Below are 57,497 nucleotides of genomic sequence, written 5' to 3'. Positions count from 1 at the left end.
GAAAGAAATGGACGAAGTGGCGCTGGACGAGGTTTTCCGCTGGATAGAGCAGAAAAGAATTGAAATAGAAGGGGAGATAAGTAAAAAATAAGGAAAAACGCTTTATTTTCCTAATTTTAAATAGAAAAAAATCTCCTTTTTTAGTGAGTAGTGTGGCGTTATCCCGCCTGATTTTATCCGAAATGAGACTTAGAAGCACGTATGGATAGAAATGTAAGCTTTTTCTTTAAATATAATGATTTTTTTTGCTGTTTAATATTGTTAACTCCTTCGGTATAGCCTAATATGAGTTTTAGGAATGGTTTACATAAGGGGGATGTCTCATGTCGAAGTACATGATTCATTTGTTTACATCGAATTATTTCCACCTGGACAAAAGCCTTCAGGAAAAAATATATAAAGAATTTCATGTGATGGTATATCCGACCATTTATTTCATCCTCCAGGATCACAATTTAGTCGAGGATATCATTCAGGAATCGTTTCTCCGTGCGATCGACAAGGCTCCTCAATTGAAGGAGACGGAGAAATATGAAGGCTGGCTCAAGAAGCTGACACGCAACGTGACGCTCAACTATTTGCAGAAGCATAAGCGCAACCGCAACGAGCTGGATTCGGAAATAACGCTGACGCTGAGGGAATCGGCCCCGGCATACGAGGCCGGCAGCACCCCGCTGGAGAAGGAAGTTGAGCTGAAGATCATGCAGGAAGCGATCAATCATTACGTGAACCAACTCAGTCCCGCTTACCGGCAGATTCTCGCCATGAAAGTGGTTCATAACATGTCTTACAAGGAAATGGCGGAAGAAATGAACGTGACGGAAGGCGTTATCCGGCAGCGTCTGTACCGTGCGCGCGAAGCGATCCGGCAAATGCTGCTGGAAGAATGGGATTTTCTCAGATAAGCGCCCCATGCAGGCCGGATAGGGCCGCTCAGGGTGGGCAGTGCGGTCAGGCTCCGCGGCTCATCCTTTTTTGCGTGCCCCGGTTTGTTCCCGGGAGCTTCCTCGCGTATAATGTAGACAAACAACAACGGTATACAGAAAAGAGGTTCTTCATGTACGACAATTTTGAACAGCTGCAAATCGCCCCCGTCTGGGCGGAAAAGTTGAAGGAACGGGGGATAGGCAGACCGACGGCCGTTCAGGCCGAGGCAATCCCGCTCATCCTCACGGGACGGGACGCTATTGTGCAGTCGCAAACGGGAACGGGCAAAACGCTGGCTTTTCTGCTTCCGGCTCTGCAGCGGATCGATGTGAACGCGAAGCGTGTGCAGGCGGCGATCATCGTGCCGACGCGCGAGCTCGGCATGCAGATTTTGCGCGTGGCGGAAGATCTGATCGGCGACGGTCCCATTAAGTGCCAAGCTCTGATCGGAGGAGCGGCCCTGGCCCGGCAGGTAGAGAAACTCAAAAAAGGCTCTCCACACCTCATTATAGGGACTCCCGGCCGCATTAACGAGCTGATTAAGGCCCGCAAGCTGAATGTGCATCATGTGTCCATGCTGGTCGTGGACGAAGTCGATCACGTATTGGAGCTGGGCTCCATGAAGGAAGTCTATTCGATCTTTAAAGCTCTTCAGCGCTCGTCGCAGTCGCTGTTCTTCTCGGCGACCATTCCCGCGGAGATCGGACAAGCGGCGGAAAGCCTGATGAATGATCCGGCCGAGATCCGGATTAACCCGGATCAGCGTACGGCGTCCACGCTGGAGCATCTCGCTTTTAACTGCGAAGCCCGCAATAAAATCGACACGCTCCGCCGGATCATCCGTCTGTATGAGCCCCCCAAGGCGATGGTGTTCGTCAATGCGACGGCCGACGTGTCCGAAGTCGTATCGAAGCTGCAGCACCTCGGATTGTCCGTGGAGGCCCTCTACGGCGAGGCGGGCAAGCAGCAGCGGGCGAACGTCATGCAATCGTTCCGCGAAGGCAAGTTCCAGCTGCTGTTGGCTACCGATGTCGCGGCCCGCGGGCTCGACATCGAGGAAGTGACGCATGTCATCAATCTCGACATGCCGCTTAACGCCGAGTACTACCTGCACCGTGCAGGGCGTACCGGAAGGATGGGACGCAGCGGAACCGTGATCTCGATCGTCGCTCCGAAGGAGCGGTTCATCATCGACAAGTTCCGCAAGTCTCTGCGCATCTCCATCGACGAGAAGGAGATGTACGAGGGCCGGGTGGTCGACGCCGGCCAAGGCCCGCGCAGCGGCTTCCGCGGCGCGCCGCGCCGGGATGACGCGGGCGCCGCAGCCCGCGTTTCGGGCACGGCCCGGAGCGCATCCGGCGGCGAAGCGGGAGCGCGCCGCGGCGGAGCCTCCGGCGCGGGCGGGGAGCGCCTCTCCACGGATCGTCGTGGAGACAGCGGACGCAGCGCCGCACCCGGGCGTGCCTCTGCGGCACGCGGGGATGCCGCGCCGCAGCCGGTCTCGCGCAAGGCCGCCCGCAAGCAGGAGACGGCCCAGGACCGCAAGAACAAAGGCGCGCCGAAATGGCTGAAAGCCAAAAGAGACGGAGACGGGAAATAACCGGAGCTGCAGCATTGCGTATAAGACTCCAAGCCGGTTCGGGTTGAACCGGCTTTTTCATTTGGAGAGCGCCGGGTAAATAGAAGGTACGCGTCATTACGGCAAGGAGGGAATAAACATGAAAATCATCCGGCGTATTATTGGGGTCCTGCTCGTTCTGGCCGTTGCGGCGGGGCTGGCGACCTGGGGGCTCTTAACGTATATCAAACCTCAGCAGCAGCTTGATCTGGCTTATACGGAACTTTCGCTGGAAAGCCAACTGGTGGATCTGATCCGAAGCAAGAAGCCCGAGGTCCGGCTGTCCAATGAAGAAATCAATCAGCTCGGCAAAAAAGCGATCGCCAAACACGCACGGGTATCGCCCGATATCACGATAACCGGAGCCGAGTTTAAACGAACCGGCGAGGATCTGACCGCAGATGTGAATCTGCTTTGGAAAAACACGGTGCCTGTCGGGGCGCAGATGACGTTTAAACTGGCCTGGACAGGCAAAGAGCTGACCGTAACGCATACGGGCACGCATATCCGGAGCTTCGAAGTGCCGCCGGGACTGGTATCCCTTGCGCCGGTTTCGATTTCGCTGGATTCGTATTTGCCTTCCATCGTGCATATCAAGGATGTCCGCTTTGATCCCGATTTTGTCGTGATCGGTCTCACTCTCCGGTAGAGTGGGACTTTTTTTCATCATTTTACCGGTTGCACTTGGAACGGACCCCCCTAAAAAGCCAAGACTCCAAGAATTGCTATAGTGTAAACCGTCATACTTCGCGAAGAGTTGCCGGTTCATCCAGCCCGGGCCGGGGCTGATTCCTACACGCATAAAGGAGAGTTTTTCGATGAAAAAACTTAACATGAAAAAAACCGTTCTATCTACGCTCGTACTCGCTATGGCAATGGGCGGAGGCACTGCCGCATTCGCTAACGGAAACGGCAAGGATAAGGACCATGATAAGGATAAAGACTGGAAAGAGGGCAAAAACGGAGGCGTACACGGTTCTTTCGATTTCCGGATTACGTTCGACGATCTGAAGGGTTCGGACGTGGAGTGGGCGTTGAAAAATATTGCAAGCCTTTCTTCGAAGCGTGTTTTTGAAGGCTATGAAGACGGTTCGTTCAAACCGAGGAATACGGTTACCCGTATTGAAGCCATTACGGCTGCCGTCCGCCTGATGGGCCTGCGCGACAAAGCGGAATCAAGCGAAGAGAAGCAGACGAAGCTGAACTTCAAGGATGCGAACAAAATTCCCGACTGGGCGGTAGGTTACGTGGCCGTGGCGCTTGAGAACGACCTGTTCGGCGAAAACGAGGACATGGTTCAGCCGTCCAAGCCTGCCGACCGTCTGTGGGCGACGGTCCTTCTCGTGAAAGCGATGAAGCTGGATGCCGAGGCTAAAGCGAAAATCAACACGCAGCTTTCGTTCAAGGACGCGAAGCAGATTCCGGCCGGTTCCGTCGGTTATGTGGCCGTTGCTATCGAGAAAGGCCTGATCGACGGATTCGAAGACAACTCGTTCCGTCCGAACATGCCGGTAACCCGCGCTCAGCTCGCCGCGCTGCTGGATCGTACGGACAGCCAGATGCCGGGACAGGACCAGACCACGGCCGTCGGCAAAGTGACGGGAACCGTAAGCGGAAATACGCTGGTGCTGGACCAGAACGGCACCCTGAAGACGTATGCGCTGCACCCGGAAGTGTTCGTTTACCGCAACGGCGCCAAAGTAAGCGCGTCCCAGCTTCAAAACGGGGATGTCGTCAGACTGCGCTCGTACAACAACACCGTTGTTTTTATCGAAGTAACGAAAAAAGCGGTTGAAGACCGTACGCTGCAGGTGAGCGGCTTGTTCGACTCCATGACGCTGAACAAAGATGGGCGTATCGCTACGGTTACCGTAACGAATCAGGTGTACGGAAGTGCGGACAAGGCAACGTACAAGGTAGCTTCCGACGTTGTGATTCAAGGCGATGTGAGCCGTCTGGTTAAGCCGACTCCGGTTGAGCTGAAAGGCAAAGATAAAGTCGTCGAGACTATTGTTATCAAGTAAGAATCGCGGCAAAAAAAGCCCGGAGCTTGGGGATTTCCCCAAACTCCGGGTTTTTCTATGAAGGTGCGGTTGCGGTGTGAAATCGTTTAAGCGATCAGCCGATTTTGCCGCGGGAAACGCCTTTCGGAAGGTGCGGGCCGAATGGGGCCACGAACGAGCGGGATCGGAACGAAGCGGGATGGGGCCACGGACGAAGCCGAATCGGGTCCGGCTGGTATGGCCTGCGGCGTGCCCGCTATGGCGGAGAGAAGCCGGGCTGCCGGTTGACCACCGTAATGCGGCGCCGCGCACCGCGCCGCGCTGGGAGTTACGCCCGCCTTGCTTTACTACTCGCCCTTCATGCCGAAGGCGCCGGCGATCAGGCGGTAAGAATGGAGGCGGGCGCCGAAATTGTGGATGGGCGAAACGATCAGCAGTTCATCTGCGCTGTAAGCTTCCGCAACCGCATGAAGCCGGCGCTTGACCTGCTCGGGATTGCCGACGATACGCCGTTCCCGGCGCTCTTTGATGCGGGCCAGGTCATACTCCGTGTACGGATAATTCAGCGCCGTATCCACGGACGGGAAGAACCCGAGCTCCAGGCCGCGTTCCAGGCGCAGGAAGTACAAGTCCGTACTCGAAGCGAGTTTGTTCGCTTCTTCTTCCGTATCCGCGCAGACGGCGAGAACGGCTGCCAGCGTACGAGGCTTGTCATTCAGCACGGAAGGCTGGAAGTGTTTCTTGTAGTGGCGCATGGCTTCCTCGCCGCCGGGGCTGCCGAAGAACTGGGCGAAGCCGAACGCGGCGCCCTGTTTGGCGGCAATGCGGGCGCTTTCGCCGCTGGAGCCGAGCAGCCATACCTCGGGCGCCGTCGGTATGGAAGGCGAAGCCTGCAGCGCGGCGAAGGGATGCTCCGGAGGCATCGTTTCGTGAAGGTAGCCGGCGATGTCGGCTACCTGATCCGGATAGCGGTCGATGCTGACGTATTTGTCCGCCTGCAGGGCGCGGGTCGCCAGCGGCATGCCGCCCGGCGCGCGGCCGAGCCCCAGGTCGATCCGCCCGGGGTGGAGCGCCTCCAGCAGGCGGAAGTTTTCCGCGACCTTGTAGGCGCTGTAATGCGGCAGCATAATGCCGCCGGAGCCCACGCGGATGCGGGAGGTTGCCGCCGCGAGATGGGCCAGGAGCACCTCGGGGCTCGAATGGGCCAGCGATTTCGAGGCGTGATGCTCGGACACCCAGTAGCGGGTGAAGCCGAGACGGTCCGCTTCCTGCGCGAGCCGGGTCGTTTCTTTAAGAGCGTCGGAGGCCGTACGGCCTTCGGCTATTTGCGATTGATCCAGAATCCCCAATTTCAACATAAGCTCACCTCTTGTGGGTAACTGTAACAAAAAAGATTTAACTGTAATCTTAACTGTAACAAATTTACGATCCAAGGTCAAAGTTCGGGCTTCCTCCGTTCCGGATACCCTCTGTCGTTCCACAAGGGGATGCCGCCAGGTTGAACCGCTATGCTGTCCAGGAGCACGGTCCGCCCGGGGCGGTCTCATGGAATGCCGGCAGCCCTCTGCTGTTCCAAGACGTCCCTCGCCCGAACGCCGAAAGACCCGCCGTTGTCTGCGGGTCTTTCTTATTAATCAGGCCGGGTTTCCGCTGCCGCCCCAAAGCTTTTCCTGCAGCAGGGACGGGGCCAGAGGCTTGCTGATCAGGTAGCCCTGAATGCAGTCGCAGTCCTGCTTTTTCAAGTAAGCGAGCTGCTCCTCCGTCTCGACGCCCTCCGCAACGACCGTCATGTTGAGGCCATGGGCCAGTTGGATGACCGTACGGACGATCCATTCGTCCCCCGTGCGTTCGTTCATATGCTGGATGAAGGATTTATCGATTTTGAGCCGGTCGAACGGATAGTGGTTCAAATAACTAAGAGAAGAATAGCCGACGCCAAAATCGTCCATGGCGATGTGAACGCCTAGCTCCTTGAGCTGCCTGAGCGTACGCATCGTTTTGATTTTATTGCGGAGCAGAAGACTCTCCGTAATTTCCAGCTCCAGCCACCGGGCTTCCAGTCCGGTTTCGTCCAATATGCGCCGGATCGCGGGGATCAGCTCGTCGTGTTCAAACTGGATGGAAGATAAGTTGACCGCCATTCTGACGGGCGGGAAGCCTTCGTTCTGCCACGCTTTGTTTTGCCCACAGGCTGTCCTCAGCACCCATTCGCCGATCGAAAGAATTTGCCGGCTTTCCTCCGCAAGCGGGATAAAATCTTCGGGAGATACGAGACCGAGCTCCGGGTTATTCCAGCGGACGAGAGCCTCGATGCCTTGGATTTGGCCCGTATCTAGCTGGAGCTGAGGCTGATAGACGAGATGGAATTCGCCGCGTTCCAGCGCCTTATGTAGATTTCTCTGCAAAATCAGTTTCTTTTCGATCGTTTCTTCCAGGTCCGAGGTGAACATGGAGTACAAGTTGCCGCCGAGCTCCTTGGCCCTGTACATGGCGGTGTCTGCGTTTTTCACGATCGTTTCCGAGTCGTATCCGTTGTCCGGGTACAGACTGATGCCGATGCTCGGCGTAATATAGATGTCTTTCCCCTGGAGGAAAAATCCCGTTTTTAGGGCGGAAAGGACCGTTTCGGCGACCAGAACGCAATCTTGCGCCCCCGCAATGTCCCGGACGATGATCGTAAATTCGTCGCCCCCCAGCCTGGATACCGTATGATCTTGCCCCAGACAGCTTTGCAGCCGTCCGGCCACTTGAACGAGCAGGGCGTCCCCGCTGATGTGTCCCATGGTGTCGTTAATATTTTTGAACTGATCGAGATCGAGAAAAAGCAGTCCGACTTTCCCTTTCGTTTCCCGTGCTACGGCAATGTCCTGAGTCAAGCGTTCGTTAAAATGAGCCCGGTTGGGAAGACCGGTGACGGAGTCGTAATAAGCCATCTTTTTGTAGCGCTTGTTGCTTTCCTCAATGATATCGATCTGCTTCAAATAACCCGAAACGAAATAATGGATGATCTTGACCGCGATGATCGTAAACACGATTTCCGAAATAAAAAGCTCGTAGCTGGGCTGCTTTAGCATCTTATAAAGCACGACCGAGGCGATCAGAATCCCGATTTGAATGCTGCGCGCTTCGTACATGACTTTGTCCGACGAGAAGGGCGCGCCCGTGACCGAACGCATGATGCCCGTCCTCAGCAGGAGATTCACGCCTTCGAACGCGAGGAAAACGCATACGATTTGGACGAAAAGAGGGGCCTCGGAGGTCAGAACGCCCATACCCCAGGCAGCCAGCATACTGACGCCGTACATGCCGAGCGTGGTGAAAAAGCGGAACCATCTGATTTTATAAAATGGCTTGGAATGCAGCGTAAAGAACGTCAGCGTGTTCAGGACAAGAAAGAAAGTGCTTGCAAAAAATCCCATTTCAAAAAGGGAGAGGATAAAACCGATCGTGACCCCGCTGAAGTAAGTGCCGTTAGGCATTTTAAGGGGCATCATTTCAAAAACGATGACCATTACGGCGATAGGCAGCAATATTTTCAGATCGTAAGCGTTCTGCGCGATAAAAGCCGATGCGGTGATCAGGGTGAGGATTCCGAAAGCCGACAGTAGGGAAGTAAACGGGTTATGGTCCTTCATTCTTCCTCCTCTTCACCGAATTTCCGAGCATAAACCGGATGAGTCCGGCTCCGATCCCCACATCGCCGATGCTGATTACTCTTCGTACAAGCGGAATCCAGTCGCCCATCCACCAGAAGGCGGACGCCTCCATAAGCTGATGGCGGGGTTCGTTTTCCGGCAGGGACCCGAGTCCCGCCCATGCCAGCGCCGTATCCGAGACGGGCATCAGTCCTCCGTGTATGACAAGAGCCGTCCAGTTCCAGAGAGCGCCCAGGAAAATAAGGGGGATGCCGGGAACTTTTCGATTGAGCCACAAAAACAGAAGCACAGCCAAAATGGCCGCTTCCGTCCAATAAGGGTATGTCCGGTTTGTCCGGGCCGATAGGATGAAAATCACGATTTGGGCGGCAAAGCTTCCGAGCAGGAGATAGGGCAGCCTGAAGTTCACTTTCTCTATCATGGAGAGCGGGTTCCGTCCCGAAAGAAGGGTAATGATGACAGCCAGAACGATGAAGTAGATCATATTAACCTCCAAATAAAAAAAAGAACCAGGCTCAGCCCAGTTCCTCTAAGTGGCTCACGGACCCCAAGGAAAGGCCAGTCCGGATGAGTAAACCAATGCTGCAACCGTGAGGATAGCAAAAGCCCAGCGTTTCATCTTCATCGCGTTTACCTCCAATCCTTTGAAAATAATAGGTACTAATTGCCATTATGTAATCTCATTATAGCTTCCGGGCTCTATTTGTACAAGGTGTCCTATTTCGACAAAAATGGACACATTTTGTGTCTGTTTTTTAACGGCGCGATCCGGGATATCGGTCTCTTGACGAACGCCGGACGCGTGGCTTATGGTGGAAGGAACCTTTATCTGGAACAGGATGAGAATGATGACCGTACTTGTGTGGCTTTTGCCTGCGGCAGCCTGCGCGTATCTCTTCTTGATCGTTCCCACCATGTGGCTTAAAGTGGAGCGCGTGAGGGTACCGGCCGGGCTTGGCATTAAGATTTTGCAGATCAGCGATATTCACGTCGAGAAGCTGAGGGTCCGTCCCGGCAGGCTTGCTCGGCTGATCGATGAGGAAAAGCCGGATTATATCGCGCTTACCGGAGACTTTACCCGCAGAAGCAAGTATTTGCCGAAAGTTGAAAAGATGCTGAAGGCGGTCGCTTCCCGCGGGATTCCGGCATTTGCCGTTCTCGGCAATCACGATCACCGCCTGGATCCGGCCGGGATGAGGAAGCTGACCGCGATTCTGGAGGAAGCGGGTGTTGTTCTGCTGAACAACCGGTCGGCCGATCTCGGCGCCTTCCAGTTCGTCGGCGTGGATGACTTCGGCACTGGGCACAGCCGGATCGGAAAAGCGTTCCGGCATACCGAGGCGCACAAGCCGGCCGTGGTGCTGACCCACGATCCGAACCTCGTCCTCCGTTTAAAGCACCCGTTTACTTACTTGATGGCGGGGCATTTTCACGGCATGCAGTTTCATATTCCGTTTCTGTTCCGTTTTATCCGGAAGGGGGAGCTTGCGGCGAGGGGCATTACCAAGGGCCTTCATGAAACCTCCTACGGACCGTATTACATTTCCAAAGGGATCGGCCAGGCGGGCCCTAACGCCCGGTTTATGATCCGCAGCGAAGTTACCGTCCATGAGCTGTGACGGAGGGAGGAGTGTCCGGCTGCCGGATGCGAACCCGCCATGCGGGCGGCAAATAGCGGGCACTGGAAGCAGCGCAGGCAGCACTCCTCGGATGGACACGGGCCGGGGCCGGGCTAGACAATAGACACACAACGGAGGTGCAACTCGTGCAGGAGAAAAGCAGCTGCAAAATCCGGCGTTCCGGTTTCGTGCGGGAGCTAGGCGGTCCGTCGGCCGTGCTGGAAGTCGAGGGTAGGACGGTACGTGTACCCGCCGGTAAAATCGCGGCCGGAACGGCCGCGGGGACGCAGGTGCAGTGGAATGGAACCTTGTGGGTTCCGTTCAAGTGACTCCGCGGCCTCGTGTACACTGCCGTGAACTCCACGCGGCTCCGATGACTTTCACGACCTGCGACACGCCAAGGGCTCTTCAAGGAATCGCTTGCGTGACTTCTACTAAAAAAATAAAAAAAGCCCGGCTGTAGCAGCCGGGCTTTTAGGTATGGAGCAAGGGAAGTTGCGCTTATTTCGCGGAAACCGTTTCAAGGTCGCGTACTCCCTGGTAGATCAGATCGAAAAGCTCCTCGATGTTTTCTTCGTCGATGCAGGAGAAGGCGACGCGAAGATCCGTTTCGCTGAGGGCGATCGTTCCGACGCCGTAAACTTCCAGCAGGCGCTGGCGGAGCGCTTCCGCATCGACGGTTTTCAGCTTCAGGCACATGAAGTAGCCGGAGTTGAACGGATAGTAATCCCAGGAATCTCCGTACTTGCCGCTATCCAGCAGAGCTTTCACTTTGTTTGCGCGGCCCTTCATGATTTCGAACTTCTCCTGCTTCTGAGCGTTGAATTCCGGAGAGTTCAAGGCGTGCAGGACAAACGTCTGCGAAGGATGCGAGCACGAGGAGATCGTGGCCCGGATAATCCCGAGCGTTTTCTGTTCCAGCGCGCTGAGCAGCGCTTCATTCTTGCCGGCGTAAGTGATAAAGCCTACGCGGAAGCCCCATACATACTCTTCTTTCGTAGCGCCGTCCACTTTAACCGCCAGTACGCGGTCGTGTAGATCGGCAAGCTGGCCGAAAAGAGATTCCTGCAGGGAATTCTCGAAGAACAGGGCGAAGTACGCATCGTCGGTAACTGCCACGACATTGATGCCCGCTTCCGCGGCTTCGCGGATTACGGCAACGATCTGGCGTCCTTCTTCCGCTCCCGGTGTATACCCCGTCGGGTTGTTCGGGAAGTTCAGAACGACGAACGCTTTGCCTTTGTCTTTCTGGGCAAGGAGCTGCTCGCGGAGTCCCGCGGAATTAAAAGTGTTGTCTTCGTTGTAAAGGGGATACGTAACGATTTCGGCGCCCCGGCGGATACCGAAGGTAAGCTCGTAGTTTTCCCAGTTTTTATCCGGAATAATGACGCGGTCCCCCGCTTCTACGAACAGGTCGGCCGCAATGCTCAGGCCGTGTGTAAGGGCGTTGGTCACGATCGGATTGCCGAACGTTTTGTTGCTTAAGGACGGATTCTCGTCCAGCATTTTTTTACGCCAGGCGGTGCGCAAACCGGGTTTGCCCGCAGGAGGCGCGTATTCGTAAAGATCTTTCGGATCATAGGCGGACAGCGTATCCTGAATGACCTTCAGGTGCATAGGCTGACCCTTCTCGATGGCAGTACCGATCGTGGCATTATATTTACCGGCTTTGGTTTTCGCCTCGGCCGATTGGCTCAAAATGCCGACTTTCGGGAAATAGATTTGCTTGCCCAACGACGATAACATCTCATACACATAGGCGTTTTCTTTTTCGATGGTTTCATTCAACTGCTTAGCAAGGGGGTTCATTCCGCTCCATCCTTCCGGGGTTATGGAAATTCATTTTAGCCATTATTATAGCACTTCTTACCGGAATGCGTCACTGCGTTACCTAAAAAAAACGGCTCCCGGTATCCGGAAGCCGTTCGAACCCGCAAGGACCGGTGATAAAGCTCCGGAAAAGCGTGCGGAAAGCGCGAGAAAAACGCCGAGTGTATTGCCGAAGGAATAAGAAACCCGGCGGAAAACAAGCGAATTTGCAGCTAGAGAATAAGGAAACACGGTGAGGAACGCTGTCAAATCCGGTACGTTAAGCTTCCATCCCCGCGTCGTACAGCAAAAGAATTTTGCGGATATGAGCGGCCAGCGATTCCCGCGGACAGACCAGATTCGTCTCATAGTATTCCATTTCGACAAGCTCGGGGTGCTCGAGTACACGCTCGAACTGGATTTCCCGGAACCCGATTCCCTGATTCGTTTCGCTCTCCAGGGCGGAGGCGACCGCTTGAAGGGCCGGGGGATCCAGGGCGTCTTCTTCCATATTCAAAATCATATAATGCCAGATATCATCGGCATCGCTATCGACGGGGCGGTGAATCTGGGCCAGATGCCGCAGCAGCTCTAGGTTGGCTTCCATGTTGTCCTCCTTTCCGGACGTTCCGCACATCGCCTTCTTCCTTAGCGGTGGGACGTACCCGGTGTACTTACGACAATGCGGGCAATTTAGTCCTGATCCGCGGAAAGCCGGCGGAACGACACCGTCTGGCGGTGATTGTACGGAAAATGGTCGATAATTTCCGTCAGATTGCCTTCGGCATCGGGGAGGACTCTTCCTTGAACTCCGATGATTTTTCCGTCGGGTCCGACCACTTCTTCTCTAAATGTGTATGCTTGAAGGCGGCCGCGATGGTCATTCTGCGATTGCAGCCGATTATGAAGAATCGCCTTGTTCAGCGCATCCTCCCCTAAACGATCGATCTCCGAATCGTTGTAATGCTTGGGATAAAACGTTTTGCCGTACGTCAGGGAAGTGAACGTTTCCCCGGTAAGCGGGTCCGTTCCCTGCCGTCTGATGACGGCTCTGCGGATTCCGTTCTCCGGCAGTTCCTCGGTTCTCACAACGGTGCAGCGGTCCCGGCGGACAGCGTCCAGAAAGCCGTTCCAGTTATGCAGCCCCATGATCGTCCACCCGCCTCCATAGCGGGTTCCGGCAGGCAAGTAAGCCTGCTTCCCTTGGTGGACGGTCTGCCGCGTGCGCGCCGTTGTGAAGCGGTGTCTGCGTTCCGGACCAGTTCCGGAACGCGCCGCGCCAGCCGCGCCGGCTGCATCGGGCGCATCGTCAGCGCCGCTGCCGGCGTCCGCCGCGTTTTCCGCGGCAGAGGGGGCTTCGGCGGATTGGGCCGCAGAAGGCTGTTGCTGCGCGCCGGAGGAAGCCGCGTCTTCGCTTGGCGCGGAAGGCTTCTTCCCGGCCCCAAGACCCGCGAGGGAGTCGAGGAGCCGCCGCAGGCCGGCGGCCGCCGCCATACGCGGAGTGAACGCGCCGAGCAGCGGCAAAATCTCTCCGGGCTGAAGCCGCCCGGCGTGTTTGCGGCGGGCTTTGAAGTCGCCCGCCAGCGTATCGCTTACAGCGCCCCACAGCGGGAAGAAGGAAGTGAAGAGAAAGGCGGTGCCGAGCAGGAGCACCCCTTTCGCCGCGGCACTCTGCCCGCTCCACCAGGCCGAGGTGGGGGCATACAGGCAGGAGACGCAGGCGCTGCCGGCAGGGCTTGATCCTGCGGCGGCTGCAAGTCCGCCGGTCCAGGCAGCGGCGCTCAGCAGAAGGAACCCCGCCGCAAGCAGGACAGGGACAGCCGTCTTATTCAGCATCTTCATTTCATCCTGGAGATTACCGAGGCTGCGCTTGGCGTCTTTTTTGCCGTACAGCAGGGTAAAGGCCAGGCGGCGCCGGATTCTGTAGAACCGAAGTAGGCTGACGTAACGTTTGGCGCCTTCCTGCAGCATGCTCAAAGAACGGTAAAGCTCGCGAAACGGTTCGATCAAGTTTTCGGAGCGGAACATGGTCAGTCCTTTCCGCATGCGGTTCAGGTCGGCATAGTCGTATGCAACCGCACCGATCAGCAGAACGATAAACAACGCCTTGGTATAAGCGCCGCCGCCCAGCGTCATGTGAAATCCGTTCAGCCAGGTCGCCTGTGTCCCGTTATGCACCGCGTGATCCGCGGCGACCCAGACAAGCAGAAAGACGGGGAGCGCGTAAGCGGCTTTCCCGATGACCCGGCGCAGGCGGATGGCGATACCGAGACCGAGGGCGCAGAGGGCGGTTGCCGCCGTGTGCCCGGCCCAGGGAGAGGCGAGGCCTTGCTCAAGGGACGGCAGGAAATGAAACAGGTTCCAGCTCATCTCGCTATCCGGCGAAACCGACGCGGATCCGGCCGGCTCCAGACTGGCATGCAGCCGCATCCAGTATTCCTCCAGGAACTGGAACCCGGCTCCGGTAGCGCCGCCGATCAGGGCGAAGTCGGCCAGACTAAGCGAGGTCGCTTTACGCGAGCCCCACAAGAACAGGAGCAGGGGAGCCAGCTTCATCAGCTCCTCCGTCAGCGGGGAAACGAGCGACGCATTCCAGACGGCGTAAACCGCCGGATCGAACGGCAGGAAGACCAGTTGAATAAACAACGTATTGAGCGGAGCTACGATCCAGGTGCCGATGATAAAAAAAGCGGCGTACGCGGACCAGCCGACGGTTTTGGAACGGCAGACGATCCATAACTGCCAGAGTACGTAAAAAGAGGCTAAAGCCTGCACAAGCAAAGTGCGGCTGTCTTTCATAAATGGCAGGGACAGGCATAAGAGGGCCAGGCCGAGCCAAGATAAAATCGAATAGAAGGCGAATAAACGCGGAGCCTGCGAGGCTCTTTTTTTCCATTGGGTACGAAACCGGTCGCGAGCGGTCCGGATGGTTAAACGCAAACCAGGCAAAATCATATCATTTTCCTTTCTGTGCGCCGATGGCGGACATCAAGCGTCCGTCCTGTTACCGGAGCTGCGGGTGGTGACGGGCAAAGAACCCGTGCTCCGCTTCGCTGCCGGAACAGCCCTCTTAAACAGGGCGGCGGCTTCTAATATGCCTGAACGAAACAGGCGTAACGGCTTATAGAGCTTCCTTTTAGAGAATCGGGAAATTCTTTAAGCTTGCATCCCTTTCATACAAAGTTCGTAGAGAGCGCCTGAAATGGGACTCGGGTATACGGCGCCGGAGCCGGGTAAAACGCCGTTGATTTTGAACACGTCTCTGTGAGATGGTAAGAAAGTAGAAACGATCAGGCGGCTTTTTATTTTCACCGGAATTCGGCGGAGGTTTATGTGAAGATTTTAATCCCTTTTAATCACTATGCACAACTATTTCCCCATAAAAATACCGCCCTCTACCGAGCGCTGCGGGAAAGTATAGTAGAAGGAAGACTGGAATCGGGCTCCAAACTCCCTTCCAGCCGGGAGCTCGCGGAGATATACGGAATCTCCCGGGGACTCGTTACGCAAGTGTATGAGATGCTGATGTCCGAAGGATACGTAGAAGGCAAACCGGGAAAAGGAACGTTCGTTGCCTACCGGAGCGATCAGGCGGCGGGAACCGACTCCTCTTCGGAAGAGCCGCTCCTTATGTCGGCGTGGGGGCGCCTTTTGATGGAAGCGGGAGGCGGCGCAGGCAGACGGGAAGAAGGGGGAACGGCAACGTCGGATACAGGAACTGCTGACCCAAACGCGGCCCTTGCAAGCCCGCGAGCGAGCCGTAGTGCGGTTCCCTGGTCCCCGGAACCGTATACACCCGCGGATCCGGGGGCCGTCGTCTTCGAGCTGTCCGGCACCGACAGCGCGGCCTTCCCGCGGCAGGCCTGGAACCGCTGCCTGCACGAGCAGGTGCGCAGCGCCGCCTTCCTTGAGGGTCCGCTGCGCGACCCTCAAGGCGACTATTCGCTGCGCTCGGCTATCGCGCTGCATCTGCGGCGCTCGCGAAGCATCGACGCGGACCCCGATTGCGTCGCAATCGTGAACGGGTCGATGCAGGCGATCGCGCTGACGATGCAGCTGCTGGTAAACCCGGGCGACGAGGTAGTCGTCGAATCGCCCGGTTACAGCGGGGCCGTGCGCGCTGCGGCCGCCGCAGGCGGGGTGCCCGTCGATGCGCCCGTCGACGGGCAGGGCATCATCCCGCAGCCATGGAATGCGCGGCTGCTGTTCGTCACCCCCGGACGGCAGTTTCCGACCGGGGCGGTTCTTCCGCTGAAGCGGAGGCAGGAGCTGCTCCGCTGGGCGAAGGAACGCGGCGCCGTCATCATCGAGGATGATTACGACACCGAGTTCCGCTACGCGGGCCGGCCCCTGGAGCCGCTTAAGGCGCTGGACCGGGAAGGCCGCGTCCTGTTCGTCGGCACGTTCTCGCGGACGATGTACGCGGGCCTGCGCCTCGGCTATGCGGTACTGCCGCCGTCTCTTGTCGAGCCTTTCCGGCGCGCCAAGCAGCACTACGAGCCTCTGACGACGGGGATGATGGAGCAGCGGGCCCTGGCAGCCTTTATGAACAGCGGCGCCTACGAGCGTCATCTGCGCAGGATGCAGCGGGTGTACGGGGAAAAAGCCGCCTTGCTGCGTTCGGGGCTGACGGCGCTGGATCCCGCTTTTGAATGGATGCCGAGCGAAGCGGGCCTCCATATTTTCGGCTGGTGGAAAGGCGGCGCGGAAGCGTATAGGCGATTTGCCGCCGAATGCGCCGAGCGGGGTGTCTTCTGGCGGGACGCCGGGCGGCATGTCCGCTGCGAAGAAAGGCCCGCGGCATGTTTTGGCTTCGGACATCTGTCCCGGGAGGAGATCGGCCGGGGCATCGCCGTGATGACGGAAGTCCTGACGGAAACTTTTTTGTAAGCATGCGGGAATCTCCAAAAGGTTTGTGCTATGATGTGAATGAAGGACGAGCCCGGTTTGACTCGCCGAGGCTTTTCCGTACTAGAAATACCGTAGGAGTGATTGGATATGGCCGGATTTACCGGAGGTACAAGTATTATTTTGCGGCTTGAGATGATGAAAGAACGCACGAATTTCGGGCAGATCGCGACTACAATCGGCGACGCCGGCGGCGATGTCGTGGCAATTGACGTCAACCGTTCAACGAAAACCGTTACCGTCCGGGACATCACCGTTAAAGTCAGCGACCAGAATCAGACGGATGCCATCGTGAAGGCTCTGAACGAGCTGGATGGCGTAAAAGTCATTAACGTGTCTGACCAGACGTTCCTGCTTCACTTGGGCGGTAAAATCGAAACGACGGCAAAAATACCGATCAAGAACCGTGATGATTTGTCCCGTGTGTACACACCGGGGGTGGCAAACGTTTGTATGGCCATTCATGAAGATCCTTCGAAAGCGTTCTCATTGACGATTAAACGCAACACCGTTGCCGTTGTATCGGACGGTACGGCAGTTCTGGGGCTGGGCGATATCGGTCCGGAAGCGGCCATGCCGGTTATGGAAGGTAAAGCGATGCTGTTCAAGCAGTTTGCCGGCGTAGATGCTTTCCCGATCTGCCTCAATACACAGGACCCTGAAGAAATCATATCGATCGTAAAAGCGATTTCCCCGGCTTTCGGCGGAATCAACTTGGAAGATATTTCGTCCCCGCGCTGTTTTGAAATCGAGAACCGGCTTATCGAAGAGCTGGATATTCCCGTTTTCCACGATGACCAGCACGGCACGGCGGTCGTTCTGCTTGCCGGCATGCTGAACGCGGTCAAGGTTGCGGGCAAGAAGCTTGAAGACTGCAAGGTTATCGTCTGCGGCATCGGAGCTGCCGGTATCGCATGCACCAAGATTCTGCTCGCGGCAGGCGTTAAGAACGTAATTGGAGTCGACCGTCAGGGCGCTCTGGTCCGCGGCGAATCGTATCCGTACGAATCGTGGCAGTGGTATGCGGAGAATACGAATCCGAATGAGGAAAAAGGACGTCTCTCCGACGTGATCGAGGGAGCCGATATTTTTGTCGGTCTGTCCGGACCGGGCGTGCTTAAGGTGGAGGACGTCAAGAAAATGGCGGCTGATCCGATCGTATTCGCTATGGCGAATCCGACACCGGAAATTTCGCCGGAAGAAGCGGAGCCTTACGTGCGTGTGATGGCGACGGGCCGTTCCGACTATCCGAACCAGATCAACAACGTCTTGTGTTTCCCGGGTCTGTTCCGGGGTCTTCTGGACTGCCGAGCTACGCGGGTCAACGAGCAGATGAAGCTGGCAGCCGCCAAAGCCATCGCGTCCGTCGTGTCGGAAGAAGAGCTCAACGAGCTTTACATTATACCGAGCGTATTCAACAAGCAGGTCGTGAAGAAGGTCCGCGAGGCTGTGATTGCGGCCGCTTACGAAACCGGCGTAGCCAGACGGAAAAGTGCGGATATCCGCAGTGACGAAGCCGCCCAGTCCGCAGACGGCGCGGGTATGCTATAATAAATTCCTGGTTACAGTTTAACTAGGAAAGCAGGCGATAACATGTTTCATACGGAAACTTACGGAGGAACCCGTGAAGAGCAGTACACCCTCGTCATTGCCCAGTTGAAGGCGCTGATTGAAGGGGAGCCAAGCCGGATTGCCAATCTGGCGAACGCTTCGGCTCTGCTCGGCCAGTTTCTCCAGGATATAAATTGGGTCGGTTTTTACCTGCTGGAAGGAGAGCAGTTGGTGCTCGGACCTTTCCAGGGGCTTCCGGCTTGCGTGCGCATCCCGCTCGGACGCGGAGTATGCGGTACCGCCGCACAGAAGCGCGAGACGCTGGTTGTGGAGGATGTGGAGCGGTTTCCCGGGCATATTGCCTGCGACGCGGCTTCCCGCTCGGAAATCGTCATACCGCTTGTTAAAGACGGCGAGCTGCTGGGCGTTCTGGATATCGACAGTCCGAACCTGGCCCGTTTTGACGAAACCGACCGCGTCATGCTGGAGCGTTTCGTAACGGAGCTGGCGGCCCGGCTGTAAACTCCCGATCGGGTATCTATGCACGACGTGAGTTTGTTTCATGTAATGGTTTTAGAAGCCCTCGTACCGGCCGGTGCGGGGGCTTTTTTAGCAGCCTCGCAGAACATTTTGTATTTTTGTATTTATTTTCCATGGTAAATTCGTTAGAGTAGAAGAGAGCACATTGACGCTTCTAGGCCGGAGAATAACATATAGAGGATAGAACTTTGCTTGTAAAAAGAAGCGCTCATTACCGAGGAGGAGAGCTTATGAAGACGATTGAAATACGAAATCCGCTGCTGCCTCTGCTGGCCGGGTCGGCATTCAGCGCTTTTATGTTTGCCACGCTGATGATACAAAACTGGGACCTGTCCGACTTTCTTAAGCCGCTGTCGGTTCTCGGCCTGCTTCTCGCGCTTTTTACCGCCGGATATGTCCTGTTCGATCTGATCGAATCCCGTCACGTTGAATTTGAAGGCCGGGTAACGGACTATAACAACGGCAGGTTATCGCTAAAGACGCGGGAGGGCAAGGTAAAGCGCTACAGGCTGCCGGCCAGGGAAATACCGCCGGGGGAAAGCGGAGAGCTTCTGGAGGCGGGAAATCAGGTGAAGGCTACCGTGACGAAAAGAACCGGTCAGCTGCTGACTTTGGAGGTCCTGTCCGGTTAAACGGGCGGACTTCCCGCAAGCGATAAACATCGCCGGAAGCAGAGTCCCGTTCCGGGGAATTCCGATTCCGAAATAGGAGAGACAAGCCGAATCGGGCCTTATTCGGGCTCTTGATCCGGCTCTTTTTTCGGCCTGTCGGCCAAATATAGAATCAGATAAAAAAATGTCATGACCAGAGCCAAAACGGCGCATGGCAAGCCTTTCGAAAACAACTTCTCAAATCGCTCCACGTTTCCCAGAGGACCGGTTTGCAGCAAGTAAACTTCCGGCATACCGCTGATAAATTGGACGGTGTATATGACCATCATTAGCAGGGATATGCCTCCATAGATCAAATAAATCGGTCTTGTCCGCATGTTGTTCACCCCTTCTTCTTCCTTTCATTCTACTGCTTCCGTGTCTATAAAGTTGCGATAAATGGCCGATTCATTGACAGGCTATGCCGTGACTCCTAAGATATGGGTACAATGAAATGCGCTTATGCGGGTATGAATTTAAGCTGCCCGACAAAGAAAGCCCCGGCGAACGGGGAGAAAGAGGGCAAGAAAACGCATGCTGACAATTACGGAAAGCAATCTGCGAGCCGATCGGGAACCGCTGCTTCATCCTTTTGGATTTAAAGGAGGACAATTAACGGAGCTGTGGCAGCCGATTGTTACGCTAACTAGTGAAAGCGGTCACAAAGGCACGGGAGTAGGCGTCCAAAGCCCATTGTGGTCGGACGCGAATCTGATGGCTTCTCTCGGTGAGCAGGGAGCCAACGAGCTGATGTACAAATTTGCGGAAGAGACCGTAAAGTCTCTGGAGGGAGCCTCCTTCGCGCATCCGATGGAACTGTTCGAACAATTGTATGCGCGGCCTTCGCAGTCCTGGTTCGCCCGTCAGGGACATCCGAATGTCCGGCCGACTTACGTTCTGAACGCGCTGGCGGCGGTCGATTTCGCGGCCTGGGTCCTTTACGCGCGGGAGCGGGAGATTTACCGCTTCTCGGATCTGCTGCCGGCCGGATACCGCAGCGTGGGCGAGCAGAAGACGGAGGCGGTTGCAGCCGTTCCCGCTATCGCGTACGGTACGGCCGACGAGGAAATCACCGGCTTGCTGGAGCAGGGCTGTACCGTGCTCAAAATCAAGCTGGGGTCCGGCGGCAGCGATATGATCGACTGGGACAGCAAGCGCCTGCGGCATATTCATGAGCTGACCCAAGCTTATTTGCAGACCTGCCCGGCACCGGCAGAGGTGTCTTACTATCTCGACCTGAACGGCCGTTACGCGGCAAAAGACGACCTCCTGCGGCTGCTGGAGGATGCGGACCGCAGCGGATCGCTTCCTTCTGTCATTCTGGTGGAAGAACCGTTCCTGGACGGACGCGAAATCTCCGTCGAGGATGTGCCGGCCCGCATTGCCGGGGATGAGAGCATCCAGTCCGAAAGCGATGCCCGCTACTACATGGATCTCGGCTACGGCGCTCTCGCTCTTAAACCGGCGGCGAAGTCGATGAGCCTGAGCCTGAAAGTGGCCGCTCTGGCCGCCGAGCGGGGAGTGCCGTGCTTCTGCGCCGACCTTACGGCCAATCCGATGCTGGTGGAGTGGACTCGCGTGCTGGCGGCTCACCTCCGTCCTCTACCCGGGATGGCTTACGGCCTGATCGAATCAAACGGCGGGCAAAACTACCGCGGTTGGGACAGGCTCGTCAGCTATCATCCGGCCGCGGAAGCGGGCTGGACCCGCACGCGCGGCGGGCTGTTCGAGCTAGACGAGGCTTTCTACGCGGAAAGCGGCGGCGTATTCCGGCCGAGTTCTTACTACGAGAACCGGTAGGTATCGCCGCGAACTGTTGCACCCGCGTCAGCGCCCTACGGCTTCAAGGCTGAGAATATCTTTCAGATAGCCCGGGAGGGCGTCGAGGTGGTTGCCGAGGAAAGCGTCGCTTTCCCTGCCGACCCGCTCGGCGGCGGGCACCATGGAAAGCTGAGCCGCGAACACCGTTTTGCGGGGATGGTCTTCGATGGCATGGAACAGCCCTCTGGAAACCGCTTCGATATAATCGTTCTTCTTGCCCTGCATGACGAGCTGGAACGTGTTTTCAAGAAGGACCGGCTCTACCTGAATCTCCTGGCCGGCTGCGGCTGCAAACTTGTGGAGCTGTTCCATCGTGCCTTCGACAGTCGACGGATTGGTGAAAACGAGAACCGAAGGCCGGTTAAGCTGCAAAATTTTGTGAAACAAAGGGTCGTCGATTTTAATAATCGGCACCGGGCAGGAGAAATGTTCAGGCAGATGAGCCGTAAAATACGTACAGGTAATCAAAATGGCATCCACATGACAACTGGCTAACCAGTCGAGTGTGGATTTTATTTTGTTCTGGGCCAGTTCTTCCGTAAAATCGCTGTCGTTCTTAATCCGGTCCAGACCGGGATCGACGAAATGCACCAGCTCGATGTCATAAGAGCCGAGGGCTTTCTCGATATGTTCGATATTGGAGTAGTGGGCATGATAGCAGCCAAGTTTTCTTTTCATCCGATAGACACCCCGTCCGAAGTTTTCTATGAAGTATAGCAAGGTTAACAATATTTGGCAATGGGAACACGGGGCCGAGCGGGTATAAAAATGTCTTCTCACCCTGAGCAGGAAGTCGGCTAACTGAATAACGAACGGAATAACTAGGAACCGGCGAACCGCATCAGCTCCCGGTTGAATTTGCCCATTTCACAGTAAAACAAGCCATGCCCGCTGTACGCGAACGGCACGAGTTCGGAGCTCTTGATGCCCGCTTGTGTCGCCTGGGCTAGCGGATAGGGACAGATCATGTCCTGTGCCCCCTGGAAAATCACTGTGGGCACCGAGATTTTGGGAAGATCGGGACGCAGATCTTCATCTCTCAATAGAGCCGCTCCCATGGCGGTCGCATGCCCGGAGGAAGACAGGGCGATCCCGTGAAACCAGTTTTGAAGCGGGGCCGACACATACCGGGCAAAAAAACGGCCGCCGAGATCTTCGAGCATTTTGGGGCGGTCGGTATAGGTTCCTTCTATGAGATGGTTCACCTCTTCGATTGAATTGCCGTACGGGAAGTCCGGACGTTTGGTAAATAGAGGAGCCGCCGGAGCGAACAGAGCCAGCTTGGAAACGCCAAACCCGCCGTGTCTGGCCATATACCGGATCGCAATGGCTCCTCCCATGGAAAATCCGCCAAGTATAATGCCTTCAAGCCTGAGCGTCTCGATGACACGGCGGATATCGTCCGCCATCCGGTCGTAGGAATAGCCTCCCCAAGGGCGGTCGGATTTGCCGAAGCCTCTCAAATCGACGCCGATACAGCGGTATCCGGCTTTGGGGAGCTGATCGAACTGGTACTCGAACATCGTGTGGTTAAGCGGCCAGCCGTGAATGAACAGAATCGTTTTGCCGCCGCCCCCGGGATTCAAATCCTCGACATAAAGGTTAACTCCCTGCTCTACGGGGATGTAGATGCCCATGCTGCGCCTCCTTTGGATGAAAAAATATAAACAAGGGCGGTGACCGGGGATGGATCGCATGAAAGAGAGCGCAAATCTTATGAACCAAGCACCGGCCGGTGTTAAAAAATATCCGCTTTTTCTAGTGTATGTGTGAAGGTTTGGACGATATTTCTTCCAGCCTGAGTGATTATGAAGAGAACGGACGTAGTACATATCGACAGAATAAAACGGATTTAGGGATGGGACATACGGGGGGCACTATATGGAAAAATCGGAGGAGTGGCTGGTACGCGGGATGTCCGAGCAGAATCCCGCCGCACTGGAAGCGATTATGGATTTATACGCTTCGAATATATACGGTCTGGTGCATCGTATCCTTCAAGGGGCGGTATCGCGCGAGGATATCGAGGAATGTGTCAGCGATGTTTTTGCCGCCGCCTGGAACAGGACCGCAGAATATGAACCGCGGCGGGGGAGTTATAAAACTTGGCTGCTTATTCTCGCTAAATACAAAGCGCTGGATTACCGCCGGCGGTTGAGACCGGAAAACCGGTCGGATAAAATGCTCGCGGAGACGGAACTCACGGCCGGAACGGATACCGAGCAGATCGTTCTTGACCGGGAAACGCAGGAGGAATTTTTAGCTTTGATCGACAGGTTGGAAGACAAAGACCGGATTATTTTTTACCGGCGATATTACTATTACGAGTCCGTGGAGGAGATTGCGGCTGCTGTGGGATTGACGGCCAAGGCGGTTGAAAATCGGTTGTACCGGGCCAGGAAAAAGCTCAAGGAGCGGATGAAAACAATTCGGACGGAGGGGATTTCATGAACAAACGCGAAGAGCGGGAATGGTTCGGGCTACTGGATGAAATAACGGTCGACTTGGCGGAAAATCATATCCCTGACTTGGATACGGCGGAATTTTCATTGGAGAAAGACCCCGACAGGCTGGCGGCAATTAAGCGGCGGACTTTTGAGAAAATAGCGGGGATATCCCCCGGCGCAAAGATAAAGACCGCAGGTTGCCCTTCATCCGGCGGAGAGCTTGCGCCAACTGTTTCTCCGGTCGGACGAACAGGGACAAACCGACCGAAGCACCTGCGCAGATATGCTCTCCTGGCCGCGTTAGCGGCTTTGCTGCTTACCGGCGGGGTGCTTGCGGGCGCTCAGCCGGAAGTGGCCGCCCAAATGCGGCGTGTGCTTCAATACCTGCCCGGCTTTGCCGGAATTGCCGATTCGGAGAAAACGGAGCAGCGGGTGGAGTACGTGCAGCCTCTGCCGACTACTCACAAAATCGGAAAAGGGCAGCTTGAAGTCAGAGGGCTGTCCATCGGTGAGAAAAACTCGACCGTTACGCTGGTCGGCACCGGTTTGCCCCGGGCTTCGGAGGTGACCCTGCGGAACGGCCTGGGTGAGAAGTACGTTTTCCGCCGGGCTGCGCTGACGGGGGCGGAAGGAGGATGGACCGGGTTTTACAGCTATGAAGGCCGAATTGAGGTTGCCGGCAATACGACCCTGATTGCGGAGGGGCAGGAACTCCCCTTGAAGCTTGTCGCTCCCCGGGAAGTGGAGCAAGTAGCGGATCTCGGTCCTACGGCCGAGCATAGCGGGATCCGGTTGACCGCGGTGAACGCAGCGGTGGATGAAGGGAAGATGAAACTGACGATTCTTCCTCAACTGCCGAGTGAAGTGAAAATCAATTCGTACGGGTTTAATTCTTTTTATAAGGAGATTCCACCCGCCAAGCTCTTTAATTCCGGCACGGGTGAAGAAATTCCCTACACGCAGGACGAAACGTTCCCTAATTCGAGTGAAATTTACTGGAAGCGAGGCAAGGAGACGGAGGGGGGAGCCAAGCTGGTCATCCCTGCGCTTGTTCTGACGAGAAGTTATGACCAGCCGGCCGTAATCCGTCTCCCTGTCCCTGAGAGGGGCAGTGCGGAAGTTAACCGGACGTTCAATCTGTTTGGTTTTCCGGTCAGTGTGAGCCGGGTGGAGAGAATTCTCAAGGGAGCGAAAATTGACGGAGATGGCGAAGCCGGGGAAGACAGCATCCGCATCTGGTTCGAACTTCATGGCGATGAGCAGGCGGCCGAGACCTTGTACGAATTTCCCCCAAGTCTGTTAAATGGCGGAGCGGTCTGGCACCGTAACGAGCAAACTAACAGACTGGAATGGATGCTTCTGTCGGTTCAGCGGGGGCAGAAGGAGTACGAGTTGAAGGTGTCGTCCCTTCATACGCGGGTAAAAGGCCCGTGGGAATTTCCGGTGGATCAACCTTAGCCGTGGCCGTCGCTGCAGTCCGGTTAAGGAGTATGAAGCGTCGACTGAAAAATAACCGCTTATAAGGCAGTTGCGGATACGACCTAAAAAAACCGGTATTCCCCGCGGGGAATACCGGTTTATCTTATGCTTATACTTCTGAAGACCATTCCCGCAGCTTGCGGTCTGACGGAAGAAAGAGCGTCAAGATGCCGAGAATCGGCAGAAGACTGGACAGCTTCATGATGAGGCTGATCCCGTGCGCGTCGATCAGGTTGCCCAGAACGAGCGCTCCTATCCCGCCCATGCCGAACGCGAAGCCCGTAATCAGGCCGGATACCATGCCGACTTTGCCCGGAATCAGCGTCTGCGCATACACGACGGTGACGGAGAAGCTGGAGAACACGATGAATCCGGTCAGCACGAGCAGCACGGTTGCCCATCCCAGATTGACGTAGGGGATGAGGGCGGCCAGCGGAGCCGCGCCGCACATCGAGACGAAGATGACGGTTCTCTGTCCGAACCGGTCGGCGAGAGGCCCGCCGAAGAACGTTCCGAGCGCGCCTGCGGCCAGGAACAGGAAAATATAGATTTGCGCCTGATCGATGGTCGTGCCGACGACATCGCGCAAATAGAAGGCGTAATAGCTCGTCATGGCCGCCGCGTACCACGAGCGGATAAAGACCAGGAACACCAGCACGACGATCGCGACGGCGATCTTATTGCGCTTGGCGGGATCCATCGCGCGCTGCACGGTTTTCTTCGCCGTCACGGCCCCGGCTTCGATCACACCCTTATACCAGCGGGCGATAAAAGTTTGCACGAGCATGGCGGCGCCCGCCACGAGGGTGAACCAGATCGAGCCGAACTGGCCCAGCGGAATGAAGATCCATTTCGTCAGCAGCGGAGCCAGCGATTGACCCGCGTTGCCGCCGACCTGGAAGATCGACTGGGCCAGTCCCTTGCGGGAGCCTGCGGCCAGGTGGGCGACTTTGGAGCCCTGCGGATGGAAGGCCGCCGATCCCAGGCCCACCAGCGATACGGCCAGCAGCACGAACGCGTACGAAGGCGCGAACGCGAGCAGGAGCATGCCGAGGAAGGTGGAGGCCATGCCGAGCGGCAGCATGTAGGGCTTAGGCTTCCGGTCGGTGTACATGCCGATGACCGGCTGCATGATGGAAGCGGTCAGATTGAAATAGAACGAGATCCATCCGATCTGGGCGTACGAAAGCGTCATGCTGTCTTTTAAAATCGGATAGATAGCCGGGATAACCGATTGAATCGAGTCATTAAACAAATGCACGAGACTGATGGCAAGGAGTACCTTATAAACCGTCGGTTTCGACGTAGGAATTCCTGCCGAGGGTCGTGCGGTGCCGGCATTGACTGTCGCCTGCGACGCCATAGGGCACGCACTCCTTTCGTGAAGCTAGTGTGTAGATTGCTTAAGCGTACCGATCCGTTCGCCCATACGGACTTTGCTGCCCACTTGGAGATCGGAGCGCGGTGTAAGGATGCCGTTCTCAGTGACGAGCACAACGGTCGATCCGAATTCGAAATAAGCGAGGTCGTCGCCCGCCTGCAGGTGAGACGGAAGGCCTTCCACATACTGAATGGAGCTGACGTTGAGCGCGCCGACTTTGACGACGGCAATCTCCCCGGCTTCATGCTCCATCACGGTAATGAGACGCTCGTTGCGGCTGAGCACGCGTGTCATATGGCGCAGGCCGAATTCGTTCACGGGATAAACCTTGCCCGGAACATGTTCTTTCTCCAATATCTCGCCGGTAACCGGAGAGTGGATACGATGGTAGTCCGTCGGGCTTAAATAAAGCACCATAAAAAAGCCCTTCTCGTAATTGATCGTGCGAGGGGAGCGGTTGAGCAGCTCCTCGACGGTGTAATCCTGCCCCTTGACGCTGAGCATGCGGCCCGCCTCTACGGGACCGTAGCCGGTAATAACGGCGTCCACCGGGCTGACAAGCGCGGCCGGGTCCGTATCGACCGGACGGAGTCCGGGTTTCAGGCGGCGGGTGAAGAACTCGTTGAGTGTGGCGTATTCCCCGATCGCCTTCTCCGCATCTTCTACCGGAATGCCGTAAGACTTGGCGAACCACGGAATAAGGGAGCGGCTGAGCGGAGATTTGGAAAACGAACCGGTCATCCGGGAAATCCATTTGCGGGATGAGAGTTCCGTCATAAGTCGAAACAATGGTTTCATGCTTAGTTCAATGCTCCTATCTGTACGTTGACTATAGTCTTCGTTTTATCTTGCCATAGAATGAACGTTTTGACAATTGCCGCGACCCGGCGTTTTCGGGCGCTCAACGACTGAAAACACGGCTTTTCGCCGGGACCGTGCCATTATCCTCGGGCAGACAGGTATGATTTGGATCAAGGCTGCGCAAGCTGGTTAAAAAAAGGAGGAAGACCTATGTCCGGTTTAGTGTGGGGAACGGTTATCGTCGTTCCGTGGCTGCTCGTTTGGCTTCAAAATAAAGTGGCCGGAGCCAAATTTGTTATAGATACCGCGGCTTACGCGGCACTTGTGCTTTTTTCGGGTATTGCGGGGATAACGGTGGGAGAGATTCTCGTAAACAACACGGTTTTTATGACAAGCGTGCATAAGGTGTTCCTGAACCCGGTTTTTCTGGTCAGCGGAGGGTGGCTCGGTCTGTACGCCCTGCAGCGTCTTATAGTAGAAGGAATTTTTTTCGGGAGAATAAAAAAGCAATGAGCCGAATTTTGATCCAAAAATAACTGGTACAAAATGTAAAGTTTATATATAATGAGGTTGGGCTCAATGAAAGCGCTTACCGACAAAAAGAAAACAAAATTAGGAGGAGGAAGCTAATGAAAAAGCGAGCCAAGGAGCTCAATTACACGGAGATTGCGCAGTCCAGCCAGTTCCAAGCATTGTTGAAACGCAAAAGGCAATTTATTTTACCGCTGTCCCTGTTTTTCTTTGCCTTTTATTTTACGCTCCCGATTCTCACCTCTTACACTACCGTGCTTAACACACCGGCATTCGGTTCCGTTTCCTGGGCGTGGGTATTCGCCTTTGCGCAGTTTATCATGACCTGGGTGCTGTGCATTCTTTACTCGCGCCGGGCCGCTAAATTCGATGTGATGGTGCAGCAAATCCGGCAGCAAATGAAAGGCTGATCTCATTTCTCATACACGGGAGGGAAGTCAAGTGAATTTGACGGCATTCTGGTTATTTCTCGGCATCGTGGCGATCACGCTTCTGATTACCTATTTTGCGGCTAAAAAAACCAACTCCACCGATGAGTTCTATACGGCGGGCGGAGGCCTGACGGGCTGGCAGAACGGGCTGGCTATCGCCGGGGACTATATGTCCGCTGCTTCCTTCCTCGGAATCGCGGGCACGATCGCGCTGGCCGGCTTTGACGGGTTCTTTTACAGCATCGGGTTTCTGGTCGCGTATCTCGTCGTTCTCTACCTCGTAGCGGAGCCCCTCCGCAATCTAGGGAAATATACGGTGGCGGATATGATTGCGGCCCGTTTCAACGAAAAGAAAATCCGCGGTGTGGCGGCCTTGAATACGATCACGATCTCCACCTTCTATATGATCGCGCAGCTCGTGGGCGCGGGGGCGCTCATCAAGCTGCTGCTGGGACTCGATTTCACGACGTCCGTGCTGATTGTGGGCCTGCTGATGACCGTTTACGTCGTATTCGGCGGCATGACGGCCACTTCGTGGGTGCAGATTGTCAAAGCGGTGCTGCTGATGGGCGGCACGTTTATTCTTTCGCTTGTCGTGTTCTCGAAGTTCAATTTCAGCGTAACGGAAATGTTCGATCAGTTGAAAGCCGTTACTCCGCTCAAAGAGAAGTTCCTGGACCCCGGCAACAAGTATAAAATTCCGCTCGACACACTGTCGCTCAACCTGGCGCTTGTGCTGGGTACGGCCGGGCTGCCGCATATTCTGATCCGCTTCTTCACGGTGAAGGACGCGCCGACAGCGCGCAGTTCCGTCGTGTACGCGACCTGGATCATCGGCATCTTCTACGTGTTGACGCTGTTCCTGGGCTTCGGCGCGGCGGCGTTCGTCGGATACGAGAACATTATCGCGGAAGACAAGGGCGGCAACATGGCGGCGCCTCTCCTGGCCAAGGCGCTCGGCGGCGACTTCTTCTTCGCCTTTATCGCGGCCGTCGCGTTCGCGACGATTCTGGCCGTCGTCACCGGTCTCGTTCTCTCCGCGGCTTCCGCGTTCGCGCATGACTTCTACAGCCATATCGTGCGCAAGGGAAAAGCGACGGAGTCCGAGCAGATGAAGGTAGCCCGCTGGGCGTCCGTCGGCGTCTCCATCCTTTCGATCATCTTATCGCTGGCCGCATCCAAGCTGAACGTCGCGTTCCTCGTGTCCGTCGCCTTCGCTATCGCGGCCAGCTCCAATTTGCCGGTCATTCTGTTCACGGTCTTCTGGCGGCGTTTTAATACGGCGGGCGCGGTAACGGGCATGCTCGTCGGCCTGATTTCTTCCCTCGTGCTTGTGGCCCTGAGCCCGAGCGTATGGAGTCCGGAAGCGGGCAAAGCCATCTTCGTGGGCACGCCGCTGTTCCCGCTGACAAACCCGGGCATCATCTCCATTCCCCTCGGATTCCTGGGAGCAATCCTGGGTACGGTCTTATCGAAGAAAAAATCGTCCGACGCCAAATTCGACGAGATTGTCGTTAAAGCCAACGTCGGCAATATCAACATGTAAGCGGGCGAGAATGCCTGACACAACAAAGAACCTCCCGGTCCTTGACGGACCGGGAGGTTCTTTAGCTATGCAACGCCGCCGCGCTTAATCGTCGAAACGGCATTCTTCGAGGCGGAGGACTTTCGTTTTCTTCTTCACTTTATAAGCGATCCAGACGATCAAGAACAGCGGAATCCCAATATAGGAAGCGATCAGGCCGGCCCAGTCGACGCCGCTTTCCGAGATGGCGGAGTAGTTCTGGCCGAGGATCACGACGATACAGACGGTCAGGGCGAAGATGGGGCCGAACGGGAACCATTTCGCCAGGTACGGCAGATCGCGCAGGTCACGGCCTTGCGCTTTATAGGCACGCCGGAAGCGGTAGTGGCTGACGGCGATGCCGAGCCAGGCGATGAACCCGCACATGCCGGAGGCGTTGAGCAGCCAGATGTACACGACCCCGTCGCCGAACATGGAGGCGAGGAAAGCGAACATGCCCACGGCTGCCGTCGCGATCAGCGCGACCACCGGTACGCCGCGCTTGTCGAGCTTGGCGAGGAAGCGCGGCGCTTTGCCTTCGCGGGCAAGCGTCCAGATCATGCGCGTGGATGCGTACATGCCGGAGTTACCCGCGGACAGAACGGACGTCAGGATGACGGCGTTCATGACGGAGGCGGCGAACGCCAGGCCGGCTTTCTCGAACACGAGGGTGAACGGGCTGATCGCGATATTTTCGACGTCGCCGCTGATCAGGTTGTCGCTCGTGTAAGGAATGAGCAAGCCGATGATGAAGATGGCGAGAATATAGAACAGCAGGATGCGCCAAAAAATGGTGCGGATCGCTTTAGGCACGTTCTCGCGCGGATTCTCGCTTTCACCGGCCGCCACGCCGACAAGCTCTGTCCCTTGGAAAGAGAAGCCCGCGGCCATGAACACGCCGAGAATAGCCATAAACCCGCCGCTGACGGGGGCGTCACCCAGCGTAAAGTTGCTGAACCCGACGGACTCGCCGCCGATAATGCCTAAAATCATTAGAATCCCGACGATGATGAAGACGATGACGGTCACGATTTTGATCAGGGCAAACCAGTATTCGGACTCTCCGTATCCGCGGACGGACAAGTAGTTCAGGGAGAACATCAGCACCAGGAACAGCAGACTCCATAGAATGGAGGGACTGTCGGGCAGCCAGAATTTCATAATGAGCGTGGCCGCGGAAAGTTCGGCGGCAATCGTAATGGCCCAGTTGAACCAGTAATTCCAGCCGAGCGCGAATCCCAGCGCCGGATCGACGAACCGGGAAGCGTAAGTGGAGAAGGAGCCGGATACCGGCATATAGGCCGACAGCTCCCCGAGGCTGGTCATGAGAAAGTAAACCATGATGCCGATGGCCGCATAAGCGATTAAAGCGCCGCCGGGACCTGCGGAATGAATCGCTCCGCCGCTGGCGAGGAAGAGTCCGGTTCCGATGGAACCGCCAAGCGAGATCATGGTCAAATGTCTGGCTTTAAGGCCGCGCTTAAGTTCCGTAGTCCCGGAACCGGAGTTCGGTTGTTTCATAAGGAACACCTCTGTGAATAAATTTGTTTCTTGCCGCTGCGCTAACCGAGGGTTAATAAGAGAAAACACAAAGAGCCCCGAAAAGGAGTTTTCGCGGCTGCTGCTTCTATCTCGCCTTTCCATGAAGATAGCGCACCACCGCTGCTTGGAAGGGCAGCAGTGACAGTTCCGCCCCTGTTCGGGAACGGACCCAATCCGGACGCAAGAGAAACGGCCCGAATTTCGGCGGCTGCTCCTTTCTCCCGGCTTCGCTGACGTCTCTCTCGTCTCCCCCGGAATACTCCTAGCACCCGCAACCTCTACCTCATCGAAAATGGATGAGGAACTTGCTATTAAGTTTTTGTAAAATGGTACATCGTTCAGTATAGATAAAAATAGGAACAGTGGCAATAGGAGAAACTGGAAACGGATACAAATAAATTTCCAATTGATTTTACAAGGGAAAAACATGCCGTTAATACTGGCGAAACAGGGCGGGGCTACGATAAAGGGGATTGAAGAAAGAAGGGTGACTATGAATAAGGGAATCGGCAATCTGGGACCGAGACGCATCATCGCGGCCGTCCGGCATTCAGAAGATTTGAAACTGGCGTGCGCAAGCGACCTGCCGGTTGTTTTTTTGCTGGTCGGTGATTTGTTCACCGTTCAGGATTATGTGAAGCAGGTGATCGACAGCGGCAAAAAGGTGTTTTTGCACGTTGATTTTATAGCCGGGCTCGGAAGCGATCCCATCATTATTAAATATTTGGCCGAGAAGGTCAGGCCGACCGGTATTATTTCCACGAAAACGCATCTGATCAAGCACGCGAAAAAGAACGGCCTAGCAGCCGTTCAGCGCTTGTTCCTCATCGATTCGGCAGCTCTGGAGAACGGGATCGCCAACGTTCAGCAAAGCGGGCCGGACGCCGTGGAGATTATGCCGGGGCTGATTCCGCGCGTTATTACGGAAGTCAGCGAAAGGCTGAGCGTGCCGGTCATAGCGGGAGGGTTGATCCAACACCATGAAGAGATTGAAACGGCTTTACAGGCGGGGGCTGCGGCGGTTTCCATGGGCAGCAGGGCTCTGTGGGTGAAGGAAGCGAAACGGCCGCGTGCGGATGAGGCGGTTGTCCGGTAAATCCGCAGACGGCTCTGCAAGCCTTGCGGGCAGCAATCGTTATCTTTACAAATCTTTAAAATCGCGTTCATACGGCGTTAACACTTCACGGATAAAGTAGAAGCATAGAGAGAACCAACTGAATCGGCAAGGGTTGAGATGAGGAGAAAACCCTTTATGCAATATTCGCCGCAGGGCATGGCACGGCGGAAGTTCCGTTACCTAACGGGCTCCGGTTGTGCGGTTGTTTCCTGTGCCGGGCGCGTATTGGATGAAGGGTTTTTTGGGTTGTCTTCTTCCCGGCCGGTAAGGTGTTCAAGGAGGAAAAACGTTTGCGGGGCCTGACAGAATGGAACGAAGCAGAAGCTTATTTTTTTGATCTCGACGGGACGATCTTCCTCGGAGGACGCCTTCTTCCCGGAGCGGCGGAGCTGATCCGCTCGCTGGAGGAAGCCGGCAAGACGATCGGCTTCCTGACCAACACGACGACGCAGACGGCTGCGGACTGTGGCCGCCGCCTGCGGGGGCTGGGCCTTGCCGTCCGCGACGAACAGGTCGTGACGGCCGCGGCGGCTGCCGCCGCCTACCTGGCGGAACAAGCCCCGCAGGCCCGTGTGCTCGCCGTCGGCGAGGAAGCGCTGATCGCGGAGCTGGACGCGCAGCGTATCCGCGTCGTGCGGACGCCGCTGGAGGCGACGCACGTGGTCGTCGGCATGGACCGGCGCTTCGACTATGCGAAGCTTCATGCCGCGTCCAGGGCGCTGCGGTCCGGGGCGGAGCTCATCGCCTGCAACCCGGACACGTTCTGTCCGGTGGAAGGCGACGAGCTGCCCGACACCGGGGCGATGACGGCCGCGATTGAAGCGGCCTCGGGCGTCCGCGCGTCGGTCGTCGCGGGCAAGCCGTCGCTGCACTACGCGCAGGTGGCTCTCCGCAGGTCCGGCAAGACCGCAGACCGGTGCGTCATGGTCGGCGACCGTCTGGAGACGGACATCCGGCTGGGTCTCGCCAGCGGCATGCGCACCGCGCTCGTGCTGACGGGCGCGGCGACTTTGGAGGAGGTGAGAGCGGGAACGGTCATGCCGGATTGGATCGTACCGACACTGGAGGCGTTCACGAAACCTTCCGACGAAGAAATATTTAACATCCCCATTACATAACGTTAACGCTGTGGTGGAAATGGAGTGTTACATTGGGGACAAGCACGGCGAACTGCAAAAACCGAAATCATTTTATTTGGGGGAGACTATCCAATGCGGACAATCGCGAAAATGAGTGTGTTGACACTGCTTACGGCAAGTTTGATGGCGGGCTGCGCCAAGCCTCAAACGGAAACGAGCGCAAGCACCCCGGGGGCGGGAACGGAAAAAGCGAAAGAGAAAACCGAGCTGACGTTCTATTACCCGATCGCCGTAGGCGGTCCTCTGACGGCAACGATCGAAGCGATGGCGGCCGATTTTACAAAAGAAAATCCGGACATCACGGTAAAGCCGGTGTACACCGGAAGCTATGCGGACACGACTGTGAAGACCCAGGCGGGCGTTCAAGGCAAAACGCCTCCGGACGTGGCGGTTAACCTGTCGACGGAGCTTTACAGCCTGCTCGATATGAATGCGATCATTCCGCTGGACGAATTTATCGCCAAAGAAGACAAGAACTGGCTGTCGGATTTCTACCCGGCTTTCCTGGCCAACTCCCAGACGGGCGGCAAAACGTACAGCATCCCGTTCCAGCGCAGCACGATCGTCCTTTACTACAACAAGGACATGTTCAAGGAAGCCGGTCTTGATCCCAACAAGCCGCCGACAACATGGGAAGAGATGGCCGAATACGGCAAGAAGCTGAAAAAAGAAGGCCGCTGGGGGCTCGAAATTCCGGTATCCGGTTTCGCTTACTGGATGATGCAGACGTTCTCCCTGCAAAACGGCAAGAACCTGATGAGCGAAGACGGCAAGAAAGTCTTTTTCGATACAAAAGAAAACGCCGAAGGGCTTCAATTCTGGTCCGACATGGCCCGCAAGGACAAAATTATGCCGGAAGGCGTAACGGAGTGGGCAACGGTGCCGTCCGACTTTATCGCCGGTAAAACCGCGATGATGTACCACACGACAGGCAACCTGACGAACGTGAAGAAAAACGCGAAGTTCGATTTCGGCGTGACGTTCCTGCCGCAGAAGAAAGCCTACGGAAGCCCGACGGGCGGCGGCAACTTCTACATTTTCAAAGACATCGACAAGAAAAAGCAGGAAGCGGCTTGGAAGTTCGTCAAGTTTATGACGGAGCCCGAGCGTGCGGCGAAATGGAGCATCGAGACCGGCTACGTGGGCGTACGCAAGTCCGCTTATGAAACCGACGTGATGAAAAAGTACGTAGCGGAGTTCCCGCCGGCACTTGTCGCTCGCGATCAGCTCCAGTATGCGGCAGCCGAGCTGTCCACGCACAATAACGGCAAAGTGTCCAAGGCGCTGAGCGATCAGCTTCAGGCGGTGCTTACCGGTACGGCGGAACCGGCGGCTGCGCTGAAAAAAGCTCAGGAAGAAGCGGACAAGGCGCTGGCGCCGTTCAACAAGTAAGCGGGCCGGATCGGAAATGCGGTCGGCAGGGTCTCCTTGGCTCTGCCGATTCTTTATTCAACCGGCCGGAAACCGCAAGGAGGGAAGACAATGACCGGGAAAGTCGCGGTTTGGAAAGAAAACGGGTTTGCGTGGCTGCTTCTGCTGCCGTCGCTGGTATTTCTTATTCTTTTTACGTTTTATCCGATGCTCAAGACGCTGATCTTAAGCTTCTATCAGGCTGATCTGGCTACGCCTCAGCCGATTTTCACGGGTCTGGACAATTACAAGCACATGGCGGAGGATGCCGTCTTCTGGAAAGTACTCCGCAACAACGTCTGGTTTGCGCTGGGTACGGTGCCGACGGCCATTGCGCTCGCGCTGGTCATGGCGGCGTTCGCCAATAAAGCGCTCCGGGCGAAAGGTTTCATCCGTACGGCTTTCTTTTACCCGAACATGATTCCGATGATCGCCATCGCCAACGTGTGGCTGTTCATTTATACGCCGCAGTACGGGCTGCTCAGCAGAGGAATGAGCTGGCTGGGGCAATCCCAGGCGGTTAACATTCTGGGAAGCCAGGACACGGTCATGTGGGCGATGATTGCGATGATCGTCTGGAAAGAAGCGGGATATTTGATGATTTTTTATCTCGCCGGCCTGCAGAATATTCCGAAGGACTTGTACGAATCCGCTGAAATGGACGGAGTCGGACGCTGGACCGTTTTTCGTAAAATTACGTTTCCGCTGCTTATGCCGACGACGCTGTTTGTCATGATCGTGGCTTTGACGAACTCGTTCAAGCTGGTCGATCACCTGTTCATCATGACGAAGGGCGGACCCGATAACGCGAGCAACCTTCTTCTTTTCTATATTTACGACACGGCTTTCAGCTTCTGGGATCAGGGGCTGGCCTCGGCTTTGACCATGGTGATGATCGTTCTGCTGATGGCGCTTGCGGCGCTCCAGTATTTCGGACTCGACAAGAACATTCACTACCGTTAATTTCGCGCTAAAAAAGGAGGGTGGAACTCATGACTTCCACAACCGCCGGGACAGCGGCATCCGAAGCTTCGCGCCGGGGCGGGACGGAGAGACCCGCATCCGCCAGACGCAGGCTGCTCGCACGCGGACCGCTGACCCTCGATTTCTGGCTGAATGCGCTGATGTTTCTCGTCGCGCTCGTCTGGATCGTACCACTGGTCTGGATGCTGTGGACCGCATTCCGGCCCAAAGATTCCGTGATCAATCCCACACTGTCGTGGGACTTTACGCTGGAGCATTTCCAGCATGTCTGGTCGGCCGCTCCGTTCGGGCTGTACTACGGCAACACGCTGCTCATTACCGGGGGCATTCTGGTCGTTCAGCTGCTCACCGTCACGATGGCGGCCTTCGCGTTCGCCCGGCTGAATTTCAAGGGCAAAGAATTTGTCTTCATGCTGTTTCTCGTGCAGATCATGATTCCGGCCGACGTGCTCGTTTTCCCGAACTATAACGTGCTCAAGGAGCTGAGCCTGCTTGACACGAAGCTGGGAATCATGCTTCCGTATTTCGCTTCGGCTTTCGGTATTTTTCTGCTGAGGCAGATGTTCAAGACGATTCCTCCCGAGCTGGATGAAGCCGCCGTGATGGAGGGCTGCACGAAGTGGCAGATTCTGTGGCGCATCTATGTGCCTCTTGCTCGGCCGTCTTACGTGGCCTTTGCCCTCGTATCGGTCAGCTATCACTGGAACAACTTCCTCTGGCCGCTTATCGTAACGAACTCGGTAGAAAACCGTCCTCTGACGGTCGGTCTGGCCATTTTCGCCCAATCGTTCGAGACAGGAGCCCAGTGGGCCGAGGTGAGCGCGGCGACGCTGATCGTGATTGCGCCGCTTCTGGCGGGCTTCCTGCTGTTCCAGCGCCAGTTTATGAACAGCTTTATGCAGTCGGGCATCAAATAAGATAAACATATGCAGGCGCCGGATTGCGGTGAAAACCACCGTACCGCCCGAATGCCTCGCGAATAAAACAGGACCGCCTATTAATGGGCGGTCCTGTTTTTTAATTTTGTTTTTTGCCGACCGCGATCCAGCGTCCGTCGATATCCTCGAAAACCAGCTCGCGGTTGTCGTAGTCCGTTACGGACAGGGGACGGACGATTTTGACGCCCAACCGGACGAGCTCGGCTTCGATTTCCTCCTGGGAGTCCGTGATCAAGTACGCGTCGTATCCGTAGCCGTGAATGACCCGGTTCGGCACGACCTCATCCAGCTTGGACTTCGTCAGCACGATTTCGATGGCGTCTTGGTAGAGGCAGACGTGAGGTTCGGAGGCTTCGAGATAATAGACGGCCTTAAAGCCCAGGCGCTCGTAAAAGCCCGCCGTTTCGCCGGGACGGGGGACCGGAAAAATTTGCAGACAGGAAGTGAATCCCTTCGGCATTATTTCTCTTCCTTTCCTATTAAAATGGACTCGTTAACGTCAGCTTAGCATAAGGGAAGACGCAGCTTCCTGTACAAAATAAATAAACCTTATTTTTATCGCATTTAATGCGGTCTTAAAAAGGAAGCGCCGCCGGGCATCCGGCCTCGAATTTCAGGCGAAACCCGATAGTGGTTGTTTTTCTATTGACATTTTACCCAACCAAGGCGAGTCCGCCCGTCATATTATATAGAAAGAGCGTTTTTCAGAGGTTAGAAGGTCCGGATGCAGTACCTAAGGAGGTCATAAGATGGCATATTCCATAGATATCAATACCTCGACGTTTGTCCTGACGTTATTGGATGACGGTAAAACAGTGACTACTTATCCGGTCGGTGTAGGGAAGGTGGGAACGAGTACTCCGGCAGGGACGTTCACCATCGTCAACAAGGAGCCGAATCCCGGCGGCCCCTTCGGGGTTCTCTGGATGGGATTGTCGAAGAAGCATTACGGCATCCACGGAACCAACGATCCCTCTTCCATCGGCAAGCGGTCGTCCCACGGCTGCATAAGAATGCAAAACAAGGATGTGCTGGCGCTGTCCCGCTTCGTTCCGATAGGTACTGTCGTGAGGATTCACCCATAAGAGAGGAAGGTGAATGATGAACATCTCATCCATCGCTATTGTGTCGCCGGGATCGTTCGCCGTTCCTTCCGGTACCAGCAGTTCGGTCGAGCATGTGGTGGAGCGGCTGGCGGATCGGCTCAGTGAGGCGGCGCAGGTCACCGTATTGGGCAGAAGAACGCGACGCAGACCGGCAAGAGAACAGATCGGAGGGGTCACTTATGTTCGGCCGAGCTACAAGAGCGGTCTTCCGTATATCGAGGCCGTTTACCGGAAGCTGAAACCGATGAACCCCGATCTCATTCAGGTGGAGAATCGTCCCCGGTTCGTCCGTTATTTGCGGAAGCGGATGAAGCGGGCGACCATTTGCCTCGGACTGCATTCGATCACGTTCATATCGAAGCCTCACATCAGGCGCAAAGAGGTCGCCGAATGCCTCCGCTGCGCCGACCTTATTTTCGTCAACAGCGATTATTTGCGCCAGGAGGTTATCCGGCGCGCGCCTTCTGTCGCAAATAAGGTTGTGGTGAATCCGCTGGGAGCGGACCCGTCCATTTTCGCTCCCCGGATGTTTCACGAGGAAGCCCGACAGGAAATGCTGGCGTCCCTGGGGCTGTCGGGACGCAAAGTGATTGTCTTCGCCGGACGGCTGATGCCGATGAAGGGCGTCGAGCAGCTTCTGCACGCGATGCCCGCCGTGTTTGCCGCTCACCCGGATGCGGTGCTGCTCGTCATCGGCGGGGCGGGTTACGGCAGCACGAGACAGACCGCATACGTCAGGAAGCTGAAAAGGCTGGCGGCCCGGTATCCGGGCCACATCCGCTTCATTCCTTACGTGTCGCACGACTCGATCCCGGCCTGGTTCCGTCTCGCCGATGTCGTCGCCGTTCCTTCGCTGCGGATCGAAGCATTCGGCCTCGTCAACGTGGAGGCCATGTCCTCGGGAGTTCCGGTCGTCGCCACGCGCGTCGGGGGGATTCCCGAGATTGTTCTCCATGAAGCGACGGGGCTGCTGGTGTCCCTTCAATCGGTGGAAGCGGAGCTGGCGCAGGCCATCTCCCGGCTTCTGGCCGACGACGAGCTGAGGCGGCGGATGGGCCAGCGCTCCCTGGAGCGGGTGGCGGAGCTGTACACGTGGGAGAAGATGGCGCAGAGACAGCGGGCTTTTTACGATCTGCTGCCCTGAAAAAAATATGTGATCGGGGCCGGAGCGTATCCGCGCCCTTTTTTTCATAAATAGGCATAAACACCGGAGCGGAACGCTGCATAGAATACAGGAGGGAGAAGAACCGGAAAGGGAGATGGGAATGAAAAAAAAGAAAAACCCGGCGTCCGGCCCACAGCGTCCGGCCCCCAGTAAATACAATGCGAGCATGAATGAGTTGCGCTGGCTGGATGAGGAGCCGAAGAAGAAGAAAGAGCGAGCCGATGCCGCCATATCCAAAGCGGAAGCCAAAGCGGAAGCCGAAGCGGTCCGTAAAGCCGAGCGGCCGAAGCCTCAGGGCCTCCTTAGGGCGAAAGCCGAAGGAGCTGCCGGCGGAGGAAAACAGACGGGATCGGATGTAAAAGGATTTGCGAAGGGATCCGCATCCGCCGCTCGGGAAAAAAGCGAGATCAAGTCGGTTGCCGCCGAGTCTCTGCAAAACGAAGATCTCTATGCCGGCGAAGAAATGCCGGAGGATTTCGAAGAATCTTTGTTAGTGTACGATACGGCTGAGGACCGCTCGATCAGTGAAGAGGACGACGATGAGGCAGTCGTGGCTTCCGATGATCCGAAAGCTTTAGAAGTTCAGGCAATCCCGGAAGCTCCGAAAGCTCCAAAGGCTCCTGAAGTACCGAAAACCTCGGAAGTACCAAAAGTTTTAGAAGCACAAAAAGCTCAGGAAGTTCCGGAGGAACGCGGTAATTCAAACCGTCAAGCCCAGCCGGACACCGTCAAAACCGGCAGAAAGGGTTCGCCGCTGCTGCTTTTGTCGGAGCGTAAAGAAGAACGCGGCAGCGAGGGCGTCGTATATACCGACGATATCGTGGAAGCCGCCGTTACGGGTGAGAAAATCGCCAGCCGCGCCATCGACGAGTCGAAAATGAAGCCGAACAGTATCGGCACACGCTCCCTTCAGGACTTTTCGGTTGAGCGCTCGAAACTGGCCGACGGCAGTGTAACCAGCGAGAAACTCGCTTCCGGTGCCGTACTCCGCGAGCATCTGGCCTATGGCATCGTGAACGGCGATCATATTCAGATGCGCTCGATCACCAGCGATAAGATTGCGGATAAAAGCATCACGGTCGAGAAGCTTGCCGACGGGACGATTGATGCGGCCAAGTTAGCTCCTTACTCGATCCAGTCCCATCATTTGGCCGAAGCCAGCATAACCCCTGAACTGCTTGAAGATCAGGCCGTGACTTCGGATAAAATCAAAAGCGGTGCCGTCCAGTCCCGCCATCTGGCCAACTATGTCATTAATTCGGCGAAGCTTGCCGAAGATGCGATCACTACCGAGAAACTCAGGCATGAAGCGGTAACCGGGGAAAAAATAGCGCCGGCCAGCATTTCGGCTTCCCATTTGATGCCGGGAGCGATATCGGGCGACAAACTTTCCGCCGGATCGGTGAACGCCGTCCACTTGGCGAAAGGTTCGGTGGGGGACCAACATATCGGAGCCGGAGTGATCGGGAGCGAGCATTTGAAACCCGGTTCCGTGACACGGGAAACGCTGACCCCGGGCGCCGTCGATTCCGCCCAGCTGGCGGATGAAGCGGTAGGCTTCCGAGAGCTTGCGAGAAAATCGGTCCGTCCCGAACATTTGGCGGACGGTTCCGTTCTCTCGGTTCATATCGGGGAGGGAGAAATCCGTTCCAGCCATATCGGCTCGGCTCAGATTACAGAGGAGCTGATTGAGAACGGAGCTATAAAATCACTGAAAATCGGCCGGAGAGCTGTCGAAAGCCGACATATCGACGAAAATGCCGTTTTGACTTCTAACTTGGCGAATCAGTCCGTCACCACTTCCAAACTTGCGACGGAATCGGTCTCGACGGATAAACTGACGGATTATGCGGTGAGTACAGCCAAACTGAACGACAGCAGCGTAACGAGCAAAAAGCTGGCCCGCGGAGCCGTAGAAAGCGAGCATATCCAGCCGTTCAGCGTACAGTCCGTTCATATTGCGAACAACGCGATTACGGCGGCTAAAATATCCGAGCAGAGCGTTAACGGAAGCCACTTGAAGGAAGGGGGGGTTAGCGGTATTCATCTCGCCTCAAACGCTGTGGAAGGACGCCATCTGGCGGCCGGTTCTGTTAAACAGCAGCATTTGGCGAAAGGTGTGGTGACGAGCGAGGCGCTGGCGAGCGGAGCCGTGACGGGCGATGCATTGTCGGAGGGCGCTGTGACCAGGGAAACGCTGGCGGAAGGCGCCGTGACGAGCGAAGCATTGGCGAGCGGAGCCGTGACGAGCAAGGCGCTGGCGAGCGGAGCCGTGACGAGTGAAGCGCTGGCGAACGGGGCGGTAACGAGGGAAACGCTGGCGGCAGGTTCGGTAACGAGCGAAAAGTTGGCGTCAGACTCGGTGACAAGCAAAGCGCTGGCGTACGGAGCGGTGACGAGCGAAGCGCTGGCGGCAGGCTCGGTGACGAGCGAAGCGCTGGCGGCGGGCTCGGTGACGAGCGAAGCGTTGACGCCAGGCGCGATAACGAGAGAAGCGCTGGCGGAAGGCGCCGTGACGAGGGGGGCTTTGGCGAGCGGCGCCGTGACGAGGGATGCGCTGGCGAATGGGTCAGTGACGAGCGAAGCGATAGCGGAAGACGCCGTAACGAGCGCAGCGCTGGCAAGCGGATCCGTGACGAGTAGAGCGCTGGCGTATGGCGCCGTAACGCGTGGAGCGCTAGGGGAAGGAGCCGTGACCAGTGAAGCGCTGGCGTACGGAGCGGTGACCAGCGATGCGCTGGCGGCGGGCGCGGTGACGAGCGATGAGCTGGCGTACGGAGCGGTAACGAGCGAAGCGCTGGCGGAAGGCGCGGTGACGAGCGAAGCGCTGGCGGCGGGCGCAGTGACGAGCGATGAGCTGGCGTACGGAGCGGTAACGAGCGAAGCGTTGGCGGAAGGCGCGGTGACCAGTGAAGCGCTGGCGGCGGGCGCGGTGACGAGTGAGGCGCTGGCAGAAGGCGCGGTGACAAGCGAAGCCTTGGCGTACGGAGCGGTGACAAGCGAAGCACTGGCGTACGGAGCGGTGACGAGTAAAGCGCTGGCGGAAGGTGCGGTGACAAGCGAAGCTCTCGCGTACGGAGCCGTGACGAGCGAAGCTCTGGCACATGGAGCGGTGACGAGTAAAGCACTGGCGTACGGAGCCGTGACAAGCGAAGCACTGGCGGCGGGCGCGGTGACGAGTGAGGAGCTGGCGAACGGAGCGGTGACGAGTAAAGCGCTGGCGGACGGATCGGTGACAAATGAAGCGCTGGCATACGGAGCGGTGACGAGTGAAACGCTGGCGGAAGGCGCGGTGACGAGTAAAGCGCTGGCGGACGGATCGGTGACGAGCGAAGCGCTGGCGGACGGATCGGTGACGAGCGAAGCACTGGCGAGCGGAGCGGTGACGAGTGAAGCTCTGGCGTATGGAGCGGTGACGAGTAAAGCGCTGGCGTACGGAGCGGTGACGAGTAAAGGACTGGCGAGCGGAGCGGTGACGAGTAAAGCGCTGGCGAGCGGAGCCGTGACGAGCGAAGCGCTGGCGAGCGGAGCGGTGACGAGCGAGGCGCTGGCGGATGGAGCCGTAACGAGCGAGGCACTGGCAGATGGATCGGTGACGAGCGAGGCACTGGCTGCACGCGTGGTGACGAGCGAGGCGCTGGCGGATGGAGCCGTAACGAGCGAGATACTGGCGGCAGGCGCAGTGACGAGCGAAGCGCTGGCGACAGGAGCGGTAACGAGCGAAGCGCTGGCGGATGGAGCCGTAACGAGCGAAGCGCTGGCGGCAGGCGCGGTTACGAGCGGAGCGCTGGCGACCGGATCGGTGACGCATGAAGCGCTAGCGGTCGGAGCGGTGACGAGCGAGGCGCTGACGGCAGGCGCGGTTACGAGCGAGGCGTTAGCGGCAGGTTCGGTGACGAGCGAAGCGCTGGCGGCAGGCGCGGTTACGAGCGAAGCACTGGCGGAAGGTGCCGTGACCAGTGAAGCACTAGCGAGTGGAGCCGTGACAAGCGAAGCGTTAGCGGCAGGGTCGGTGACAAGCGAAGCGCTGGCGGCAGGTGCCGTGACGAGCGAAGCGCTGGCGGATGGTGCGGTGACGAGCGAAGCGCTGGCGACCGGGTCGGTGACGAGTGAAGCGCTGGCGGCAGGTGCGGTGACGAGCGAGGCGCTGACGAGCGGATCGGTGACGAGTGAAGCGCTGGCGGATGGCGCAGTGACGAGCGAAGCACTGGCGAACGGAGCTGTAACGGGCGAGGCGCTGGCGAGCGGTGCTGTGACCAGCGAAGCACTGGCGAGCGGGTCGGTGACGAGCGAAGCGCTGGCGAGCGGGTCGGTAACGAGTGAGGCGCTGGCCGAAGGATCGGTGACGAGCGAAGCGCTGGCGACCGGGTCGGTGATCAGTGAAGCGCTGGCGGCAGGCGCGGTGACGAGTGAGGCGCTGTCGAACGGCGCCGTGACCAGCGAAGCGCTGGCGGAAGGTGCCGTGACGAGCGAAGCGTTAGCGGCAGGCGCGGTGACGAGCGAGGCGCTGGCGAAGGGTGCCGTGACGAGCGAAGCACTGGCAAGCGGAGCGGTGACGAATGAAGCGCTGGCGTATGGCTCAGTGACGAGTAAAGCGTTAGCGTACGGTTCAGTGACGAGTAAAGCGCTTGGGAGCGGCTCGGTGACGAGTAAAGCGCTGGCGTACGGCTCGGTGACAAGTAAGGCTCTGGCGATTGGCGCAGTGACGAGCGAGGCGCTGGCGAGCGGTGTAGTGACAAGCGAGGCGCTGGCGGCGGGCGCGGTGACGAGCGAAGCGCTAGCGGCAGGGTCGGTGACGAGCGAAGCGCTGGCGACCGGGTCGGTGATCAGCGAAGCGTTGGCGCCAGGCGCAGTGACAAGCGAAGCGTTAGCGGCAGGGTCAGTGACGAGCGAGGCGCTGGTGAGCGGTGTAGTGACAAGCGAAGCGTTGGCGCCAGGCGCAGTGACAAGCGAAGCGTTAGCGGCAGGGTCGGTGACGAGCGAAGCGCTGGCGACCGGGTCGGTGATCAGCGAAGCGTTAGCGGCAGGGTCAGTGACGAGCGAGGCGCTGGCGAGCGGTGTAGTGACAAGCGAAGCGTTAGCGGCAGGGTCGGTGACGAGCGAAGCGTTGGCGCCAGGCGCAGTGACAAGCGAGGCGCTGGCGGCGGGTGCGGTGACGAGCGAAGCGCTAGCGGCAGGGTCAGTGACGAGCGAAGCGCTGGCGACCGGCTCGGTGATCAGCGAAGCGTTGGCGCCAGGCGCAGTGACAAGCGAAGCGCTAGCGGCAGGGTCGGTGATCAGCGAAGCGTTGGCGCCAGGCGCAGTGACGAGCGAAGCGCTGGCGACCGGGTCGGTGACAAGCGAAGCGTTAGCGGCAGGGTCGGTGACGAGCGAAGCGCTGGCGACCGGGTCGGTGATCAGCGAAGCGTTGGCGCCAGGCGCAGTGACAAGCGAAGCGCTAGCGGCAGGAGCCGTAACAAGCGAAACGCTGGCACAAGGTGCCGTAACCGGCGATCACGTCCAGCCGGGAACGATCACGCTGGCACACCTTCATCCGGACGCGCTTCCGATCCGGGAGGTTGCCGATCAACGCGGAACCCGCTTGGCTCCGAATAGCATCACGGAAGATCACCTGGCGATGGGTTCTGTGGCAAGCGGGCATTTGCAGGCTTCCTCGGTTCTGTCTCTCCTTATCGCGAACAGGGCGGTGACCGGTGAAAAGCTTGCGGACGAAGCTGTATCTTCCGCTAAGCTGGCGCCATCGGCCGTAGGAAGCGTGCATTTGCAAGACGATGCCGTGGACACGGATCATCTCGCAAACGGTTCTGTCACGGAAGACAAACTCGCTTCGGGTTCCGTCGGGGCAGAGCATCTTCGGAGCCAATCCGTCGAGAACGGCCATTTGGCCGAGGGCAGCGTTACTTTCAGCAAAATTTCCGCAGGCGCCGTCCAGTCGACCCATCTGGCGGAAGCCTCCGTAACGGAAGCAAAGCTGGCCCCGGAATCGGTGCATGCCGGGCATCTGGCGGCAGGCGCCGTAGAAGAGGGCAAACTGGCCTTCCGGCCGGTGCAGGCCCCTTCGAGCAAAAAGGCCGTGCTTCAGCAGTTCGGTCTGGTAGACTTCCGTTTCGAGGAGCAGGACGATGTACTGGAAATCGACATCTCCTTCGAAGAGACTTTTGCGACTGCCTCTTACGTGTTTGTGGCAACAGGCAGTCACCCGGCCTGCTATGCGGTATGCAAACAAAAAACGGAGAATAGAGCCGTTCTCTCGGTTGTCCGGACACACCCGGGGCTCGCATTCGACGTCGTTTTAAACTGGATCGCGGTCGGCTCCAAGGCTGATTCGGCAGACTGAGCTTTTAAAAAATGAGCTTTTAAAGAGATTCATTGAAAACCTTCCTTTGACGGGAAGGTTTTTCTTTTTACACCGGGATAGATAGCCCCGTAAAAAAGCCAATTTTGAGAGGAGTGGTTGGGAGTCCTTATTCGCGGAATAGGGAAAAGCATATGATTTACTATGTGATCTTCAGGTATGAACTGGAAACTAAATCGTGAAGGTTGGCAGCGGCTTTCTTGTTTTCCGGAAAGCATGTGGGAAAGGGGGATGTCCGGTGAAAGGAGTTATACTGGCGGGTGGAACGGGAAGCAGACTGCGTCCCCTGACGAACCTGATGAATAAGCATCTTCTGCCTGTCGGGAAATATCCGATGATTCATTATTCCGTGATGAAGCTGAAGGAAGCGGGCGTGAAAGAGATTTTGCTGGTCACGGGCAAGCAATCCGCCGGTCTGTATACGGAATATTTGGGTAACGGTTCGCAGTGGGGCGTTTCCATTACGTACGCGGTCCAGGAGCAGGCCGGAGGGATTGCCGAAGCGCTCGGTCTCGCGGAGCGTTTTATCGGGCGGGATAAGAAATTCGTGATGCTGCTCGGGGATAATCTTTTTCAGGATTCTCTAGAGCCGTTTCTTCGCGATTTCGAAAGCCAGTCTGAAGGAGCCATGGTGCTGCTAAAAGAAGTCCCCGACCCTGAACGGTACGGCGTGCCTGTTTTGACGGATGGAAGGATTGTCCATATTGATGAAAAACCGGCAAGACCGAAATCCTCTTACAGTGTGACGGGGATTTATTTCTATGACGACGAGGTGTTCCATGTTCTGAAAACTTGCCGTCCCTCCAAGCGGGGAGAGCTGGAAATTACGGACGTTAACAACGCGTATGCTCTCAAAGGCCGGCTTGCCTACCGGATATTGAGCGATTGGTGGGTGGACGCGGGAACTCACGAATCCCTGTATGAAGCGATCCGTCACGTGTGGAAGGAGGAGGAAGGATAATGGCCGTTCTCCTCGTAACAGGCGGTATGGGGTTTATCGGAAGTCATTTTATCCGGTTCTGGCACAACCGCCATCCGCAGGACACGCTGATTAATCTGGACCTGCTTACGTATGCGGGCAACCCGTATAATCTGGCGGATCTTCAGGATTCGCCCCGTTACCGGTTTATTCGCGGAGATATCGCGGATGCCCCGTTTCTTGAGCGGCTTATGGGCGGAACTTCCATAGACGCTGTCGTTCATTTCGCCGCCGAGTCTCACGTGGACCGGAGCATTCGGGAACCCGCCGCTTTCGTGCGGACGAATGTGCTGGGGACCCAGCAGCTGCTGGAAGCCGCGCGCCGTGAGAGTATCCCGAAATTTGTCCATGTCTCCACGGACGAGGTATACGGAACACTCGGGACCTCCGGCGTTTTTACCGAACAGACTCCCCTTGCGCCCAACAGTCCCTATTCGGCTTCCAAAGCGGGCTCGGATCTGCTGGCGCGGGCTTACTATGAAACTTACGGATACCCGGTTGCCGTCACACGCTGCTCCAACAATTACGGGCCGATGCAGTTTCCGGAAAAACTGATCCCGACTCTCATCATCCGGGCGCTGCGGGATTTGCCGCTGCCTCTCTACGGAGACGGGGAGCATGTGCGCGACTGGCTTCATGTCGAAGATCATTGCGCGGCGATCGCCGCCGTGCTCGAATCCGGCAGGCCGGGTGAAGTTTACAACGTCGGGGGAGGCAGCGAGCGCACGAACCTGGAAGTCGCCCGGGCTGTCCTGAAGGCACTTGGCAAGCCCGATACGCTGATCTCCTTTGCTCCGGACCGGCCGGGTCATGACAGAAGATACGCGATCGATGCTTCCAAGCTGACCGGCGAGCTGGGCTGGAAACCTGCTTATACGTTTGAAGAGGGACTGCGCTCTACAGTGGACTGGTATGTCCGGAATCCGACCTGGTGGGAGCGGATTTTAAGCGGAGAATACCGGGGCCATCATCTCTTGAAAGGAGGCGGTCCCGCATGAAAATACTGATTACCGGAGCGGGAGGACAGCTCGGAAGCGAACTTGTCCGGGTACTTTCCCCGCGGCACAAGCTTGCCGCATTGACCAGGCAAGAGCTGGATGTGGGAGACGGAGCCGCCGTGGACGCGGCCGTATTCCGGGAACAGCCCGAGATCATTATCCATGCGGCGGCTTATACGGACGTGGACGGGGCGGAACGCGAGATCGACCGGGCCTACCGTGTCAATTCCGCAGGCACCTGGCATATGGCGGAAGCGGCCGAGCGCATCGGAGCGAAGTTCGTCTACGTCAGCACGGATTACGTGTTTGACGGCTGTAAAGGCGCTCCTTACGTTGAACGGGATAAACCGAATCCGCTTAGTGTTTACGGGACCTCCAAGCTGCACGGGGAAAAATTCGCGTCGATGCTGTGCGAGCGTCATTTTATCGTCCGGACTTCCTGGTTGTACGGCCGCGGAGGCAATAATTTCGTCGCCAAAATCGTGGAGAAGGCGAGGAGGGGAGCCGAACTGAGCCTGGTGGACGATGTATTCGGATCGCCGACCTACAGCTACGATCTGGCCGTCTTTATCGGCTCGCTCCTTGAAACGGAGGAATACGGGACTTATCACGGCTCGAACGGAGGCGTCTGCACCCGGTACGAATTCGCCCGCGAGATCATCCGGGTTCTCGGCATGGAAGGCGTAAAGCTGCGCCCTGTCAAAGCCGACATGTTTCCTCTCCCGGCGGCAAGACCGGCACACTCGGCACTTGCCGATACGGCTGCCGGGGCGATCGGCGTCAAGCCGCTCCGGCCGTGGAAGGAAGCGCTCCGTCACTTTCTCCTGACGGATCTGGCGGACGGGAGAGAAGCCAGTCATGCGTAAACGGGTTAAACGCGGCCGGCATCCAGCGAAAACGCCGGAGCAAGCACGGAGCGAAGGGTACATTCGGGGCTGGGAACAAGGCTGCCGCTACGGCAGCTCCCAGGCGGTTCTGAACCGGCTTTCCGTACCGGCTTTCGGTTTTTTCGAGAAGCGGGTTCTGTTTGTCCAGCAGGGTTTCGAAGCGATCGATGCGGGAATCCAACAGGCGCTGGCGGCCTTGACGCGGGAGCTTATCGTGTGTGCGCCGGAGCATATGCTGCAGACGGCCGCCGCTTCCAGGCCGGATATGATGCTGGTGCTGAACGGACTCCATGTGTTCCCGGAGGATCATCTGGCCCAGGCGGAAGGAGTCCGGGGGCTCGGCATCCGGACGGCTATCTGGTTCGCGGACGATCCGTATTTTATGGATTTCACGCCGGCGATTGTGCCTCATTACGACTACATTTTTACCCATGAGCGCAACGCGGTCGCGTACTACCGGTCCCTGGGGTGCGAGCGCGTGTACCATCTGCCTCTGGCCGCGGCCGGGCATATTTATTACCCGCAGCCGGCGGGACCGTCCTATCTTAGCGATGTGTGCTTTATCGGGAACGCCTTTCCGAACCGCATTGATTTTATCGATGCGCTGGCTCCCGCGCTGGCGGGGAGAAAAGTGGTGCTGATCGGGGCGCTCTGGGACCGGCTGAAGCACTACAAGCACCTTCGCGGCGGCATTCACCTGGGCTGGAAGCCGATGGACGAAGCGGCGAAGTATTATAACGGCGCCAGAATCGTATTAAACCTGCACCGGGCTCCCCTCGATCCCGTGTACAGTAAAAATAAAATCGGGCTGCCGGCGGGTTCCATCAACCCGCGCAGCTATGAAATAGCGGCCTGCGGCGCGTTTCAATTAACGGACTTACGCGGGGATCTCGCGGAATTTTATACACCGGGTGCGGAAATAGAGACGTTTACGTCTCCGCAGGACTGTGCCGGCAAGCTGCTGTATTACCTTCGGAACGAGGAAAAAAGAAGAGAGATCGCCGTCAGGGGATTGATAAGGACGCGCGCAAGCCACAGCTTCGAAGCAAGGCTCAGCCAACTGCTTCAAATCGTTTTCAGCTAGACGGAATTTGCAGAGGAGGTGGGGCAGATATGGCTGCTCTGTCCAAAAGAAGCCGTTCTTCCGCGGTAAAACAAGCGGAAAACTGGCAGAACGGGTACGCCCTGGGCGCCCAGGCCGGTTACCGGCTGGGGCGGTGCGAATCGATTATGAACCGGATTTCTCTTGCGCCCACGGCTTTTTGGGATAAAAAAGTGCTCTATGTAACGTCGGGGAAGGGGCTTCCTTATTCCCCTCTGGATACGGGGATTATCGAAACGATACGGCCGATGGTGCGGGAACTCGTTTTTGCCCAGCCTGTTCCGGATCTGGCCTTGACGGTTGCCCGGGAAATGCCCGACTTTGTTCTGGTGCTCGATGGGATGATGATGCCCATGGACCAGCTGGAGCTGATCCGCAAATGGGGAATCAAAACCGCCGTTTGGCTGCTGGACGATCCGTATTATACGGACGTGACGCTGAATCTGGCGCTGTCTTTCGACTACGTGTTCACGATAGAGCTAAACTGTGTCAGCTTTTATGCCGAAAGCGGATGTTCGAACGTTCACTATCTGCCCCTTGCCGTGGACTCCTCCGTATACCGTCCCAAAGCCGTTGCGGCAGGGAACAACAGGGGAGCCTGTTTCGTAGGATCGGGGTATTGGAACCGGATCCAGATTTTTAATTCCATAACGCCCACGCTGCTTAAATACGACGTTCACTTTACGGGCCTATGGTGGGACCGGCTCGCCGCCTATTCCAAACTGTCCAGGAGGATCAATCTCAACAAATGGATGGGTCCCCAGGAAACGGCCGATTACTACAACGGTTCGAAAATCGTTATCAATCTGCATCGGGCCTACGATGATGAACAGTTTAACAACAACAGCCGCGGAATCCAAGCCGTGTCTCCCAACCCGCGCACGTTCGAAATTTCGGCCTGCGGCGTGCTTCAACTGACGGATATCCGGAACGATCTGTCCCGTTTTTACGAGACCGGCACGGAAATCGTGACCTACGGATCGGCGGCAGATCTCCGCGATAAGCTGGAGTATTACCTGACCCATGAGGAAGAAGGCAGGGAAATTGCCCTGCGCGGAATGAGCAGGACGATGAGGGAGCATACATTTACGAACCGGCTGACGGAGTTGTTCCGGGTCGTATTCGGTTGATTTTTCCGGAGATCCTTGCGTGCAATAGGGACGCGAGCGGAAAGCGGCGGGGACGGCAGCGGCCTATAGTGCAGGAAGCGCGTGGGCGCGGCAGCCGCCTGCCCGTATCACTTGCGGGGAAGGGGCGAGAGCTACGATGAACAAGAAGACAGGAGCCAAATCGGCACGGGTAAAAAAAAGGCGGACGGCCGGAACGGCCCTCGCGAAAAGAAGGAAAACGGGAGTTTTTTCCTCGAAGGGGACCGCAGGCAAGAAGAAAAGCGCGAAAGCCGCCCGGGGGAAAGGGCTGAGGAAAAAACGCCTCCTGTCCGCTTCAGGAAGACGCAGAACCGCGGTCGGTGCCGCACATAATCAGGCATTTATTGAAGGGTACGATTCGGGCTTCCAAGCCGGTTTCTCCCAGGGCGTGGCGGACGGAGAGCATATTTTGGCAGCGGCGGCCGGGTAGCGTTCAGGTGCGGATACCCGCCGGAGGCTGTCCCAAAGTCACGAAAGTGACTAAGGGACAGCCTCTTTTTTGCGGCCCGATTTCGTCAAGCCGACCCGTTTCCGCGTAGGCGCGCGATGCCCGCTGCGGCGCCCGGGATGAGGATGGCGGGTTTTTCGTGAAAACGTCCCGTGTTTTTCCAAATTGTACGAATGTTAGGGGTTCAACTGTCGTGCCTTGTAGAATGTCCCGCTAATATATTGTACTACCCACACAGATAAGGAGGTGAACACCATATCTGATCCGCAGGTATGTATCCGATGAATGGACGAAGGATCATGCTGTTCTCGCATTTGTGCTCCAGACAGCATATAACCGGAGCCGAGAAGCTGCTGCTTTTCATGGCCCGGGAACTGAAAGAACGGCATGACTGCATTCTGGTCGTACCGGGTGAAGGTGTTCTTTCCCGGCAGGCGCGGGCGGCCGGCATCTATACCTTGGTTGTTCCGTTCCCGCTCGTGTGGGAGATGTACACCCCGCATGCCGGTCTTGCGGGACAACTGGATGGGCTGCCGGCCAGGGAGCCGGGAGCTTTGGTGAAATTGATGCGCGTGCTCGGCCAATATCGACCTGATCTGGTCATCTCTAATACATGTGTCAACGTGCTACCTCCTGTGGCGGCCAAAGCTCTCGGGATTCCGGTGCTCTGGGTGATTGCGGAAAAAATGACGGACACGGCTTTCACGCCGGTGTCAGCGGAGTTTATCCACCGGCATGCGGATCTGGTAGCGGGCATCTCGGAAGCGACTTTAGCCCCTTTCGGCGTCAGGGAGGCGGAATCGCAGATCGTGATGTATCCGTCCTGGCATGAGGAAACTATGGGGAGCGGTGACTGGAGCGTGCTGCGCGAGCGGCGCAGAGCCGGACTCGGCATCGGCAGCGGCGAAGTGCTGGCGGGCTATATCGCTTCGGACATTTATCCGCTCAAGGGATTGGACCACTTTATCGGGGCCGCGCTGGAGCTTTGTCCCGCTTACCCTCATGTTCGTTACCTGATAGCGGGCAAACCGACGGACGCCGGTTTTTACCGGCACTGTCGTGATTTGACGGTCCGTTCGGGGTACGGCGGAAGATTTCGTTGGACCGCGTTTAAAAAAGAAGTGGCCTCCCTCTACACGGCCATGGATTTCGTTGTCGTTCCGAGCTTGACGGAAGAGGGCTTCGGCATGACCGCACTCGAAGGCATGATGTTCGGCAAGCCGGTGATCGCTTTCGATTCCGGCGGACTGCGGGAAATTCTCGGGCATACCGGGAATGCCCGTTTTCTTGTGCCGAAAGGAGATACCGGGACGCTCGCGGCACGGATGATAGAGCTGGTCGAGGACCCGCTTCTGCGGATGCAGATCGGGGGGCAGAACCTCTCCGCAGTCCGGAGCGTCTTCGGCATCGAGGCTTACCGGTCCAGACAGGAGCAGCTTCTGGCTAGACTGGAAAACAAGCTGGCGGCCCGTCAAAACAATCCGCAGCCGCAGGTCCCGCCTCTCCTTGACGGCGTGCCCGGGCCCCTGGTTATTGTCAGGGGGAGGCAGCCGGACCTCTACCTGCTGCGGGACGGCATCCGTCACCCGGTAACCGGAGCGCAGCGGAAGCGGCTCGGGGCGGGCGTGGTGAAGCTTCCCGAGGCGCTCTTGGATTCCCGGCCTGTCGGCACGGTCGTGAGCTTCTCGTATGAAGCCGCCCCGCCGCCCCAGGCTGTCGCCAAGCCGTCCCGCCGCAAGAGCGTGCGCACGGCACGCAAGAAGCGCCCCGGCGCCAGGCTAGCCCGCCGCAAGAGCGTGCGCGCGGCGCGCAAGAGGCACTCCGGCGCCAGGCTAGCCCGCCGCAAGAGCGTGCGCGTGGCACGCAAGAGTCGCTCCGGCGCCAAGCCGGGACGCCGCTAGAGTTTGCGTGGGGCGGCCTGACAGCCCGTCCGCAGCCGGTCTGCGGCAATCAGCCTATTAGGGAAGGAAGGTGGCACCGTTGAAAATCGTGACGTTGCTCGGCACACGGCCGGAAATTATCCGGCTGAGCCTGATCATGCGCAAGCTTGACGAATTGGCGGAGAAACATGTCGTGGTGCACACGGGCCAGAACTTTACGTATACGCTCAGCGACGTGTTCTTCCGGGAACTCGGATTGCGGCAGCCTGATCATGTGCTCCAGGACCGGCAGCAGTCTCTGGGTGCGCAGCTTGCGACGATGTTCGGCGAGCTGGAGACGATCCTGAACACGGAACGGCCCGACCGTGTCCTGCTGCTGGGCGATACGAACAGCGCCCTGGGCGCGGTACTGGCCGAGAGAATGGGCATTCCCGTCATTCATATGGAGGCGGGCAACCGCTGCTACGATCTGACCGTTCCCGAGGAGAAAAACCGCCGCATTATCGATGCGGTGTCCACGATAAATATGCCGTACACGAAACAGAGCAAAGAACATCTTGTCAGGGAGGGCGTACCCAGTCAGCGCATCGTCCGTACCGGCAATCCGATCTACGAGGTGCTGCGGCACTACGGCGGCCAAATCGAGCAAAGCGACGTGCTGGAGCGTCTGAATCTGACGCCGGGCGGGTATTTCGCGGCAACCATCCACCGGGCGGAGAATGTGGATCATCCCGTTCATCTGCGCGAAATCATGAACGGCCTAAGCGGGGTGGCGGAACGCTTCGGCAAACGCATCCTGTGCAGCCTGCATCCCCGCACCAAGTCCCGCCTGGAGGCGGAAGACAGCCTGAGTATTCATCCGCTGGTCGAGTTTCACGAGCCTTTCGGATTTTTCGATTTCGTGAAGCTGGAAAAGAATGCGGACTGCGTCCTCACGGACAGCGGGACGGTTCAGGAAGAGTGCTGCATTTTCCGCGTGCCTACCGTGACCGTGCGCCGCACGACCGAGCGGCCGGAGACGATTGACTGCGGCAGCAATGTGGTGTCGGGACTGGATGCGAAGCGGATTGTATCCGCCGCCGGCCTGATGACGCGTATGCCCCGGGAATGGGAATGCCCGGAAGGCTATCTGGACACGGATGTATCGGCAAAAGTCGTGAAATATGTACTGGGAGGGAACCTTCATGTTTCGTAATACGAGGATATTGGTAACCGGGGGAACCGGTTCTTGGGGCTACGAATTGATCCGGCAGCTTCTTCCGCAGGACCCCAAGGAAATCATAGTGTTTTCCCGGAACGAATCGACTCAGGTGGCGATGGAGCGCTCTTTTGAAGATAACCGCCTCAGTTTCTGCATCGGGGATATCCGCGACCGCGAAGCTTTGATCCGCGCGACGGAGGAGGTGGATTATGTGTTCCATCTGGCCGCCCTCAAGCACGTTCCGGTTTGCGAGGAGCAGCCCTACGAAGCGCTCAAAACCAACGTAGTCGGCACCCAGTACGTGATCGAGGCGGCTATTGAGAACAGGGTCAAGAAAGTGATCTACATCTCGACGGACAAAGCGGCCAATCCTTCCAACTTCTACGGTATGACCAAAGCGATCGGGGAGAAGCTGATCGTGCAAGCCAACCTTTTGCGGACGGATACGAAGTTTGTCTGCGTCCGCGGCGGCAACGTGCTGGGAACCAACGGCAGCGTGATTCACTTGTTCCACAAGCAGATCCACGAGAAAAATCAGATTTCGATTACGGATAAGGCCATGACCCGCTTTTTCCTGACGCTCGAAGAGGCGATTTCCCTGCTTTTCAAAGCTTCGGAAGAAAGTGTGGGCGGCGAGATATTCGTCATGACGATGCCGACTTGCAAAATTCTCGATCTGGCCGACGTGCTTATCGAAGCTTCCGGCAAGACGGGAGTGGCCATCGTGGAAACCGGAACGAGACCCGGCGAGAAGATCCACGAAATTTTGCTTACGGAATTCGAAAGCCAGACGACGGTTCTTTACGACGAGGTATATCTGGTCATTCTGCCGACTCTTGAAATTCCCGGACTCAAGGATCACTACGCTCCTTATCCCAAGGCGGAAATCAGCAGTTTTTCGTCCAAAGACCATGTGATGGAAAAAGAGGCGATCCGCGCCCTGCTCGTTAAAGGAGGTTTTCTTGCATGAAGCTGCTCGTCACCGGCGGGCAGGGGATGGCGGGACATGTGATGGTCCGGTATTTGCGCCGTCTGCCCGGATTTCAAGTCGCCTATACAACGCGGGACGGGAGCGACCGGGAAGGGCTGCTTGCCGATGCCAGAGATACGGCCCGGATCAGGGGCATTATCGAAACGTTCCGTCCCGATGCCGTCATTAACTGTATCGGTGTGCTAAACCAGTTTGCCGAAGCGGACCCCGTTAACGCCTATCGCGTCAACGGGATTTTCCCGCACGATCTGGCGGAAGCCGCCCTCGGAGTCGGGGGCCGGCTTATTCATATCAGCACGGACTGTGTCTTCTCGGGACGCCGCGGTGACCATACGGAGGATGACGTGCCGGACGGAACCAGTGTATACGGGCGGTCCAAGGCGCTTGGGGAGGTCCGGAAGGCCCCTCATCTGACAATCCGCACGTCGATCATCGGCCCTGAAATCCGAGAATCGGGCATCGGGCTTCTCCAGTGGTTCCTAAGCCGGGAGGGGGAAGTGGGCGGCTACACGAGAGCTTACTGGAACGGCGTCACCACGCTGGAACTCGCCAAATTTGTCGAGCACGCGCTGCAGCGTCCGGAGCTAACGGGCCTCGTACATTTGACGGCACCCGTCAAGGTGAGCAAATACGAGCTGCTGAATCTGTTCCGCAAGCAGTTCGGGCGCACGGATATAGAGGTGCGCAAAAACGCTTCCGTCCGATTGAACCGGACGCTTAAAAATACGCGCGGCGATCTGAACTACGCCATTCCGGGATATGAAACGATGCTCAAGGAAATGGATGAATGGATGTGTGCGCAATGCCTCGAATCCTGATCACCGGGGCGGGCGGGTTTACGGGTCGAGCCGCCTGTGATTATTTTGTTTCCAAGGGCTACGAGGTCGCCGCCGTGGTCCGAAACGAGGGACCGGCGCACGCGAAGCCCGGAAACGGGGAGGCGCCGGTCGTGCCGGACCGCGCGGATGCTTTAGGCGTGCCGCCCGGGCCGAATGGGCCAAGTGTGCCGCAAGAGCCGGGGTCCGCTAAGCCCGGCACCGGCATGCCTGCCGGAAAGCTCTACGCCTGCGATTTGACCCGGCGGGAGGACGTGGAGAAGCTGGTCGCGGAAACCGGTCCGGACTGGGTGCTCCACCTGGCCGGGCGCAATTCCGTCGCCGAATCGTGGCAGGACCCGGCGGCGTTCCTGCAGGCGAACCTGATGGCTTCCGTGTATCTGCTGGAGGCGCTGCGTACGCGGTCCGGCACGCGGATTCTCGTCGCGGGCTCCATGCTCGGGGCGGCGGAACCCGACGAGCCGCTCCCGCATCCGTACGGCTTAAGCAAAATGCTGCTGCTGTACGCCGCCCGCTCCTGGCACCGGTGGTTCTCGCAGCAGATCATGGTGGCGTTGCCGTCCAACCTGGTCGGCCCGGGTCCTTCCGGCGGCATTTGCGGACTGCTCGCCCGCAAAATAGCGGCCCTGGAGAAGGGCGGCCCGCCGGAACCGTTCCGGCTGTCGTCCCTCGGCGAGGAACGCGATTACCTCGATGTGCGGGACGCGGTCTCGGCCTACGAAACCATTCTCGGCCACGGCGAGCCGGGGGCGGTCTACCGCATCGGATCGGAGCGGCTTCGTCCGCTGGGCGAGATCGTCTCGGTCTTCCGCTCGCTGACTTCGTCGGCGCTGCCTCTGGAGATCGAGAACAAGCCGCGCCCGGAGCCCGTCAGAGCGGTGGATGTCTCGGCATTGAAGGCGCTGGGCTGGTCCGCGCGGATCTCTTTCGAAACGTCCCTGTCGGATGCGCTGGAGTATTACAGACGGAACTGACGACCGCTCCCACCTTTGAAGGAAAAGAGGTGAACGCATGCTGCCGAAAGTAACGGTCGTGATTCCCTTCTACAACTGTCCGTACGTGGATCAGGCGGTTTCCAGCGTGCTGAACCAGACCTATACCAATATCGAACTGATTGTTGTGGATGACGGCTCCACGCTGCACAAAGAAAAACTGGAGCCCTACATGGACCGGCTGATTTATCTCGGTAAAGAAAACGGGGGAGCCGCCTCCGCGCTGAATATGGGTTTTGCTCTCGCCACGGGGCACTATGTAGCCTGGCTAAGCTCCGACGATCTTTTTTACCCGGATAAAATCGGGCGTCAAGTGCAGTTCATGCTGGAACGGAACTCGATCTTCAGCCATACGGCCTTTGACCAGATCGACGAGGCGGGAGCCGTCACGAAGGCGAATGTGGCGTCCAGATACCGGTATCCTCATGAATTTACGCGCGCCTTCCTGTCGATTTGTCCCGTCAACGGCTGCACGGTCATGATGCGCCGGGACCTGTTCAGGGCGGTGGGATATTTTGACGAAACACTCCGGTATACCCAGGA

Annotated in this window: 51 protein-coding genes and 1 riboswitch (2 of these 52 cut by a window edge); of the genes, 38 read left to right on the top strand and 13 right to left on the bottom strand. The window is 57.3% G+C overall.

Going from position 1 to position 57,497, the window contains the following annotated elements; all coding sequences use genetic code 11:
* The 6 genes from KVT34_RS09740 to KVT34_RS32365 all read left to right on the top strand — a co-directional run.
* Positions 1-91 carry the end of an alpha/beta hydrolase family protein gene (locus KVT34_RS09740; RefSeq protein WP_217558374.1) on the top strand. Its footprint begins 818 nt before the window's first position, so the window shows 91 of its 909 coding nt (coding positions 819-909); the start codon falls outside the window, past its left edge; the stop codon is at positions 89-91.
* A 232-nt stretch (positions 92-323) separates the two neighbouring features.
* The gene (locus KVT34_RS09735; RefSeq protein ID WP_217558373.1) at positions 324-905 is read left to right on the top strand and encodes an RNA polymerase sigma factor; all 582 of its coding nucleotides are present in this window, start codon (positions 324-326) and stop codon (positions 903-905) included.
* A gap of 152 nt (positions 906-1,057) precedes the next feature.
* On the top strand, positions 1,058-2,527 hold the full coding sequence (locus KVT34_RS09730; RefSeq protein WP_217558372.1) for a DEAD/DEAH box helicase: 1,470 nt from the start codon (positions 1,058-1,060) through the stop codon (positions 2,525-2,527).
* A 118-nt stretch (positions 2,528-2,645) separates the two neighbouring features.
* Positions 2,646-3,194 carry a hypothetical protein gene (locus tag KVT34_RS09725; RefSeq protein ID WP_217558371.1) on the top strand — a complete coding sequence of 183 codons (549 nt, stop codon included), beginning with the start codon at positions 2,646-2,648 and terminating at the stop codon, positions 3,192-3,194.
* Between the two features lie 169 nt (positions 3,195-3,363).
* Entirely contained in the window at positions 3,364-4,569 is a 1,206-nt protein-coding gene (locus KVT34_RS09720; RefSeq protein WP_217558370.1) for an S-layer homology domain-containing protein, read from the top strand.
* A 141-nt stretch (positions 4,570-4,710) separates the two neighbouring features.
* Entirely contained in the window at positions 4,711-4,836 is a 126-nt protein-coding gene (locus KVT34_RS32365) for a hypothetical protein (protein ID WP_302695141.1), read from the top strand.
* A 59-nt stretch (positions 4,837-4,895) separates the two neighbouring features.
* On the opposite strand, the gene KVT34_RS09715 is transcribed toward KVT34_RS32365, so the two are convergent.
* The 3 genes from KVT34_RS09715 to KVT34_RS09705 form a co-directional block, all read right to left on the bottom strand.
* Positions 4,896-5,906 carry an LLM class flavin-dependent oxidoreductase gene (locus KVT34_RS09715; RefSeq protein ID WP_217558369.1) on the bottom strand — a complete coding sequence of 337 codons (1,011 nt, stop codon included), beginning with the start codon at positions 5,904-5,906 and terminating at the stop codon, positions 4,896-4,898.
* 276 nt (positions 5,907-6,182) lie between these two features.
* A complete protein-coding gene (locus KVT34_RS09710) occupies positions 6,183-8,183 on the bottom strand; it encodes a putative bifunctional diguanylate cyclase/phosphodiesterase (protein ID WP_217558368.1) in 2,001 nt (666 codons plus the stop codon).
* A complete protein-coding gene (locus tag KVT34_RS09705; RefSeq protein WP_217558366.1) occupies positions 8,170-8,688 on the bottom strand; it encodes a DUF5317 domain-containing protein in 519 nt (172 codons plus the stop codon). The genes KVT34_RS09710 and KVT34_RS09705 overlap by 14 nt, the downstream gene beginning before the upstream one ends.
* A gap of 325 nt (positions 8,689-9,013) precedes the next feature.
* On the opposite strand from KVT34_RS09705, the gene KVT34_RS09700 reads away from it, so the two are divergent.
* Entirely contained in the window at positions 9,014-9,823 is an 810-nt protein-coding gene (locus KVT34_RS09700; RefSeq protein ID WP_254634665.1) for a metallophosphoesterase, read from the top strand.
* A 146-nt stretch (positions 9,824-9,969) separates the two neighbouring features.
* Complete coding sequence (locus tag KVT34_RS09695; RefSeq protein WP_217558365.1) at positions 9,970-10,152, top strand: hypothetical protein; 183 nt, start codon at positions 9,970-9,972, stop codon at positions 10,150-10,152.
* A gap of 172 nt (positions 10,153-10,324) precedes the next feature.
* On the opposite strand, the gene KVT34_RS09690 is transcribed toward KVT34_RS09695, so the two are convergent.
* The 3 genes from KVT34_RS09690 to KVT34_RS09680 all read right to left on the bottom strand — a co-directional run bounded on the left by KVT34_RS09690 (position 10,325) and on the right by KVT34_RS09680 (position 14,587).
* Positions 10,325-11,632, bottom strand: a complete 1,308-nt coding sequence (locus KVT34_RS09690; RefSeq protein WP_042233370.1) for an aminotransferase class I/II-fold pyridoxal phosphate-dependent enzyme — start codon at positions 11,630-11,632, stop codon at positions 10,325-10,327.
* Positions 11,633-11,912: 280 nt separating this feature from the next.
* Positions 11,913-12,239, bottom strand: a complete 327-nt coding sequence (locus KVT34_RS09685; RefSeq protein ID WP_217558364.1) for a hypothetical protein — start codon at positions 12,237-12,239, stop codon at positions 11,913-11,915.
* A gap of 86 nt (positions 12,240-12,325) precedes the next feature.
* Positions 12,326-14,587 (bottom strand): PrsW family glutamic-type intramembrane protease, encoded by a 2,262-nt coding sequence (locus KVT34_RS09680; protein ID WP_217558363.1) that lies wholly within the window; start codon positions 14,585-14,587, stop codon positions 12,326-12,328.
* Between the two features lie 378 nt (positions 14,588-14,965).
* On the opposite strand from KVT34_RS09680, the gene KVT34_RS09675 reads away from it, so the two are divergent.
* From KVT34_RS09675 to KVT34_RS09660, 4 genes are all read left to right on the top strand, one after another.
* Positions 14,966-16,522: an aminotransferase-like domain-containing protein gene (locus KVT34_RS09675; RefSeq protein WP_217558362.1), complete on the top strand. Its 1,557-nt coding sequence runs from the start codon at positions 14,966-14,968 to the stop codon at positions 16,520-16,522.
* Positions 16,523-16,630: 108 nt separating this feature from the next.
* Entirely contained in the window at positions 16,631-18,091 is a 1,461-nt protein-coding gene (locus tag KVT34_RS09670) for an NAD-dependent malic enzyme (protein WP_217558361.1), read from the top strand.
* A 42-nt stretch (positions 18,092-18,133) separates the two neighbouring features.
* Positions 18,134-18,613 carry a GAF domain-containing protein gene (locus KVT34_RS09665; RefSeq protein WP_217558360.1) on the top strand — a complete coding sequence of 160 codons (480 nt, stop codon included), beginning with the start codon at positions 18,134-18,136 and terminating at the stop codon, positions 18,611-18,613.
* A 248-nt stretch (positions 18,614-18,861) separates the two neighbouring features.
* Positions 18,862-19,263 (top strand): hypothetical protein, encoded by a 402-nt coding sequence (locus KVT34_RS09660; protein WP_217558359.1) that lies wholly within the window; start codon positions 18,862-18,864, stop codon positions 19,261-19,263.
* Between the two features lie 98 nt (positions 19,264-19,361).
* On the opposite strand, the gene KVT34_RS09655 is transcribed toward KVT34_RS09660, so the two are convergent.
* The gene (locus KVT34_RS09655; RefSeq protein WP_254634664.1) at positions 19,362-19,619 is read right to left on the bottom strand and encodes a hypothetical protein; all 258 of its coding nucleotides are present in this window, start codon (positions 19,617-19,619) and stop codon (positions 19,362-19,364) included.
* 196 nt (positions 19,620-19,815) lie between these two features.
* Between KVT34_RS09655 and KVT34_RS09650 the strand changes: the two genes are divergently transcribed.
* Complete coding sequence (locus KVT34_RS09650; protein ID WP_217558356.1) at positions 19,816-21,081, top strand: enolase C-terminal domain-like protein; 1,266 nt, start codon at positions 19,816-19,818, stop codon at positions 21,079-21,081.
* Positions 21,082-21,108: 27 nt separating this feature from the next.
* Here the strand turns inward: KVT34_RS09650 and KVT34_RS09645 are convergent, their stop codons facing one another.
* Positions 21,109-21,780 (bottom strand): hypothetical protein, encoded by a 672-nt coding sequence (locus KVT34_RS09645; RefSeq protein WP_217558355.1) that lies wholly within the window; start codon positions 21,778-21,780, stop codon positions 21,109-21,111.
* Positions 21,781-21,923: 143 nt separating this feature from the next.
* Positions 21,924-22,739, bottom strand: coding sequence for an alpha/beta fold hydrolase (locus KVT34_RS09640; RefSeq protein WP_217558354.1), 816 nt, complete (start codon positions 22,737-22,739; stop codon positions 21,924-21,926).
* A 244-nt stretch (positions 22,740-22,983) separates the two neighbouring features.
* Here KVT34_RS09640 and KVT34_RS09635 point away from each other — a divergent pair, with 244 nt between their 5' ends.
* A complete protein-coding gene (locus KVT34_RS09635) occupies positions 22,984-23,553 on the top strand; it encodes a sigma-70 family RNA polymerase sigma factor (protein WP_217558353.1) in 570 nt (189 codons plus the stop codon).
* Positions 23,550-25,007 (top strand): Tat pathway signal protein, encoded by a 1,458-nt coding sequence (locus KVT34_RS09630; protein ID WP_217558352.1) that lies wholly within the window; start codon positions 23,550-23,552, stop codon positions 25,005-25,007. The genes KVT34_RS09635 and KVT34_RS09630 overlap by 4 nt, the downstream gene beginning before the upstream one ends.
* Positions 25,008-25,137: 130 nt before the next feature.
* Here KVT34_RS09630 and KVT34_RS09625 read toward each other — a convergent pair whose 3' ends face one another.
* Entirely contained in the window at positions 25,138-26,391 is a 1,254-nt protein-coding gene (locus tag KVT34_RS09625; protein ID WP_217558351.1) for an MFS transporter, read from the bottom strand.
* A 24-nt stretch (positions 26,392-26,415) separates the two neighbouring features.
* Positions 26,416-27,207: an archaetidylserine decarboxylase gene (asd, locus tag KVT34_RS09620; protein WP_217558350.1), complete on the bottom strand. Its 792-nt coding sequence runs from the start codon at positions 27,205-27,207 to the stop codon at positions 26,416-26,418.
* Between the two features lie 213 nt (positions 27,208-27,420).
* Between asd and KVT34_RS09615 the strand changes: the two genes are divergently transcribed.
* From KVT34_RS09615 to KVT34_RS09605, 3 genes are all read left to right on the top strand, one after another.
* Positions 27,421-27,723, top strand: a complete 303-nt coding sequence (locus KVT34_RS09615; protein ID WP_217558349.1) for a hypothetical protein — start codon at positions 27,421-27,423, stop codon at positions 27,721-27,723.
* A 116-nt stretch (positions 27,724-27,839) separates the two neighbouring features.
* Positions 27,840-28,151 carry a DUF485 domain-containing protein gene (locus KVT34_RS09610; protein WP_217558348.1) on the top strand — a complete coding sequence of 104 codons (312 nt, stop codon included), beginning with the start codon at positions 27,840-27,842 and terminating at the stop codon, positions 28,149-28,151.
* A gap of 31 nt (positions 28,152-28,182) precedes the next feature.
* Entirely contained in the window at positions 28,183-29,718 is a 1,536-nt protein-coding gene (locus tag KVT34_RS09605) for a solute symporter family protein (protein ID WP_217558346.1), read from the top strand.
* A gap of 84 nt (positions 29,719-29,802) precedes the next feature.
* On the opposite strand, the gene KVT34_RS09600 is transcribed toward KVT34_RS09605, so the two are convergent.
* Complete coding sequence (locus KVT34_RS09600; RefSeq protein ID WP_217558345.1) at positions 29,803-31,257, bottom strand: amino acid permease; 1,455 nt, start codon at positions 31,255-31,257, stop codon at positions 29,803-29,805.
* Positions 31,258-31,377: 120 nt separating this feature from the next.
* A riboswitch (Lysine riboswitch) is annotated at positions 31,378-31,567 on the bottom strand.
* Positions 31,568-31,771: 204 nt separating this feature from the next.
* Here KVT34_RS09600 and KVT34_RS09595 point away from each other — a divergent pair.
* The 5 genes from KVT34_RS09595 to KVT34_RS09575 all read left to right on the top strand — a co-directional run bounded on the left by KVT34_RS09595 (position 31,772) and on the right by KVT34_RS09575 (position 36,845).
* Complete coding sequence (locus KVT34_RS09595) at positions 31,772-32,374, top strand: glycerol-3-phosphate responsive antiterminator (RefSeq protein WP_217558344.1); 603 nt, start codon at positions 31,772-31,774, stop codon at positions 32,372-32,374.
* 311 nt (positions 32,375-32,685) lie between these two features.
* Positions 32,686-33,513: an HAD-IIA family hydrolase gene (locus tag KVT34_RS09590; protein ID WP_217558343.1), complete on the top strand. Its 828-nt coding sequence runs from the start codon at positions 32,686-32,688 to the stop codon at positions 33,511-33,513.
* Between the two features lie 93 nt (positions 33,514-33,606).
* Positions 33,607-34,926, top strand: coding sequence for an ABC transporter substrate-binding protein (locus KVT34_RS09585; RefSeq protein ID WP_217558342.1), 1,320 nt, complete (start codon positions 33,607-33,609; stop codon positions 34,924-34,926).
* A 90-nt stretch (positions 34,927-35,016) separates the two neighbouring features.
* A complete protein-coding gene (locus KVT34_RS09580; protein ID WP_217558341.1) occupies positions 35,017-35,907 on the top strand; it encodes a carbohydrate ABC transporter permease in 891 nt (296 codons plus the stop codon).
* A 161-nt stretch (positions 35,908-36,068) separates the two neighbouring features.
* Positions 36,069-36,845 (top strand): carbohydrate ABC transporter permease, encoded by a 777-nt coding sequence (locus KVT34_RS09575; protein WP_174446843.1) that lies wholly within the window; start codon positions 36,069-36,071, stop codon positions 36,843-36,845.
* A gap of 100 nt (positions 36,846-36,945) precedes the next feature.
* On the opposite strand, the gene KVT34_RS09570 is transcribed toward KVT34_RS09575, so the two are convergent.
* The gene (locus KVT34_RS09570) at positions 36,946-37,326 is read right to left on the bottom strand and encodes a VOC family protein (RefSeq protein ID WP_217558340.1); all 381 of its coding nucleotides are present in this window, start codon (positions 37,324-37,326) and stop codon (positions 36,946-36,948) included.
* Between the two features lie 289 nt (positions 37,327-37,615).
* On the opposite strand from KVT34_RS09570, the gene KVT34_RS09565 reads away from it, so the two are divergent.
* The 15 genes from KVT34_RS09565 to KVT34_RS09495 all read left to right on the top strand — a co-directional run.
* Positions 37,616-37,951 (top strand): L,D-transpeptidase, encoded by a 336-nt coding sequence (locus tag KVT34_RS09565; RefSeq protein WP_217558339.1) that lies wholly within the window; start codon positions 37,616-37,618, stop codon positions 37,949-37,951.
* Between the two features lie 13 nt (positions 37,952-37,964).
* The gene (locus KVT34_RS09560; protein WP_217558338.1) at positions 37,965-39,116 is read left to right on the top strand and encodes a glycosyltransferase family 4 protein; all 1,152 of its coding nucleotides are present in this window, start codon (positions 37,965-37,967) and stop codon (positions 39,114-39,116) included.
* A gap of 121 nt (positions 39,117-39,237) precedes the next feature.
* Positions 39,238-45,474 (top strand): WIAG-tail domain, encoded by a 6,237-nt coding sequence (locus KVT34_RS09555; RefSeq protein ID WP_217558336.1) that lies wholly within the window; start codon positions 39,238-39,240, stop codon positions 45,472-45,474.
* Positions 45,475-45,730: 256 nt separating this feature from the next.
* Positions 45,731-46,453: a sugar phosphate nucleotidyltransferase gene (locus tag KVT34_RS09550; RefSeq protein WP_217558334.1), complete on the top strand. Its 723-nt coding sequence runs from the start codon at positions 45,731-45,733 to the stop codon at positions 46,451-46,453.
* Complete coding sequence (gene rfbB / locus KVT34_RS09545) at positions 46,453-47,469, top strand: dTDP-glucose 4,6-dehydratase (protein WP_217558333.1); 1,017 nt, start codon at positions 46,453-46,455, stop codon at positions 47,467-47,469. Before KVT34_RS09550 ends, rfbB begins: the two co-directional genes overlap by 1 nt.
* Positions 47,466-48,335, top strand: coding sequence for a dTDP-4-dehydrorhamnose reductase (gene rfbD / locus KVT34_RS09540; RefSeq protein WP_217558332.1), 870 nt, complete (start codon positions 47,466-47,468; stop codon positions 48,333-48,335). Before rfbB ends, rfbD begins: the two co-directional genes overlap by 4 nt.
* Entirely contained in the window at positions 48,328-49,440 is a 1,113-nt protein-coding gene (locus KVT34_RS09535; RefSeq protein WP_217558331.1) for a CgeB family protein, read from the top strand. The genes rfbD and KVT34_RS09535 overlap by 8 nt, the downstream gene beginning before the upstream one ends.
* A gap of 29 nt (positions 49,441-49,469) precedes the next feature.
* Positions 49,470-50,588: a CgeB family protein gene (locus tag KVT34_RS09530; RefSeq protein WP_217558330.1), complete on the top strand. Its 1,119-nt coding sequence runs from the start codon at positions 49,470-49,472 to the stop codon at positions 50,586-50,588.
* Positions 50,589-50,724: 136 nt separating this feature from the next.
* Positions 50,725-51,036, top strand: coding sequence for a hypothetical protein (locus tag KVT34_RS09525; RefSeq protein ID WP_217558329.1), 312 nt, complete (start codon positions 50,725-50,727; stop codon positions 51,034-51,036).
* 299 nt (positions 51,037-51,335) lie between these two features.
* Positions 51,336-52,955, top strand: a complete 1,620-nt coding sequence (locus tag KVT34_RS09520) for a glycosyltransferase family 4 protein (RefSeq protein WP_217558327.1) — start codon at positions 51,336-51,338, stop codon at positions 52,953-52,955.
* 79 nt (positions 52,956-53,034) lie between these two features.
* Positions 53,035-54,129 carry a non-hydrolyzing UDP-N-acetylglucosamine 2-epimerase gene (gene wecB / locus KVT34_RS09515; protein WP_217558326.1) on the top strand — a complete coding sequence of 365 codons (1,095 nt, stop codon included), beginning with the start codon at positions 53,035-53,037 and terminating at the stop codon, positions 54,127-54,129.
* Positions 54,119-55,105 (top strand): polysaccharide biosynthesis protein, encoded by a 987-nt coding sequence (locus KVT34_RS09510; protein WP_217558325.1) that lies wholly within the window; start codon positions 54,119-54,121, stop codon positions 55,103-55,105. Before wecB ends, KVT34_RS09510 begins: the two co-directional genes overlap by 11 nt.
* Positions 55,102-55,944 (top strand): SDR family oxidoreductase, encoded by an 843-nt coding sequence (locus KVT34_RS09505; protein ID WP_217558324.1) that lies wholly within the window; start codon positions 55,102-55,104, stop codon positions 55,942-55,944. The genes KVT34_RS09510 and KVT34_RS09505 overlap by 4 nt, the downstream gene beginning before the upstream one ends.
* Positions 55,929-56,936, top strand: a complete 1,008-nt coding sequence (locus KVT34_RS09500) for an NAD-dependent epimerase/dehydratase family protein (protein ID WP_254634663.1) — start codon at positions 55,929-55,931, stop codon at positions 56,934-56,936. The genes KVT34_RS09505 and KVT34_RS09500 overlap by 16 nt, the downstream gene beginning before the upstream one ends.
* A gap of 37 nt (positions 56,937-56,973) precedes the next feature.
* Positions 56,974-57,497: the 5' portion of a glycosyltransferase gene (locus KVT34_RS09495; RefSeq protein ID WP_217558322.1), read on the top strand. The gene runs 322 nt beyond the window's last position; 524 of the gene's 846 nt are visible here — the first part of the coding sequence; its start codon is at positions 56,974-56,976; its stop codon lies beyond the right edge, outside the window.

Source organism: Paenibacillus sp. GbtcB18 (assembly GCF_019091125.1).
Taxonomy (GTDB): Bacteria; Bacillota; Bacilli; order Paenibacillales; family NBRC-103111; genus Paenibacillus_F; species Paenibacillus_F chitinolyticus.
The sequence above is the reverse complement of the archived record's forward strand: the minus strand, read 5'-3'. Positions and strand labels throughout refer to the sequence as shown.

What these genes read in the sequence shown, in the direction of transcription:
- KVT34_RS09735 (WP_217558373.1), top strand. Translation starts at nt 324, where the DNA reads ATGTCGAAGTACATGATTCATTTGTTTACATCGAATTATTTCCACCTG.
- KVT34_RS09730 (WP_217558372.1), top strand. Translation starts at nt 1,058, where the DNA reads ATGTACGACAATTTTGAACAGCTGCAAATCGCCCCCGTCTGGGCGGAA.
- KVT34_RS09725 (WP_217558371.1), top strand. Translation starts at nt 2,646, where the DNA reads ATGAAAATCATCCGGCGTATTATTGGGGTCCTGCTCGTTCTGGCCGTT.
- KVT34_RS09720 (WP_217558370.1), top strand. Translation starts at nt 3,364, where the DNA reads ATGAAAAAACTTAACATGAAAAAAACCGTTCTATCTACGCTCGTACTC.
- KVT34_RS32365 (WP_302695141.1), top strand. Translation starts at nt 4,711, where the DNA reads ATGGGGCCACGAACGAGCGGGATCGGAACGAAGCGGGATGGGGCCACG.
- KVT34_RS09715 (WP_217558369.1), bottom strand. Translation starts at nt 5,906, where the DNA reads ATGTTGAAATTGGGGATTCTGGATCAATCGCAAATAGCCGAAGGCCGT.
- KVT34_RS09710 (WP_217558368.1), bottom strand. Translation starts at nt 8,183, where the DNA reads ATGAAGGACCATAACCCGTTTACTTCCCTACTGTCGGCTTTCGGAATC.
- KVT34_RS09705 (WP_217558366.1), bottom strand. Translation starts at nt 8,688, where the DNA reads ATGATCTACTTCATCGTTCTGGCTGTCATCATTACCCTTCTTTCGGGA.
- KVT34_RS09700 (WP_254634665.1), top strand. Translation starts at nt 9,014, where the DNA reads ATGGTGGAAGGAACCTTTATCTGGAACAGGATGAGAATGATGACCGTA.
- KVT34_RS09690 (WP_042233370.1), bottom strand. Translation starts at nt 11,632, where the DNA reads ATGAACCCCCTTGCTAAGCAGTTGAATGAAACCATCGAAAAAGAAAAC.
- KVT34_RS09685 (WP_217558364.1), bottom strand. Translation starts at nt 12,239, where the DNA reads ATGGAAGCCAACCTAGAGCTGCTGCGGCATCTGGCCCAGATTCACCGC.
- KVT34_RS09680 (WP_217558363.1), bottom strand. Translation starts at nt 14,587, where the DNA reads ATGATTTTGCCTGGTTTGCGTTTAACCATCCGGACCGCTCGCGACCGG.
- KVT34_RS09670 (WP_217558361.1), top strand. Translation starts at nt 16,631, where the DNA reads ATGGCCGGATTTACCGGAGGTACAAGTATTATTTTGCGGCTTGAGATG.
- KVT34_RS09665 (WP_217558360.1), top strand. Translation starts at nt 18,134, where the DNA reads ATGTTTCATACGGAAACTTACGGAGGAACCCGTGAAGAGCAGTACACC.
- KVT34_RS09660 (WP_217558359.1), top strand. Translation starts at nt 18,862, where the DNA reads ATGAAGACGATTGAAATACGAAATCCGCTGCTGCCTCTGCTGGCCGGG.
- KVT34_RS09655 (WP_254634664.1), bottom strand. Translation starts at nt 19,619, where the DNA reads ATGCGGACAAGACCGATTTATTTGATCTATGGAGGCATATCCCTGCTA.
- KVT34_RS09650 (WP_217558356.1), top strand. Translation starts at nt 19,816, where the DNA reads ATGCTGACAATTACGGAAAGCAATCTGCGAGCCGATCGGGAACCGCTG.
- KVT34_RS09645 (WP_217558355.1), bottom strand. Translation starts at nt 21,780, where the DNA reads ATGAAAAGAAAACTTGGCTGCTATCATGCCCACTACTCCAATATCGAA.
- KVT34_RS09640 (WP_217558354.1), bottom strand. Translation starts at nt 22,739, where the DNA reads ATGGGCATCTACATCCCCGTAGAGCAGGGAGTTAACCTTTATGTCGAG.
- KVT34_RS09635 (WP_217558353.1), top strand. Translation starts at nt 22,984, where the DNA reads ATGGAAAAATCGGAGGAGTGGCTGGTACGCGGGATGTCCGAGCAGAAT.
- KVT34_RS09630 (WP_217558352.1), top strand. Translation starts at nt 23,550, where the DNA reads ATGAACAAACGCGAAGAGCGGGAATGGTTCGGGCTACTGGATGAAATA.
- KVT34_RS09625 (WP_217558351.1), bottom strand. Translation starts at nt 26,391, where the DNA reads ATGGCGTCGCAGGCGACAGTCAATGCCGGCACCGCACGACCCTCGGCA.
- asd (WP_217558350.1), bottom strand. Translation starts at nt 27,207, where the DNA reads ATGAAACCATTGTTTCGACTTATGACGGAACTCTCATCCCGCAAATGG.
- KVT34_RS09615 (WP_217558349.1), top strand. Translation starts at nt 27,421, where the DNA reads ATGTCCGGTTTAGTGTGGGGAACGGTTATCGTCGTTCCGTGGCTGCTC.
- KVT34_RS09610 (WP_217558348.1), top strand. Translation starts at nt 27,840, where the DNA reads ATGAAAAAGCGAGCCAAGGAGCTCAATTACACGGAGATTGCGCAGTCC.
- KVT34_RS09600 (WP_217558345.1), bottom strand. Translation starts at nt 31,257, where the DNA reads ATGAAACAACCGAACTCCGGTTCCGGGACTACGGAACTTAAGCGCGGC.
- KVT34_RS09595 (WP_217558344.1), top strand. Translation starts at nt 31,772, where the DNA reads ATGAATAAGGGAATCGGCAATCTGGGACCGAGACGCATCATCGCGGCC.
- KVT34_RS09585 (WP_217558342.1), top strand. Translation starts at nt 33,607, where the DNA reads ATGCGGACAATCGCGAAAATGAGTGTGTTGACACTGCTTACGGCAAGT.
- KVT34_RS09580 (WP_217558341.1), top strand. Translation starts at nt 35,017, where the DNA reads ATGACCGGGAAAGTCGCGGTTTGGAAAGAAAACGGGTTTGCGTGGCTG.
- KVT34_RS09575 (WP_174446843.1), top strand. Translation starts at nt 36,069, where the DNA reads ATGTTTCTCGTCGCGCTCGTCTGGATCGTACCACTGGTCTGGATGCTG.
- KVT34_RS09570 (WP_217558340.1), bottom strand. Translation starts at nt 37,326, where the DNA reads ATGCCGAAGGGATTCACTTCCTGTCTGCAAATTTTTCCGGTCCCCCGT.
- KVT34_RS09565 (WP_217558339.1), top strand. Translation starts at nt 37,616, where the DNA reads ATGGCATATTCCATAGATATCAATACCTCGACGTTTGTCCTGACGTTA.
- KVT34_RS09560 (WP_217558338.1), top strand. Translation starts at nt 37,965, where the DNA reads ATGATGAACATCTCATCCATCGCTATTGTGTCGCCGGGATCGTTCGCC.
- KVT34_RS09555 (WP_217558336.1), top strand. Translation starts at nt 39,238, where the DNA reads ATGAAAAAAAAGAAAAACCCGGCGTCCGGCCCACAGCGTCCGGCCCCC.
- rfbB (WP_217558333.1), top strand. Translation starts at nt 46,453, where the DNA reads ATGGCCGTTCTCCTCGTAACAGGCGGTATGGGGTTTATCGGAAGTCAT.
- rfbD (WP_217558332.1), top strand. Translation starts at nt 47,466, where the DNA reads ATGAAAATACTGATTACCGGAGCGGGAGGACAGCTCGGAAGCGAACTT.
- KVT34_RS09535 (WP_217558331.1), top strand. Translation starts at nt 48,328, where the DNA reads ATGCGTAAACGGGTTAAACGCGGCCGGCATCCAGCGAAAACGCCGGAG.
- KVT34_RS09530 (WP_217558330.1), top strand. Translation starts at nt 49,470, where the DNA reads ATGGCTGCTCTGTCCAAAAGAAGCCGTTCTTCCGCGGTAAAACAAGCG.
- KVT34_RS09525 (WP_217558329.1), top strand. Translation starts at nt 50,725, where the DNA reads ATGAACAAGAAGACAGGAGCCAAATCGGCACGGGTAAAAAAAAGGCGG.
- KVT34_RS09520 (WP_217558327.1), top strand. Translation starts at nt 51,336, where the DNA reads ATGAATGGACGAAGGATCATGCTGTTCTCGCATTTGTGCTCCAGACAG.
- KVT34_RS09510 (WP_217558325.1), top strand. Translation starts at nt 54,119, where the DNA reads ATGTTTCGTAATACGAGGATATTGGTAACCGGGGGAACCGGTTCTTGG.
- KVT34_RS09505 (WP_217558324.1), top strand. Translation starts at nt 55,102, where the DNA reads ATGAAGCTGCTCGTCACCGGCGGGCAGGGGATGGCGGGACATGTGATG.
- KVT34_RS09500 (WP_254634663.1), top strand. Translation starts at nt 55,929, where the DNA reads ATGCCTCGAATCCTGATCACCGGGGCGGGCGGGTTTACGGGTCGAGCC.